The organism is Jannaschia seohaensis (genome assembly GCF_900116765.1).
Taxonomy (GTDB): Bacteria; Pseudomonadota; Alphaproteobacteria; order Rhodobacterales; family Rhodobacteraceae; genus Jannaschia; species Jannaschia seohaensis.
On record NZ_UETC01000002.1, the window covers coordinates 1 to 53,342 of the forward strand.

Below are 53,342 nucleotides of genomic sequence, written 5' to 3' on the forward strand. Positions count from 1 at the left end.
TCGGGCTTCTCCCGCTTCCCAGCCATCTCCTGGTCCTCCAATACACAGGGCAAATCTACCCCAGTTGGTGGACCACTTCAGTGGGGGCACTCCAGCCGTTCCTCAACGACAGTGGAAATCGGATGTGCAGCATCACCGACAGACGCACAATCTCAGGGAACGTCTTGAAGTAACGGAACATTGAACGCTTGGTCATTGGGCATGGGAAGAGCGCGGCCCCGCTTCAAGCCGACTTCCTCGGACACGACCGTCCAGCGGCTTCCAGCACAAGGAATAAGAGCCACGCCCGCGCCACGGATCATCGCCAAGGCGCAGTCGCAGCCCTTGCCTCCAACCACCTGGAGCGGCCGGAGACTTCTTTTCGAGACGTCTCAGGCGACCTTCACCAACTCCACGTCGAAGGTCAGGTCATGGCCCGCCAGCGGGTGGTTGGCATCGAGAACGACATGGTCCTCGGTTACCTCGGCCACTGTCACTGGCATGGTCTGGCCATCTTGGGTCTGCACCTGCAGCTGCGTGCCCAGATCGAGCGGGATGTGATCTGGAACCGCCTCGCGCGGAACCTGTTGCGTCGCGTCATCGCGGCGCGCGCCGTAGGCATCGGCGGCGGGGATCGTCACGGTCTTGCTGTCGCCCTCGGCCATGCCGTCAACGGCTGCCTCGAGGCCGGGAATGATCTGACCCGCGCCCATCTTGAACGTCAGAGGATCACGCCCCTTGGAGGAGTCGAATGTGGTGCCATCGGCCAGGGTGCCTGTGTAATGCAATGATACGGTGGATCCGGCTGTTGCCTGGGTCATGGGATATACCTGATGTCGGGAAGGTGGGTTCTGCGGCAAAGCTGTGTTCGCCGCGGCTCTGCCGCTATCTAGCCCAACCGGCCCGAAAATGAAACCTCTCCAGCGCGAATGGTCGCGGACTGTACGTCGCGCAAGGATCCAGGGGCCGGCTGACAGCTTGGCTTAAGACAAGGAAAACGACTGGGATCACGACCTGCATCACATATTCGCATGGAATTTGATGGTGTGACCCGGCCGCCGACGGCATCTGATGTGCCAAGGTGGGTCAGCTGCGATCCAAGGGGAGGACGGTCAGGTCGGAATGACCACGGTCGGGCTCGATCTGGCGAAGAATGTGTTCCAGCGGCATGGGGCGGAGGCGTCCGGGCGGGCGGTGCGGCGTGGGCGGGTGCTTGAGGTGCTGGCGGGGCTTCCGCGCCGCACGGTGGCGATGGAGGCCTGCGACGGAACGGAGCGGGGAAGGCCAGCACCGAACGTGCTCTCGCACCTAAGCATATGATTTTTTTTATCGATAGTGTTCCAGATGGTAAGACGGCTCTGCGGCGACTGGCAATGAAACGGTCGAAGCGATCCCTTCGGATCTCCGCGGAACTCAGCGACCCCATCGGCGGTGGCGCTGTGCACTTGGCATTCCTTCGTGCGCACCGAGGCGGTGCGCCGAAGCTCTGGTGGAAAAAGACATGGGCGTGCGAACGCGCGCAGGGACGAGCTTCCTTGAAATGTCATTGCTCCTCGTGATCTCCTTCCTTCGCTCGCGCTGCTTCGAATGCGATGAGCAAAGATGAAAGATAGGCGAGGGTATCGCGGGTCGCGCCTTGAAGGTCTTCGGCTGCGCGGCGCGTCACGGCAAGGCGACCGTCGACTTCCTTGGTAACCCACCCTCTGTCTTGCAGAAGATTCACCTTTCTCCGAACGGTCTCTCTCGGAATACCCGAAAAGTCAGCCACCGACTGTAGATTGATCGGAACCTGATTGCCGTTCCTGCGGTCCGCGTCGGTCAACCTTCCAAGCTCGGTGAGCGCAGATGTCCATCGCTCGGGCGGCGTTCTGCTGCCGATAATGGCGAGGACCAGGACGAGGTCGAGGTCGCCGTCGAACCGGGTTCGGAGTTGTACGAGCAGGCGGGTGAAGCCATCCAGGTGAACGGGCCAGACAGTCTGGAAGTTCTGCCTGACAAAAGCTGCCTGCATGTTGTCTCGCGTTGGCATGGCTCTTCCTCTGGTGGCCGCCCATTTTGGGTTAGAAATGGCTTTCCCTGCAAGCGAAAGCCGCTAACACTGCAGATGACATTATTGTTGAAAGAATCTTTTGGAAGGATCCGTGGCGTTCCTTTTTTCATTTCTGGCACCTCTGGTTAGACGGAGTGCGCCGGACGGGAGGCGACGTTCCGTCCCGGCCCGTCTCGTGATGCCTCTCTCAAGACCGATCATTGGGATCGCTCTCGTTGGGGGCCTGTCGACGCTGCCCGCGATAGCGCAGGATCGAGACCCGATGTTGTTCTACGACCAAAGCGGTCTGACCATACGCGGACACCTGCAGTTCGGGCTGAACGCCGTGGCCGAGCGCAATCTGTTCTGGGATCTTGCCGGGACCACTGCGCCGGGCAGCGGCTTCGATCCCGATACGAACTGGCTGGAGGGTTACGTCAAACCCGGCGTCAGCTTCGAGTATCAACTCGACACAGGCGCCATAGTATATGGCAAACTCTCGGCGGTTTCGTCCTACACGTGGGGGACGGACGCTTTCGATACCGGCGACACCGGTGCGACCACGCTTGAGGAAGCCTACCTGGCCCTCCGCGGGGATCTTCCTTCCGGTCTCTCGTATGACCTTTCGTTGGGAGCGCGAGAGTTGACGCTGGGCACCGGCATGCTGATCGCCAACGGCGCGACAAGCGGGTTCGAGCGCGGCGCGCTGAAATTCGGGCCCCGCAAGGCGTGGGAGATGGCCGCGATCGGGCGGCTTTCCTTCGGCAGTGTAACAGGGACCGCGTTCTACCTGGACCCGAACGAGCTGCCGTCCACCAACGGCGACAACGAACTGGCAGGGGTCGATCTGCGCTACGATGACCCGCGGGGCGGGTATCTGGGTGCAACTTACGTGGATGTGCTCAATTCGGAGTCGTCCTACCCGCAGGCGGCGCCGGGCGGCCTGGGAGCCCCGACGGTGACGCCCGGCGCGCGGGAGGGGACGCGAACCCTCGGCCTCTATGGCAAGACCAATCCCTTCGAGGGTGCGCTGGCGAATTGGTCCTTCACGGGTGAGGTCGCGCTCCAGCGGAACGACCGGATCGACCTGGAGGCTTGGGGCGGGCGGGTCACCGCCGGCTACACCTTTGCAGATTTGCCGTGGTCGCCGAACGTGACGTTGGGCTACCAGACCTTTTCTGGCGACGACCCGGACACGGCGACGCTGGAGCGCTTCGACCCGCTCTACTACCAGGGCAGCCCGAGCGCCTGGGCCACCGGGTCGAAATCGGCCTCGACTTTCATCAATTCGAACGTGAACGCGCTGTCGCTGGCGGTGCGGGTCAAGCCCACGCAAAAGGACACCTGGACGTTGCGTTACGCGCATATCCGCGCGAACGAGTTGAACAGCCCCGTGCAGTTCGGCCAGGCGACCCGCGTCGACGTGAACGGCAACGTCGTGTCCGGTGTCGACGATGCGCATTTGGCCGACGACCTGTTCCTCGAATACAGCCGCATCATCAACCGCAATACCTTCCTGACTGCAGGCGTCTCGGTCTCCTTCCCCGGAGCCGCGATCGACAATGTCGTCGGGACAAGTGCAGAGCCGTGGACCGGAGGCTTCGTCAATGTCGTCGTCAATTTCTAAACTGATCACCTTGGCCGCTGGGGTCGCCATGACGCTGGCGTTCTCGTCCGGCGCGGAGGCGCAATCCGCGCCGCTGTCGGCACAGGATTCCGATCCCCGTGTCATGGGCTGGATGCAGGGCTTTCCGCCGCCCGAAGACAAGCTGATTTCCCAACCGGATTCGAACTATTTCAGCTTTCCCAAGCTGCGCTGGTCGGTTTGCCATCTGCGGGAATTCCTGCCGACCGAGGAGATCAGCCGCGGGCTGGGTGCGCCGATGCCCCTGGCCTATCCTTCGCCGTCGGAATTCGCCGAGATGGCCCGCGGGATCGACGCGCTGACCTTCATGCCAATGAACGCCGATACACCGATGACATGGGAGGAGTCGCTCTTCGCCAACTACACCGACGGCATGCTGATCATGCACCGCGGGCAGGTCGTCTATGAACGCTACTTCGGCTGTCTCGAGGAAGACGGCAAGCACGCCATCATGTCGATGACCAAATCGATCACCGGCCTTCTGGGCGAGATCCTCGTGGCCGAGGGCGTGCTGGACGACACGCTGCTCGTCCGCGACGTCATCCCCGAAATAGGCGACAGTGCCTTTGCCACGGCGACGGTGCGTGAGGTCATGGATATGACTACGGGCGTCCAGTATTCCGAAGACTACTCCGATCCGAACGCCGACATCTGGCTTTATTCCCGCGCTGCGAGCCCGCTACCCAAGCCGGCGGATTACGACGGCCCGAACGGGTACTGGGAATACCTCCAGCAGGTGCCGCCCGAGGGCGAGCACGGCGAGGCCTTCCACTACAAGACGATCAATTCGGACATGCTGGGCTGGATCATCAGCCGTGTGACCGGCAAGGCGGTCACGACGCTTGCATCCGAGAGGCTCTGGCGGCCGATGGGCGCCGAGCAGGACGCCTATCAGACCGTGGACGGCAAGGGCGTGCCCTTCGCGGGCGGCGGCGTGACGGCGGGGCTTCGGGATCTCGGACGCCTCGGTCAGTTGATGCTGGACGGCGGCGTGGCCGCGGACGGCGCGCGGCTGTTTCCGGCCGAGGTGGTCGAGACCATTGCCGCGGGCGGCGACCAGTCCAAATTCGCAGGGTTCTCGACGATCCCCGAGGGCAGCTATACCAGTCAGTGGTGGGTGTTCCACAACGATCACGGCGCCTTCGCCGCGCGCGGCGTGCATGGCCAGACAATCTATGTCGACCCGACCGCCGAGATGGTACTCGTGCGCGTTGCGTCCTACCCCCGTGCCCAGAACGGCTTCATCGATCCGACGTCGTTGCCGGCCTATCAGGCCGTTGCAGAGTTCCTGATGTCGCGAGACTGATGGCCACCGGGACGATCCAACGCCGCGCGCGTCGGCGTCCGTCGGCACGGCGCATGGCGGGATTTGTCGCGAGCCTGTGGCTTCTGGTGATCGCCGTTCTGGGCCTAGCCGGCTCGGCCTCTGCGCAAGAGGCCGGGTCGGAACGGGCCGGCGCCATCGAGGCGGACGCACCGGTCGACCCGGCCATCTCTACCGACGAATTGGCCTACAGGCTGATCCCGCTCACGAAGGACGAGCTCGACCCTCTCGCGGATGCATGGCTGGAGATCGTCCGGTCCGCGACGCGGGACATCGCAGAGCAGCAGGTCAGACTGCTCAACGACCCCTCAACCGCCACGGACGAGGCCTACCGAGCCCTCGCTCGGACGGTCGAGGCGCGTGCCGCGCTGTTCGAGCGTTTCTCCATGGTCGTGGAAGCGCTCGAAAGCAAGGGCGGCGATCCAGAGCACGTTGCGGAGCTGCGCGCCTATCGGGACTCCGTCCTGTTCAGTGAAACGATCCTCGCCAGCCCCAAGGCCATCGCGATCGCCTTCATCTCGTGGCTGACGAGACCGGATGGCGGCCTGGCGGTCGCCTTGGATATCGGCATCGTCATTCTGGCCTTTCTCGCGCTGCTCTTCGTGTCCAGCCTCGCGCGCGGCGCAGCCAGACGCTGGATCGGACGCGTGCCCAAGATCTCCAAGTTGCTGGAGGCGTTTTTGGTCGCGACGGTATTCTGGCTTGTCATCGCGTTGGGGCTTCTCTTCGTTCTGGCCGCACTGGGCGTCAACGTCACGCCGCTCTTTGCCATGATTGGCGGCGCGTCTTTCATCCTGGCTTTCGCGCTGCAGGACACATTGGGCAATCTCGCCAGCGGGCTGATGATTATGATCAACCGCCCGTTCGACGAAGGAGACTATGTTCTGGTCGGCGGTGTCGGCGGCACCGTGAAATCGGTCAACATCGTCGCGACAACGATCACGACGCCCGACAACCAGCTGATCGTGATCCCGAACAAGAACGTCTGGGGAAACGTCATCACGAACGTCACCGCTAGCGAGACGCGCCGCGTGGACCTAGTGTTCGGCATTTCCTACGAAGACTCGATCCCCGATGCGCTGCGCGTGATCGAAGAGAGCGTGAAGGCGCATCCGCTCGTCCTGCGCGATCCCGAACCGACCATTCGTGTTCACGAGCTGGCGGCGAGTTCGGTCAACTTTATCTGCCGTCCGTGGACGAAAACCTCGGATTACTGGACCGTCTACTGGGATCTGACGCATCACATGAAAGAGGCGCTGACAGAGGCCGGCCTTTCAATTCCCTACCCTCAGCAGGACGTGCACATCAGGACCGGGGGCACATGAGTGTTTTCACGCGCGGACGTGCCGCGAAGCTCGACTATGCACGGGCCAATCCGTGTCGCACCGGGAACGCGCCATGAGCGGCGGCTCGGCATCCGGCTGGCAGCGCATCGACAAGGCCGCCTTCGGCATCATCTACGGCGCGATTATGGTGCTGAGCATCCTGCTCGCGCAGGGCAGACACCCGGCGCCACCACTCGAGACGGCCGTTGTCTTATTCGGCTCCGTGCTGGCAATCACGCTGGCCAAGGCCTTCGCCGAGTTTCTGTCTCAGGCCCTAGACAAAAGGGTGCGCATGACGCGGGGAAGTTGGCGCGCCGCCTGGCAGCACAGCACGTCGACGCTAGCGGTCGCCAATGTGCCGACCGCGCTTTTTCTGGCCGCATGGCAGGGATGGATCGGGGCCGAGATCGCGTTGGTGTGGTCCCAGCTCCTATGCGTGATCCTGCTGGCGGGGCTTGGTGCGAGAGCGGGCTGGGTGCTGGACAGCCGCGTGATGCCGGCCATCCTTGGAGCCGTGTTCGCGGGCGGGATCGGCGTGCTGCTGGCGATTGTGAAACATGTGATCCACTGAACCGGGGCGCGGCTAGTCGCGCGGCGCAGGCCGCAGGCTCCATAGAATTCCGCCCTGTACAACGAGGCCCAAACGCGCGTCGGCGCGTTCGCTGGAATGCAGCAGCCGGCGCAGATCGTCGCCCACGGCCTCGTTGTAGACATGATTTAGGTGCCCCGCCGGACCCTCGTTGGGCAGATCGCTGAGATCGATGACCTCTACGCCTTCGAGGTCCGATACACCGTTCCCGGCCTCGCCCAAACGCGGGTAGCCATGCAGCTGCGCCGAAAGCGCCAACGGCCTGTCGCCGGACATGGCATCGACCGTGATGTTTTGCGCGACGGGGCGGAATCGCGGCAGAATGCGCTTGAAGATGCCAAGATCAATATCCGGGGTGTGGATCGGCATGCAATTTTGCCCCTGGTAGCGGGGTGATCGGCATCCAGAAGTGCCCCCCTGACAGTTGCAGTCAGACGCTTCCTCAAAGGGATGAGGGAGCAGTCGGGGGATGTTGGTCGTGGAGACGATAGCGAAGATCAGGCGTGCACATTTCGTAGAAGGCAAGTCGATCAAGCAGACCTGCCGCGAACTGCGGGTGTCACGGAACACGGTGCGCAAGATCATCCGCTCGGGCGCGACCTAGTTTAGCTATGATCGGACGACGCAACCTCTGCCCAAGATCTGCCCTTGGCGGTCGGAACTGTACGAGATATTGGCCTGGAATGCCCGACGGCCGAAGCGAGATCGCCTGAGACCCATCCGGATCTACGAGGGACTTCGCAATCGTGGCTGTGGCGGGGGGGTCGATGCCGTGCGGCGCTATGCGTCTAACTGGTCTAAGGCAACGCAGGACGCGTCGGCTAGCGCATATGTTCCGCTCGTTTTAGATTCGGGCGAGGCATACAAGTTCGACTAGAGCCATGAGATCGTGATCTTCGACGGCGTAACAGGGACGGTCAAGGTTGCCCATCTCGTAGCTGGTGTACGCCTTGAACCGCGGCAGCCGGGGCTGGTCCACGATGCCAGTGGCGTTGTCGACGCTCAGCCCGTCGAAGAAGGTGCTGCCGTCGGCCGAGACCGCGAGGCGGAAGCGGTCGGAGCCGAAGAGCCCCACCAGCGCCTTGGTCACGAAGCCGGTCTGCAGCGTGAGGCCGAGATCGTCGCCCGCGGCCCCCTTGTTCATGGTGTAGAACAGATCGCCGGTGCCGCCCTCGGCCACGGTCTTCGCAGTCCAGAGCGCTGCGTTCAGCTTGGCCGAGAACGGGTTCGACGCATCGGCCGTGGTCCCGACCGCGAGGAGCGCCAGGTTTTGCAGCGCCGCGGGTGTGGTCCCGATCCAGCCCGCGCCCTCGTAGACAAGCAGCAGCCCCTCGTCCTCGAGCCATGCCCGCCAACCGGTCTGCGGCGGCAGACGTAGCCAGGCGCCATCTGTCCAGAGCGCGACGTTCAGGTCCCAGCCGGCCCAGTTTCCGGTGGCGCCGACGCGACGATGAAGCAGTCGACGTTGGCGAGGCGGCGGGGCGCGTCGTAAGGTTCCGGTTGAAGACCGACATAGGATCAGGCTCGTTGCCTGGCGTTTGCCAGCGGAACTGAAGGCGTGGCAGAACACGATCTCAAGCGCTGGGGGAACTCGCAGGAAAATGCATGGATTGTTCTTTGAGGTGCGGCCGAAGACCGGGCAAATGAAGCATTATTTCGACCATGTGGCCCAGCTGAAGCCTGTGCTCGCGGGGCACACCGGGCTCATCTACCTGGAGCGGTTCGTGCCCTGCGATGACCCCGAAGCGCTGTTGTCCCACCAACTCTGGCGGGACGAGGCGGCGATCGCGGGCTGGCGGCGCGAGCCAGCCCATCGCAAGAGCCAGACCGCCGGCCGACATGTGCATTTCGAGAGCTACCGCATACGCGTCGGCCCCGAGGTTGGGCGCGATGCGGCTCCCGATGCCGAGACGAGCCGCCTTGTTGTCGCGATCTATGGTCCGAAACTGCCCGGAGTCGGTCGGCTGCACGAAAGTGTAACCGTGCCGGGCCGCTTCCTGACACTCGCCGACGCGGCCAACCATGCGGAGGCTCTGCGCCTCGTGGACCTCCACGCGTCGGAGGGCACGGCCGAGGCACGGCTGTTCTCGGTCTCGCGTGACTACACGTTGACCGACCGGGCGCAAGCGCCCACCTAACCTTCAGCCGGTTCCTTCCCCGGCGGCTGTCCTCACAGGCCCAATGGCGATGTCCAGACAGCCGCTCGGGCGTCAGCTCCAGGGGCCGCGCCGGGGCGCGGCGCCCGTTCCGGCCATCTGGCGCAGGGCGGCAACGCGGTTTTGCTCGGACGGGTGGGTGGCGAAGAGGTTGTCGTAGCCGTGGGCGTGCAGCGGGTTGATGATGAACATGTGCGCCGTGCCGGGGTTGCGCTCGGCGGCATGGTTGTCGATCCGCGCGGCGAGCCCTCCGATGCGCTCCAAGGCGGAGGCAGCCATCGGGGCGGACTGGCGAACCTTCAAGGACCTGATCGACCGCTTCGGTGCCGACAAGGGGCGGCTGTTTTCACGATTCCCGACCAAGTGGAAAAGAAGGTCATCCAAGCCGCGAAAGAAGCGGGCCTGTCAGATATTCGAATGACTGATATCGTTGAACGTCTGCGCAACTCCAAGCACAAGGTCGTCGATTTCAGCCGCGCCTATGACCACGAGGCCAACTGGATCAACAACGCCCTGCTCGAACACGGTACCCGCCCCTTCAAAGCGATCATATGTGACGCCGGAAAGGCTGCTTGCACTGAAGGGATGGAGCTGGACGCTTGCTCTGACGCTCACGCGCTTTTGGGAGCAGCCACCAGTTGTAACATGACCAGGACCGCAGACCAAATTGCGGATGCTTTGCACACTATTACTGCGGTTTCCAAAGAGGTCGACATCGTCGATCCGTATTTCGATCTCCGACCGACGAAGGGCAATTATCTTCCCACGCTAGTCGCGCTGCTCGCTCAGGATCCGGGGCAGCAAAAAGCCATCAGAATTCACTTCCGTGATCACGATACACGCCCATCGGCCGAGGTTCTCGCTCGAGACGGATGCGCCCAGGTGAGAGGCCTGCTGCCGCCCGGATATCACATAGAACTGTACGCGTGGTCGGAGAAACAAGGCGGGGAAGACTTTCACGACCGTTACGTTCTGACCGACCTTGGCGGGGCCATGATCGGGGCGGGCCTGTCTGCGGACGGCCCCGGGGAGTCTGCTGCTTTTACGTTGCTCAACTTCGAGCACGCTCAAGGGACTCGGAGCATATTTGCCTTTGGATCAAGGACTTATTCCCGAATCGGATCGGCTGTCCGTATCGGTGACGATGGCAGAACTGAACTGTTCTGATAGCGAGAGTTCGATTTATGTTCCATCTCACGAATGCCACCGACGTCGAAGTGTTCAGCGGCGATCTTGAAAAAGAAAAGCAATTTCATATGTTTGCAAGTTCTTCACCAAATCGGCGCAGTCATGAGGTCCGGAGGATATCGGCCGTGGGAGACCGCCTCCGGGCCTCCTTGCACCATGGCCAGTGCTCAGCCCCACCCGCATAATCCTCGAAAACAACGGAAAAATCCGGCAGCAGGCGGATCGGGAGAACGCTTTCGCGGGGGCAAGTGGCGGAGCGGACGAGACACATATCGAACGCTCTTTTGTGGATGCCGCTCGGTTTGCAAGGAATTTCTGATCGTCGGGACATGTGATCGAGTGCGTTCTTTTGTCAGGCCTGTTCTTTGCGGCTGACACGGCGCCGCTGGCCGGGATGGTGATGCGCGGACCGGGGCCAAATCTCCAACAGCGAGCTCGAGGCTCGGAGAACGTCTCTGGTTTGCCCGACCCGGATCATGTGGATCATGTGCCCATTCGGATCATGCCTTCCTCACAACTCGGTGGTTGCGTTGTCCGCCTGTCGCCCGATCAGGCGCCGATCAGCACCGGGCCACGATAATCCTCGCCCCGCTTCAGCATCGCCCAGATGCCGCGCGCCATCTTGTTCGCCAGCGCCACTGCGACCACCGACAGAGGCTTGCGCTCCAGCATCCGAGCCAGCCAGGAGCCCTTCGGCGAGCCTCGCCGGGTGGCCCATCGGATCACGGCCATGGCGCCGGTGATCAGCAATCGTCGGATGTCGCGCTGGCCCATCTTCGAGGTCTTCCCAAGCCGTTGCTTTTCGCCGGTTGAATGCTGACGCGGCACGAGACCAAGCCAGGCGGCAAAGTCGCGCCCGCGGCGGAACTGGTCCATCGGCGGCGCGAAGGTCTCGACGGCGAGCGCGGTGATCGGGCCGACGCCGGGCATCGTTCGCAGCCGCCGGGGCATTTCGGCCTCTTCTGACATGGCCTCGATCCTGGCCTTCAGGTCCTTGAGCCTTTCCGTGAGGTGCGCGATCTGCTCGAGGAGCATCCGGCAGGTGTCGCGGGCCAGCTCGGGCATGTCCGTGTCGGGATCTTCGACGATCCTGGCCAGGCGCGGCACGAACCCGATGCCCGTGGGCGCGACATGGCCGAACTCGTAGAGATGCGAGCGAAGCGCGTTGATCGTCTCGGTGCGCTGCTTCACGAGTTGCTCGCGCGCGCGGAACGCGATTGCGCGTGCCTGCTGGTCGACGGTCTTCGGCTCCACGAACCGCATGGTCGGTCGCAATGCCGCCTCGACGATGGCCTCCGCGTCGGCCGCGTCGTTCTTCTGCCGCTTGATGAACGGCTTGACGTAGTGCGGTGCGATCAGCCGGGCCTCATGACCCTGCCGCATCATCTGTCGCGCCCAGTGATGCGCGCTGGCGCAGGCTTCCATCGCCACGCAGCTCGGCGGCTGTTCCGCCATGAAACGGATGAACTGCGGCCGTGACAGCCTTTTTCCGGAACAGCACCGATCCGTCCGCCGCCGCACCGTGCACCAGGAACGCGTTCTTTGCGAGATCGACGCCGATGATGGTAACCTCTCCCATGGATGCCCTCTCCTTCAGCTTGTGCGTTGACACCGCAAGCTTGGCACATCGCGATGCCGTCAGGGGAGAGCGGCATCCACCCCATCTCCGACGCCTAGATCATTGATATTAATATGTTTCTGATCTCCGGGAGCACAGAAACGAGAAACAATGGTCAGGTGCTACCAGCCTTCCTGACGCTCCATGCTCGCTTTAATGCGTCCGCGTAATATCGATGTCCTCGGCTCCTGCTTCGTCGAGGCATCTGTCTTCAACCTGAAGCGTGACCAGGAAGAAGCCGAATTTTTCCTTCAGCAATGCATGCGCGGCTGGCAAGACCGCGGCGGCATCGGCACCGGATGACATCAGCACGTGCCCGGAAAAGACGTCCTTGCCACTTGTCAACGTCCATGCGTGGACATGATGTACGTCGGCGACGCCCTCCAGACCGCCAATTGCCGCGATGACATCATTCAAGTCCACGTCTTCCGGCGTTCCCTCCATCAACATGTGGATCGACTCCTTCAGGATACCCCAGCTCGCCCAAACAAGGACAAAGCCGAAGGCCATGCCGAGGAGCGGGTCGATCAGCAGGAAGCCGGTGAACTGGATCACGAGTGCGGTGACGATGATGAGCAGACTGCCAACGAATGTCTGCACGATGTGCCAGACGGCCCCACGCGTGTTCAGATCTCTGCGACCTTCTTTCCAAAGCAGTCCGAGCGATATCACCTCGGTCACCAGGCCTCCGGCGGCAGCCCATAGCATCGGGCCGGTCGGCAGATCGATCGGCGAAGAAAGCCGCATAGCCGCCATTCCGATGACAATCAGCGCCATGGCCAGAAGAAAGGCCCCGTTGATCGCCGCCCCGACGATTTCGGCCCTGTGCCAGCCAAAGCTCCGGTCGCTGTCGGCGGGACGTCGAGCGATCCGCGCTGCGACGATGGCGACAAGAACACCACCAACGGCCGAAAAGGTATGGAACGCATCGGAAATCACGGCGATCGAACCCGTCCATATGCCGATCCCGAGTTCGACGACGAAGTAAAGGCCAGTCAACCAGGCCGAGATCGTCAAAGCCCGACCTCCGCTGGGCAGATGCCCTGAGTGTCCATGATCCATGCCTTCCCCTCCTAAAGCCGCCAGCGGCGACGCACGCGTGGCCGACCACACGGAAATGTAATCAGAGCTTTACGGCATGAACTGCCGCCCCGACCGCACCGGCCCGGGGCTTGGGCTTGCCTCGGCCGCTTCCTGGGTCGGACTTCGCGAGATCGGCGATGATTGGGCAGTCCGGGCGATGATCGCCGTGGCAGGACTCGATCAGCGTCTCCAGCGTCTCCGACATGGCCTCGAGTTCGTCGATCTTCCGGCGAAGATTGCTCAGATGGCCCTCTGCCAGCTGCCGGACATCCGCGCTCCTGCGCGATTGATCCGTCCAGAGCCCCAGCAGTTCACCGATCACCTCAACCGAAAACCCGAGGTCCCGGGCGCGGCGCACGAAGCTGAGCATGTGGACGTCTCGGTCGCTGTAATCCCGGTAGCCGGAGTCCGTACGCTGTGCGGGCGGGATCAGGCCGGTCTGCTCATAGTAGCGGATCATTTTTGCCGAAATGCCGGATTTCTTGGCAGCTTCTCCGATGTTCATGTGCGTTCCTCCTCGAACAGGTTCAGCGCTGCTTCGATCTTGGGTCTCTGTTCGGAGTAGGTTCCGTAGGTAAACCATTCCCCCATCACCGTAATCGGCGCGACGCGCACCCCGTAACGCGCCTTGGCTTCCTGCATTACCTCCGGGTCGGCCAGATCGCGCTCCTCGTAGACGATGCCGGTCCGCTCCATCCATGCCTTGATCTGGCGACAATCGGGACAGGTGGGCGTGGTGTAGAGGACGACATGGGCCGTGTTCTTCGTTCGCTTTTGCACTGGTCCGCTCCTTCAATCTGCTTCGGTGAATGCCCCGGGCATGGACTGCCCGGAGCGATCGTGGTCATTCCGCCGGAACGACCGTGGGCGCAGCGGCCCATCTGCGGGCAGGCGCATCGGCTGGCGACGGAACAGCAAACCGCTTGAGCCGCAGTGCGTTGCCGAGGACGAACACGCTGGACAATGCCATGGCGCCCGCCGCGAAGACGGGTGACAGCAAGATACCGAAGGCCGGATAGAGAACGCCGGCAGCGACCGGGATCAGCGCCGTGTTGTAGGCGAAGGCCCAGAACAGGTTTTGCCGGATGTTGCCGATCGTAGCCTGGCTGAGTGCGATGGCATTGGGGATGCCTCTCAGGCTGCCCGACATCAAGACCACATCGGCCGCCTCGATGGCCACATCCGTGCCGGTTCCTATGGCGAGGCCCACGTCCGCTTCGGCCAGCGCCGGGGCGTCGTTGATGCCGTCCCCGACATAGGCCAGCCGGCCCAGGGCCTTCAGTCGCTTCACGGCTTCGACCTTGCCGTCGGGCAGCACCTCGGACACGACCTCGTCGATCCCGAGCCGACGGGCGATGGCATCGGCCGTGCGCGCGTTGTCGCCGGTGATCATCGCGACCTTGAGGCCCAGAGCGTGGAGCGCCGAGATTGCCTCGGGGGTTGTCTCCTTGATCGGATCGGCCACGGCGATGATCGCGGCAAGCTTACCGTCGATGGCAGTATAGAGCGGCGTCTTGCCTTCGTCGCCAAGGCGCTCGGCCGTCTGGTCGAACACGTCGATAACGAGGCCGAGCTTGCGCATGTAGCGGTCGGCACCAATCTGAACGCGCGTGCCCGCAACCGTGGCCTCGACGCCGTAGCCAGTCACGGAGTTGAACCCCTCGACAGGAAGCGACCCTGCCCCTTCTGCTTGCGCCGCCTCGACGATGGCCCGCGCGATGGGATGCTCGGACCGTTCCTCGACCGCAGCGACCAGCGACAGGACTTGCGCCCGGTCGAACCCATCTACGAGTTCGAGATCGGTGAGCGCGGGCTTGCCCTCGGTCAGCGTGCCGGTCTTGTCGAGCGCGACGACACGGGCTTCCTTTAGAAGCTGCAGGGCTTCCCCCTTGCGGAAGAGCACGCCCATTTCGGCGCCGCGCCCCGTCCCGACCATGATCGAGGTCGGCGTTGCGAGCCCCATGGCGCAGGGGCACGCGATGATCAGCACGGCCACAGCATTCACGAGGCCGAAGGTCAGCGCGGGATCGGGCCCCCAGATCAACCAGACACCGAAGGTCAGGGCGGCCAGCGTCATCACCGCCGGGACGAACCACATGGTCACACGGTCGACGAGCGCCTGGATCGGCAGTTTCGAGCCTTGTGCCGCCTCGACCATCCGGATGATCTGCGACAGCATCGTGTCCCCGTCTACCGCGGTCGCGCGGAAGGCCAAGGCCCCGTTCTGGTTCACCGTGCCACCGACAACCTGCGCGCCGGCGCTCTTGGCAACGGGGACCGGCTCTCCCGTGATCATCGACTCGTCGACGTAGCTTTCACCCTCGACAACCTCGCCGTCGACAGGCAGCCGGTCGCCCGGTCGGACTTCGACAATATCGCCCGGGGCGACATCGGCCACCGGAATCTCCATGACCGTGCCCTTGCGGCGCACGCGGGCCGTTTTGGCCTGGAGGCCGACCAGCCGCTTGATCGCCTCGGAGGTTCGACCCTTGGCGCGCGCCTCCAGGTAGCGACCCAGCAGGATGAGCGTGACGATCACCGCCGCGGCCTCGTAGTAGACGTTCACCGTGCCCGCCGGGAGGACACCCGACGCAAAGGTCGCCACGACCGAGTAGAAATAGGCGGCAAGCGTACCGACCGCGACCAAGCTGTTCATGTCGGGTGCGCCACGGAGGAGCGCCGGGATGCCCTTGGTGTAGAAACGCAGTCCCGGCACCGCGAGAACGAAACTCGTGAGCGCAAATTGAAGGAGCCAGCTCGCCTGATGCCCGATTGTGGACCCGATCAGTGCGTGCATGCCGGGAATGAGGTGGCTGCCCATCTCAAGCAAGAAGACCGGCAAGGTTAGCACCGCGGCAAGGCCGAGGTCACGCCTCAGGGCCGCCTGTTCGGCATCTTTGCGCGCTGTTTTTCCTTCGTCCTCACCGGCCTGTTGGGAGACCTCCCGGGCTATGTATCCGGTTTCCGCGACGGCGGCGATCAGCGTCGATACGTCCGCTGTGCCCTCGACAGTCGCCTGCTCGGTCGCGAGATTCACGGTTGCTTCGGTGACGCCGGGGATGGCCTGAAGCGCCCGCTCGACCCGGCCGACGCAAGACGCGCAGGTCATGCCGTCAACGGCGAGCACGATGGTCTGTCGAGGCACAGCATAGCCTGTCGCCTCGATCGCTCGGATCAGTTCAGGTCGAACAGACGGCTCGGCGATACTCACCTCGGCAGACTCGGTCGCAAGGTTGACGTTGGCCGACAGCACGCCGGGCACTGCCGACAGCGCTCGTTCGACCCGGCCAACACAGGAGGCGCAGGTCATGCCTTCTATCGGGATCCGCACCGTCCCGCCCGTCTGCGGCGGCGTATCCGTGTGAGCTTTCATGGCTTGTCCTTTCGTGTTCGAATCATTGCTCACATGTCGAGATAAGGGCTCCAACGATTGGAAGGTCAAGCGCCGTGCGAGTACGCGAAAGTCGAGGGATCAATCGGCAAGCTCGCAGAAATGGCCAGGTCGGAGCATCCAGCTCGTCAGACAGCTGCGAACGGCGATGTCCCTATTTCCAGCCAAGAGTATTCGGCGTGGGCAAAGCACCCTATTCAAGGCTGAAGAGGCCCAAACCTGGAGCCAGGCCGACAAGGTTACAGTACATTCTGCGGCGATGGGCCTGATCAGCGTTTCCGTAGTAGGCTACAGAAGCAAGGATGCAACGCTTCTTCTCACTCGAAATGCCGTTCTCGCGATTTGCATGGAACACCATGCTTGTCAGCCTCGCAGGGCTGCTGCCGCTCCTTGCGATCTTCGTCGCGCTGACGCCAGGCTTCGCGACCGCATTGTTCGAGAACGAACAGGCGCTCGAGCGGTTCCTGCGCCAGGTTGTCACCAACGGGCTACCCGTCGTCTTCGTTGTGAATTATCTCACCCTCTTCCTCTACGCCTCGACAAACGCGCGCGGAGACCTTGAGCGACGACCAGGCTTGGTCCTGTTCCTTGACGTAGCCGCAAGGCTCGTTGCCTTCATTGTACTGCACATCTTGATCTACGTGCTTTCCGCTGACTGGTTCGGGTCTTTCGGAGGCAGTCGCGCAACGGCGGTTCGCGTTGTGGCGCCAACCCTCGCGCGTTCGGCTTTCTTCGAGAATATCTCGGGGGTCTATCTCTACGCGACGCTGGTCAGCGCAATTCCCCTCTATGTCTCCGTGATCGAGGGTTGGCTCGCGAAGGGCCGATCATTTGCGCATAGACGTTCTCGGGGAATCGCTGTGTTCTTGTCGCTCGTGCTCTTCGGTGCAGTCGTCGTGCTTTTGACCGGCATCGGCTATCTTGTGTCAGCGCTCCAATCATCCAGCTGATGCAACGACGCACCCTGGTAGAGGATCGGGCCACGCATAACGCGAAATTCATATGACCATCGTTGCTACCCGTGGCCAGATTGTTCACTCAGGGAACAAAAAACCTACTGGCAGAGGGCGGTTCGCGTGAAGTCGAGACATCTGGCGCAAGGAAGTCTGGTATTGGTCCTTGGCGGATGTTCGCCATCTTTCGATCAGGGAGGCCGCGAAACTGAACGTGCCGCAGCGCCTGTGCCCGAAGCCGTCATCCAGCTCGCAGCGCCTTACCAGGATCTCACGACGGCCCGCCTTCGCGCGGAGGACGGATGTTACTGGTATCTCCACTCGGGGCCCGTTGAAACGACCCTTCTGCCACTTCGAACGGTGGAGGGTCGCCCGATCTGCACAGCATCCAGCCCGGCAGTTTCCGGCTGATGCACATTGGCGCTGGCACGGCCCGGCGGGTTCAAATCCGTTAAGGGCCTTCGACTTTGATGCTCAACTCCGTGCGCTGACGTAGTCTTCGGGAGGATGCAGGTACGCCGTCACGCCGTTATCGACCTTTGGATAGAGCGAGATCATATGGGCATTGACCAGCCGCACGCAGCCTGAACTCGCGCGGCCCCCGATGGAGCGCGGCTCCGGCGAGCCATGGATGCGCAGGTAGGTGTCGCGATCACCGACGAAGAGATACAAAGCCCGAGACCCAAGCGGATTATCGGGCCCAGGTTCCATTCCGTCTTCCACGTCTGCGTATAGGTCCGGATCGCGCTCGATCATGGAGCGCGTCGGTGTCCAGTGCGGCCACCGAACTTTGCGCCGGATCGTGTAAGTGCCCGGCTCGTACAGCCTGCCTCGTGCGATGGCCACGCCAAAGCGCATAGCCGTTCCGCCTTCCTCGATGTGGTAAAGGTACCGCGCGACCGCGTCGACATGGATGTCGCCCGGTCTCAAACCATCGTTTGCGATCACCTGGGTTGGCAGGAAGCGCGGATGAAGGCCCCAGGGGTTCGACGTGGCCGGATCGTAGTTCGCAGGCGTGACCTGCGCATCCCAGTCCGCTTTCTGTGCCTCGCTCGGCCAGGTGCTGGCAACCAGCGGACCGGTGATGGGCGGCGAGAACAAAGCGGCCGTCGAAACGATGAAATGGCGGCGGGTCAGCATCGCGCGTAACTCCGGTCAGTCGATCGCAGGCGCGCGGTCATTCGGACCCATCACGCACCTGCGCGACCAAGGCCTGCAACTGCTCCTGTTCGACGAGACCCGGAACGAGCGCCTCGCCGATCACGAAGGACGGAGTGCCGTTGAACCCCAGAGCCTGGCTAAGGCGCATGGAGGTTGCGATATGCTCTTCGATCTCGGGCGCCGCCATGTCCCGACGGAGCTGCACGAGATCGAGCCCGACTTCTTCGGCCACCCGCATGACGGCTGCTTCTTCCGCCCGGCCGTTCATCCCCATCAGAGCCCAGTGGAATTCCTCGTAAAGGTCCTGTTCGCGTGCGGCGAGTGCCGCCCGCGCGGCAAAAACAGATCCCTCGCCCAAAATGGGCCACTCACGATAGACAAGTCGAACGTTTGGATCGGAGGCCAACAAGGCCTCGATCTCTGGTTTTACGCGCCTGCAGTAGGGGCAGTTGTAGTCGAAGAACTCGACGATGGTGACGTCGCCATCCGGATTTCCGAGTACGGGCGCGTTCGGATCGCGCTCGAGAAGATCGCGCTCGTCCTCCAGAACCTGCGATTGTGCCTGGGCCTGTGCGTCGGCCTCCTGACGTTGCAGGATGGCGACGGCTTCCATCACAATTTGCGGGTTCTCGCGTATGGTCTCAAGGACCAGCTCGCGTACCCTATCCTCCGACAGGTCGTCCGCGATCGCGGCGATTGGCAGAAAAACAGCCAATGCCGTGGCGGAGAGAATGGATTTCTTCATTGGGTCAACTCCCTTCGTTGGCGAGGCTCGCCTCTGTACGGGCGGCCTGCGCGGCACGCGCGCGCTCCGGCCAAGTCGATCGGATGTAGGCGAGAATGGTCCAGATTTCCTGATCGCTTAGCTGCCCGGTGAAGCCGGGCATGCCACTGTCGAACTCGATGCCCTGCAAGGCCAGCGTCTCACGGCCGCCAAGCTTCGTGTATTGAAACAGGACGCTGTCGGGGTGGTGCCATGTATGCCCGGTCTCGTCATGAGGGGGCGCCGGCAACCGGCCGTCAGACCCCGGGCTTTGCCAGTCAGGCTGCCCTTCCAGGTTTACGCCATGACAGGACGCGCAGTACTCGCCGTAGAGCACCTCACCTTGTGCCAGGTCGAGACCTTCTGGAATGACCATTGCAGCTTTCGACTCCGAGCCTCCGCCCGTCCACCAGAAAGCAACCAGCGCAACGGAGACGATGGCGCCAGAAGCTACCGCGACCACACTCCTCCGCATCAAGTCACCCTGACCCAAGTCATCATCCCTGAGGCGGCATGGGAAAGCATGTGGCAGTGAAACAGCCAGTCGCCGGGGTTGTGCGCCGAGAACGCGATCTCGCGCGTCTCGCCCCCGAATGTCAGAATGGTATCCCGGAGCGGTCCCAGGGTGCCGTCTGCCGCGATCTCGCGGAAGTGCATACCGTGGAGGTGCATGGCATGCGGGAAGGAGGTGTCATTGACAATTTCAAGACGGACCGGCTCATCACGTGCTAGATTGGCCAGTGGGTCATCTGTCATGCCGATGACGTCATTGAAGGCCCAGAACTGGTTGGCATCGACCAGTTGGCGAAAGGTTCTCCGCTCTCCGTTGAATTGGGCCGACTGCAAGCGGCCCATCGCGCCTCCACCCATGTTAAGGCGCACACGCCGGGCTTGTGAGAGATCCGGAAGAGCCATGTTGGCGTTTGGCGGCAAGGCCTGCGGAGCATCCCTGCGCGCGCCGGACGATGCCCCGATCACCGGGAAGGCCGACTGAACGAACCCCTCGCCATTGTCGACACGAACCAGATAGACCGTCTCACCTTGCTCCGCCACGACGTCCACAAGGAGGTCGGCCCGCTGCCCCGGCCCGAGCAAAACCGTCTCGAACACGGGCTGCGGCGCTTCCAGCGGCATGCCGTCGAGCGCCATCACCCAGCCCTCGAGGCCGGCCAGTGCCAGTTCGAAGATCCGGGCATTTGCCGCGTTCACGAGGCGAAGCCGCAGCCGCTCATGTCGGCGCACATCAAGGCTGTGCCCGTACTGCCCGTTCGTCGCGATGAAGTTCCCGACCCGGCCCGCGTGGCTGCGATCGTGGCGCGAGGTGAAGTCGGGATCGATCTGCGCAGTGTCAGGGTTCAGGAGCCAGTCATCGAGGATCAGGACCTCGTCGCGATCCACGTCGCGCCCCTCCGGTTCTTCGACCACGAGAGCGCCGTAGAGACCACGCGCGACCTGTTCCATGGAGCGGTTGTGGGCGTGGTACCAGTAGGTGCCGGCATCGGGCGCGACGAAATCGATGTCGAAGGACGCGCCGGGGGCGACGGCCTCCTGCGTCAGGCCCGCGACACCGTCCATCGCGTTGTCGATCCGGACGCCGTGCCAGTGGATCGACGTGGCCTGAGGCAGTTCATTGACCAGCCGGCGCGTGACGCGACCGCCCTGCCGAACCCGGATCACCGGTCCCGGCATGGAGCCGTCAAAGCCCCAGATGGCGGTCTGGGGATAGTCCGGCGGCGCCAGTTGCAGGCTGGCTTCGCGGGTCGTCAGCGGCACGGCCGAGTTGCTCTGCGCGAACAGATTGGACGGTGCGGTCGAGGCGAGCCCCGCGGCCGCCCCGATCTTCAGGATATCGCGTCTTGAGTAGATCATGTCATCTTCCTCGGGGGCGCACGCCAGGATCGGATCGCGCCTTCTCAGTCGGCCTCGCCTTCCGTCGCATGCACACCTGCCATCTCGATCCCTGCGACATCGCTGTCGAGCAGGTATGTCGCCATTGCCTCGAGGTCCGCGGGTGTCAGAAAGCTCGTCCCGTACATGACGACCTCTCCCATCGAGCCTCCGAAAGCGTCGCCGGAGGGCGTGATGCCCGTTCTGAGAGCGTAGGCGAGGTTGGAGACGGTCCAGCCGCCCGCAATCAGGTCGGGGGGCCTGATCGACGGAGCATCGTTGCCGCCGGGAAGCGCATCGTTGCCGGCGAACGCGGCGTCGACCACGCGCGCACCCGCAAGGTTCCGCTCCGTATGGCAGGCACCGCAATGTGTCGCGCCCCGAACCAGTTCCCGCCCGCGGTTCCACATCTCACTCTGCCCATCGACCGGCTCCGTCGCCGGATCATCGAGATAGGTCGCCCGCCAGAGCTTCAGACCCCAGCGCTGATCGAAAGGGAACACCACGTCATGCGAGGGCGCATTTTCGGCCACCGGAGGAACCGTCTGGAATGCGGCCCACAGGTCGGCAATGTCCTGGTCGGAAAAGTCGGCGTAAAACGGATAGGTGAATGTCGGATAGTAGGGCGCGCCATCCGGCCCGATGCCTTGCCGCACCGCGCGGGCGAAGTCCTCGACAGTCCACGCTCCGATGCCAAAGTCGGGGTCAGTGGTGATGTTCGGCGGATAGAACGTGCCGAAGTCGGTGGGAAGAGGCGCGCCGCCGGCAAGCGGCGCGCCTCCGTCCTCGAAGTTGGTGTGACAGGCAATACAGCCGCTTGCGCGGGCCAGATAGGCCCCACGCTCGACATCTCCGACCAGCTCGATCGGTTCCGGCTCCACCCCAACCGGCCATGCGGCCAGCGCAGCGACGGAGGCCACACCAAGCACCGCGGTCGCTGTGCCGAATTTCAGGACCGGTCGCATCGTCACTCGTCCTCGGCGCGAAACCGGGTGTGGCAGGCCGAACAGACCTGGCTCGCCATCGCGAAGGCCGCATCGGCGGGCATGGCGCCGATATCAGCGGCCGTCATGCCACTCATCATGCCGCCGCCCATCATGCCGCTGCCACTGCCCATCATGGCGCTGCCGTTTCCACCCATCATGCTGCCGCCGCCCATCATGGTGCCGGTAGACATCCCACCTTGCTCATGAGCGAGGCCGTTGTCTGCGGCCATGGCGAGACCGCGTGCGGCCACCTGCATCTGCTCAGCGAGGGCGGCGAACCTGTCCCACTCCTCCCAGATCAGATCGCGGGCCTCGGAGGGATCGCCGTTGCTGCCTTCGGGGAACAGGTCCGTCATTGCGCTGCCGGAATGCGCCTCGATGGTTTCCGCCGCACGCCTCAAGGCGTCTGCATCGTATTCGCGTTCGCCGCGCATCATGGGGGCGACGGCCTGCACCGCATCGCCCATAGCCTTCATGCCTTCCATGCGCTCCAGGACAACGCCGGTGGCGCCCGTGTGCGCCAGCGCCGCCGCACCGGCGATGACACTGGCAAGAGCAATGCTCGTCAGTCTGATTTTCATGGGGTTTCTCCTCGTCTTGGGGGTCGAAATTCTTGAAGAGCTCACGACCCATTTCGGGGAGGCGGTAGATCAAAAGGTATCGTCACGCTTTGGCCATCGCTTCTAGTCAAAGCAAAGCGATGGTCGAATTCCGCAAGTTGGATTTCGAGCCAGGGATCATTCAGAAACACGGATACGGTCTGGCAATCGAGCCCCGGATGACAGTGCCGGTCCACCGCTGCATTTTCATCCTCGGCATAGGCCGGATGAGCGTCCGCATGGTCGTGCAAGTGTACTTGCTTGGACACTCCGCCCATAGCCTCAGCGGTATCGGGCAAAGACGAGAGGGCCATCGACAGCATGATGCAGATGACGAGCGCAGCTTTGGCAAAGGTGCGATGCCCGGTTCGCATCAATTGATTCCGTTTGCACGCTGCAGTTCACGGACATACGCCGTGATGGCCATGACATCAGCGCGCGTAACGCCTTCGACCGGCGGCATGTTCCCGAAGTTCCAGTGATGCGCCCTCACGCCGTTCTGGGCGGCCAGAAGAAACGCGGCATCTGCGTGGTGGCTAGGTTCATAGATGCGGTGCACGAGCGGCGGCCCGATCCCCTGGCGTCCGGACGCGTTCTCGCCATGACACTGGACGCACAGACCCTCGAACCCGCGTCGCCCGATCTGCGCCTGTCCCGAGAGTGTGTCCGGCACCTGCACCTCGACCATGGGTGAGCCTTGTGCGACCGCCACTGCGTCCGAGGCGGCCGCTGGACTCTGGTCGTTGCCGCCCGGCGCGAACAGCCACCAGCCAGCTCCTACGATGACCGCGATGAATGCGATCGCGACCGTGACAGCCTTTGAATTCATTCCACTCTCACATCTTGTCGTGTGCTCGGTGTAACGCCCACGAATTTCTTACCCGCTTCGCACAATGCATCAACCTGACAAGGCAGTGATTTTTGTATCGGTATGTATCCTTGACCTACCGATGGTGATGGACTGCAAATGGCTTTAAAGGGTCGGGAACCGATTGATGGCCGACAGGCGCACACTTCTCTTGATGCTTGTTGCAGGCGGAACCGTGGTCGGCGGATTTCGCGTGCTGCCTGTCCTGTTCGAAGGTTTGCCCGAGTTTGAACCCCTCGATGACCCGCCGGGATTTCGACGGGTCGCTGGCGGATCCGTCTCTTCGAGCTTCAATCCGTTTGCGGGTCTGAGCGTCGGAGGATCAGAGGAGACACCGGCGCGCGTGCCCCCTGACAGCCTCCGCGCAGATCTGTGTTCGCATCTCTTCGGAACTGCGGCGAGATCCGAAGGCGTGGTCCCGATTGCGTCTTTCGCCGACTACTACTGCCCATATTGCAGGGTTCAGACCAAGCGGCTGTCAGAACTGGGATCCGAACTTGGCTCAGAGGTCGCCATCGAGTGGCATGAGCTGCCGCTTCTTGGCGAAACCTCGATCCTTGCAGCGCGCGCTGCGCTCGCCGCAAAGCGCCAAGACGCCTACGTAGTGTTCCACGAGAACCTTCTGACAAGCCCGTTCCGCGCGAACGCGGAATATCTATCCCTGCTGTCCGAGCGGATTGGCGTGGACCATGCTCAATTGATCGCAGACATGGAGAGCGAAAGCGTCTCCCGCGAACTTGAAATCAGTGCCGCGCTCTCGCGGCTGTTCGCTTTCGTGGGGACGCCCGCAATGGTGGTCGGTCGGACCGTGATCCAGGGAGAGGTGTCGGATCGAACCTTGCGCCGGATCATCAGCCTGGAGCGAGAGGAAGGCTGGTCCTCCGTATGCTGACTTGCTTCAGGGCAGATTGTCTCCGCATTTTGGCGGGCGCCATGCTCGCAGCTACCGTCCTTTCCGCTACCCCTTTCCAAGTCAGCGCCGCCAGTTCGGATCCCGTCACGACACCGGCAGTGTCCGCGCGGCTGCTGACCGTCGAGAACGGGATAGCGCCCGGGGCCGGCACGCTTTCGGCCGGACTGGCGCTGGATCTCGCCGAGGGCTGGAAGACCTACTGGCGCACGCCCGAAGAGGTTGGCTTTCCACCGGAGATCGACTGGTCGGGATCGCAGAACGTTGCGTCGATTGATTTTCAGTGGCCGGCGACGGAGCGCTTCACCGCATTTGGCATCGAGAACTTCGGCTATCACGACGAAGTTGTCTTTCCGATCCGCATAACGCTGGAGGAACCGGGCGCGCCGGTGCGGCTTTCTGCGGACGTGACACTGCTCACATGCTCGGACATCCGCGTACCACAGTAGTTCTCCTTGCCCCTCGATGTGCCGACCGGCATCGGCATCGACGAGGCGAGCGCCGCACGCATCATGGCGTTTGCCGATCGGGTTCCTGTCGATGCATCGGCGGCGGGTATCACCGACATTTCCGCTTATGTCGATCCGGCTATGAGCGCGGTGGTGGTCTCGCTGCGGGGCGAAGCGCCCTTCACCGTTCCGGACATCTTTGCCGAACTTGGGCCGTCTACCTCCCTGGGCCGTCCGGACATCCGGCTGGGCGACGATGGGTATCTCCTTTGGGCCCGCGTTCCGATCCTCTCTGCGCTGGACAGCCCTTTGCAGGACCTCTCGGTGACGGTAACTGACGCGGGCGGGTTCGCTGTGACCGCAGCCCCCAAATCGCTTTCGGACCCGCCTGAACCGCCCTTCGCTGTCGCGACCTCAGGCGTCGATTTTGCGGCGCTGGTCTGGATCGCTGCCACCGCGTTCCTTGGAGGACTCGTTCTCAACGCGATGCCTTGTGTCCTTCCAGTTCTGTCGATCAAGCTCGCTTCCGCCATGCGGCTGGGTGGCGACGACAGGATCGAGGTCCGACGGGGGTTCCTGGCTTCGGCTGCGGGCGTGATGGCATTAATGTGGGGCCTTGCCGCCATTCTTTTTATGCTGCGGGAGATCGCCGTCACGGTGGGATGGGGCCTTCAATTCCAGAACCCGGTCTTCCTGTCCCTGATGGTGCTGGTCCTTGGGATCTTTGCGGCCAACCTCGTGGGCGCGTTCGAGATCGCGCTGCCGTCTCGCCTGCCGACGCGGCTGGCGAATGCCGGCTCCACGCCAGGTCTGTTCGGGGACTTCGCCGCGGGAGCGTTCGCGGCCGTCCTCGCGACCCCGTGTTCGGCCCCCTTCCTCCGAACGGCCGTCGCCTTCGCGCTGGCCGGTCGCGGCATCGACATCGCGGTCGTCTTCACGCTCCTCGGTCTCGGACTGGCGGCCCCGTAGCTGGCCATCGCCGCGCGGCCCGGATTGATCCGGCGCCTCCCGAGACACGGGAGGTGGATGGGCGTGTTACGCGCGGTTCTCGGTCTCTTGCTCGGCGGAACCGCTTTGGCTGGTTTGGGTCATGATTGGCGTTTCAGGACCGATCGCGACCCTCGCGTCCGTTGCAGTGACCGCAGTCATTGTCGGGGTTCTCAGTATGCGCGGTGTGAGCGGTACGGCGCGCGGTGCAACCGCAGCCGCTCTCGCCGTCGTGATGCTGATCGTCTCCGGAACCCTGCCGGATCGCCTGTCGTCGCGAGGAACGATTGCATCCGAGACGGGCGGAATTGCCTGGCTCCCTTTTGAACGGGCCGAAATCGCCCGACGCATCTCCACAGGGGAAGTTGTCTTCGTCGACGTGACCGCGGACTGGTGCCTGACCTGCAAGGCGAACAAGGCGCTTGTGCTGGACCGAGACCCGGTCGTGACTGCGTTAGGCCGTCCTGGGGTCGCAGCGATGCAGGCCGACTGGACCCGCCCGGACGAGGCGATTTCCCGCTATCTCGAGGGCTTCGACCGCTTCGGTATCCCGTTCAACGTCGTCTATGGGCCGGGTGCGACGGAGGGTATCGTTCTGCCGGAACTGCTGACAGCCGACGCAGTCATGGACGCCCTCCATCGGGCCAGAACCCGCGAGTTCAGCCGGACCGAGTGACCGGCCCGACGAGGTGACGCTTCAGCGCTCCAGCGCCTTCTTCCGGCGTTCAAATTCCTCTTCGTCGATTTCACCGGCGGCAAATCGTTCGCGCAGGATGTCGATCGCGTCGCGCCTTCCACGATTGCCGCCGGCCTGGTTGTCGGTGAACCATTTCACGGCCAAAACGATCAAGACGATGACGACGCCCCAGAAGAGCAGCATCATCAGGCCACCCACCATGCCGTAGCCGCTGCCCCACATCATGTGATCATACCTCCCCTGCCAATCCGCCTGAGGATCGGCGGCCACTGCCGTCGGAAGCATGGCGAACGTCGCCACTATCGCTATCGATCTCAGCATTCTCCCACTCCTCTCTCTTCGTTGACGTCTTGTGAGACCGCCTGCCCGCGAGCGGGACGGCCATGGTCGCCACGAGTCCGCCATCCCTCCGGTTCGCGAGATGGATCTCGCCGCCATGCGCACGGACGATGGATCGGGCGATGGAAAGCCCCAGACCATGCCCGCCGGTCTCGAGGGAGCGCGAGCCTTCGAGCCGATAAAACGGGTCGAAGACCTGCTCGAGCTTGTCGGACGGGATGCCCGGGCCCCTGTCGCGTATCTCGATGACGAGAGTATCGTCCTCGGACCGCCAGGCGATCTCGGCGCTCCCCCCGTAGCGGAGCGCGTTCTCCGCGACGTTTCGCACTGCGCGGCGAAACGAGACCGGGCGCAGGCGCGCATGAACGCCGGGGCCACCAAGGATCTCCGGCGGGTCCGGCATGTCGGATGTCAGGTCCCGAAGAAACCTACCGACATCGACCTCTCGCGGCTCTTCGGTGCCGGTTAGGTCCTCGGCGAAGCTCAACGTCGCCTCCGCCATGGTCTGCATTTCCTCGATCGACTCGATCAGGCTTTCACGGGTTTCGTCATCGTCCACCATCTCGGCGCGCACCCTGAGCGCTGTGAGCGGCGAGCGCAGATCATGGCCCACGGCGGCAAGAACTCGCGTCCTGTCGGCGACGTATCTGGTCAGGCGTTCCTGCATCAGATTGAACGCCAGCGTCAGGTCCTCGACCTCCGCAGGGCCGACCAGCGGTTGCGGAACCGCGTCTTCGCCACGACCAAACCGCTCGGCCGCGCCTGCCAGTTCGCGCAATGGCCCGGTCAGGCGCGTGACCAGAAACCAGCACACCGTGATGAGTATGAGCGCCGCCGTCAGCGCGAAAGTGAAGGTGGAGAACAGGGGCCACTGCAGCGGCGGCCGCTCGAACCGGGTCCCGACGTTCAGCCATTGCCCTCCGGCTAGCGCAATGGACAGCGTCATCTCCAGCGCCGCCATCTCGCCCCGCATCATCGAGCGGTGCATTTCCGCCATCTCCGGCGAGAGGTTCGGCAACGGCAGGACCGGCGTGTCGATATCGTCGATTTGGACACGAATATCGCGGCTGTAGCTGTCGCCAAGAAGCGCCCGCACGCGGGCTTCCACGGGCGCCGCATGGTGGTGGTCCGGCTCCGTTACGTTCGGTGCGTCGGACAATTCGAAACGCACGAGCGGCGAGTTTGCAGAACGGAGGATCGACGCGTGAAGGTCGGGCGGCGCTTCTTCCAGAAGCCGGGCGACGTTGGCGGCCCGGCCGGCGGCCTCGAAGCCAAGCGCCGCGCGGATGGCCAGGCTGCGCTCGTCCACGAAGAGCCACAGGCTGATGGCCTGCGCGACGACGAGTGCGGCGACGATCAGAATGACGAGTTGCGCGCGCAGGCTTCGGAACGGCCGTCTCATTCGACGACCTCGACATCCGTTGCGAGGCAGTAGCCCCCGTTTCGGACCGTCGTGATGATCCTCGGCCGCAGGGGATCCGGCTCGATCTTGCGCCTGAGCCTGCTGATCTGGTTGTCGATGGTCCGGTCCATGGGGCCCGCAGCCCGGCCCGAGGTCAGGTCGAGCAGCTGATCCCGGCTCAGGACCTTCCGGGGGCGCTCAAGGAGGACCGTCAGCAGGCGAAAGTCCGCGGTCGTCAGCGGCAGACGTTCCCCGCCTGGCGTCTCGATCGCCTGTCCATCCGTGTCGAGCGTCATGCCGGCGAAGCGAACGCGTTTTCCTGCGAGTTCCCCGGCGTGGTTCTCGGCGGATGAACTCCTGCGCAACACGGCCTTGATGCGCGCCAGCAGCTCACGGGGGTTGAAGGGCTTCGGCAGGTAGTCGTCCGCACCGAGTTCCAGGCCCACAATCCGGTCCGTCTCCTTGCCTAGCGCAGTCAACATTATGATTGGGAGGCTTGATTGCCCCGCAAGCCTTCGGCAGACGGAAAGACCGTCCTCGCCCGGCATCATCACATCCAGCACCAGCAGATCGTAATGGCCAGAGGCCAACCGGGCGTCCATTTCGACCGCGTCCTTGGCCGCGGTTGCACGCATGCCGTTCTTTTCAAGGAACCGGGTGACCGACTCCCGGATCTGCCTGTGGTCATCCACTACCAGGATATGAGGGCTGCTGGACATCATCTCCTTGTTTACCGAACCGGCTTTCCACGGTCAGAGGCTGCTTTGTCTCCATTTGTATCAGATCGGCTGCCTGCGACACGCGGATACAAATCCCTGAATGACGCCCGTTCCGATTTGCGCTGTGACTACCGAAATGAGGCGTGCAAGGCAAAACGGAGGATAATCGAATGACATTGCGTGGAAAGATGGCAGCTTCCGCGGTGGCAGTCCTGTTGGCGGCAGGAGCGGCAATGGCGGACAGCGGGTCGCATCATGGGGATGCGCGCGGAGCCGGCACGGGCGGCGGGCATGACATGATGGAGATGATGATGCGCATGCACGGCATGATGGGCGCCGATGGCGCAATGCCCGGTATGGGGACGATGGGCGGTCAGTTGGGAATGGGGATGATGGGCATGCCTGTCGGCATGGGCATGATGGGCCCCGGCGGACCCATGATGGGCGGCATGACAGCTTTACCCGGCATGGGAATGATGGCGGATCTCGATGCGGATGGCGACGGTGTGGTGACGCCCGAAGAGGCGCAGTCCGGGCTCGGCAGTCTCCTGTCGGACTACGATGCGGACGGCGATGGCACACTCTCCATCGCAGAGTTCGAGACGCTGCACAGCGCGCTCATCCGCGAGACGATGGTCGACCGGTTCCAGCATCTCGATGCGGACGGCGACGGCCGGATCACCGCAGAAGAGATGCAGGCACCTGCCGCGCAGATGCAACGTATGCAAGGCCTGCGAGAGCGGATGATGAACGAAGGTGGATATGCTCCGGGCCAGATGATGCCCGGTCAGGGACGCATGATGGATGAAGGCGGCCCGCGCATGCAGGGTAACTGACGGCCTCTGCAAGCGTTATCGAGAATGAGGGCCGGAGCGAAACTCCGGCCCATACCCATTGAAGAAGAAGGAGGTAACCCGAGTTGGCATACACCCATGATCGCCTGCTCGCCGACACTAGCATCGAGGAAGCGGACCGGCGCGTGCGCGAGGCGCTGACGGCCGAAGGCTTTGGCGTCCTGACCGAGATCGACGTGAAGGCCACGATGAAGAAGAAGATCGATGCCGATATGGACGGCTATCTGATCCTTGGCGCCTGCAACCCGAAAATGGCGTGGGAGGCCATCGGTCTCGAGCCGCGGATTGGCGCGATGTTGCCCTGCAACGTGATCCTGCGCAGCGTCGAGGGCGGCACCGAGGTGAGCGCTATCGACCCCGTCGCCTCGATGGCGGCCGTGGAAAACCCCGACCTGCACGCGGTCGCCGGTCAGGTCGGCGACATGCTCGTGCGCGCTGTGGATGCGGCCTGAAGGAGACAACCGATGACACTGGCTCACGGTCGGCGCGTCTTCGTTCTTGGGCTGGCGGCAGCACCTGTCGCCCTCGTCACGTCTCCCCTCAACGCGCAGGCGCGGACTGTCTGGTCGGCGGACGAAGCATACGACGCGCTTCTGGCAGACAGCGCGCGCGTGATCGATGTGAGGTCGCGCGAGGAATGGCTGGAAACCGGCGTCGGCGCCGGGGTTTGGCCGATCAGCATGCACGAGGACCGTTTTCCGGATCGCCTCTTCGCGGCGAAGGCGCTGGCCGGATCCCGAAACGTCGGCCTGATCTGCGCCACCGGGGGGCGTTCGGCGTCCCTGCTCCGCGCGCTCCGGCAGGCGCGCTACGATGGCTATGTGGACATCTCCGAGGGAATGCTGGGATCTCGCAGGGGCCCCGGCTGGCTAGCTGCCAGGCTGCCTGTCGTTCCGCTGGACGCGGCGCTTGCCTCGATGCCGAAGGAACTTGCCTGACGTGCCCCAGGAGAGCGACCCGAAGAAGACGCACGCACTGCCCGCCGGCAAGGGCGCCGTCCTTGCGGTCGGCGCCGTCCTCGGGCTGGGTCTTTTGGGCTGGGCCGCAGGATGGTGGTCCTTCGACCTGGACCGGGCGACAGTCGAGGCGTGGGTCGCAAGCGCCGGGCCTTTGGGACCGCTCGCGGTCGTCTGCCTCATGACGATCGCGGTCGTTGCCAGCCCCATTCCCAGCGCACCGATCGCGCTGGCCTCGGGGGCCGCCTACGGCCACTATGCCGGCACTCGCTCTGTGGCCCTCGGGTCGGAGATCGGCGCAATTGCGGCCTTCCTCATCGCCCGCGGTTTGGGGCGTGGACCGGTCGAGCGCCTTCTCGGCGAAAAGGCCGACTATGGTCTGCTGGGGTCGCAAAACGCTTTGACGCTTATGGTTTTCGCAAGCCGTCTCCTGCCCTTCGTCTCATTCGATGCGATGAGCTATGCCGCCGGGCTCAGCCGGCTGCATTTCTGGCGGTTTGCTCTGGCGACGATGACCGGGATCCTGCCCGCGAGTTTCGTGCTCGCGCATTTCGGCAGCGCCGCGATGGAGGGCGCCTTCGACAGCGCGGAATGGATCGCGCTTGGACTGGGGCTGATGACGGGACTCCCGCTCCTGCTGGTTGCGCTTCGGCGTGGTGCAGCTTCGAGAAACTCCAGACCAAAGAAGGACGCTACGGAGGCCAGTCGATCATGAGTTCCGACTACAAGAAGAACAGCCTCAGCCTTCCCGACGCCGTGGCGATGGGAACGGGCGTGATGATCGGCGCCGGTATCCTTGCCCTGACCGGGCAGATTGCCGAACTGGCGGGACCGTTGTTCCCATTGGCGTTCGTCGCTGGCGCCGTCGTGACCGCGTTCAGCGCCTACACCTACATCAAGATGTCGAATGCCTGGCCGTCCGCTGGCGGCATCGGCATGATCCTGAAGAAGGCCTACGGGCCGACGACGATTGCTGCAGGCGCGGCACTTCTGATGGCCCTGTCGATGGTCATCAACGAAAGCCTCGTCGCGCGGACTTTCGCCACCTACCTGATGCGCGGGCTGGGGATGGAGCCGGGCGGCTGGCTGGTTCCGACTATTGGCGTCGGCCTCATCATCTTCGCCTACCTCGTGAATGCCTCCGGCAACAGGTCCGTGGGACTCCTGTCGCAGATCATGGCCGTTCTCAAGGTCGGCGGTATCGCGCTCTTCGGGATCGCAGCGCTTTGGGCGGGCGGTCTCTCCTTCGAGGCGACAGGCGAGACGGAAACGGGTGCTGCCGGCTTCGTCGCATCGCTGGCGCTCGCGATCCTCGCGTTCAAGGGCTTCACGACGATCACGAATTCCGGCGCCGAGATCACGGACCCGCACCGCAACGTCGGCCGCGCCATCGTCATCTCCATCGCGATTTGCGTGGTGGTCTACCTGCTGGTGGCCATTGCCGTGGGCTCGAGCCTGCCGCTCGATCGGATCATCGCCGCAAAAGACTACGCGCTCGCCGAAGCGGCGGAGCCCGCGCTCGGCCGGACCGGATTCTACCTGACGGTGGCGCTGGCGCTCGTCGCGACGGCCTCGGGCGTGATCGCAAGCATTTTCGCGGTGTCGCGCATGCTCGCCATGCTGACTGACATGAAGATGATCCCGCACAGTCATTTCGGGATGCCGGGCACGATCCGGGATCACACTCTTGTCTACACGGTCGTGATCGCCGGCGCGCTCACCGTCTTCTTCGACCTCAGTCGCATCGCGTCCCTCGGAGCTTTCTTCTACCTCGTGATGGACATGCTGATCCATTGGGGCGTCTGGCGACATCTGAGGGAAGACATCGGCGCGCGCGGGTGGATCCTCCTTACGGCCATCGGGCTCGACGCCGTCGTGCTCGGAGCTTTCGCGGTGATGAAATGGCAGAGCGATCCGACAATCGTCCTGATCGCCATCGCCGCCATGGCCGCCGTCTTTGCGTTCGAGCATGTCTTCCTGAAGCTCAACCCGCCCATGGACGGTGATCATGACCACGGGCCAGCAGACACCGGTGAAACAGAGAAAGCATCCCCTTGACCTTCCAACCGTTGGAAGCCCCACATTAGGTCCCGAAAGGGGAATACCGATGTCTGACCACGCCCATCATCACCATGACACTCCAGCCTCTGGCGCGAAGACCGCAACGGATCCCGTCTGCGGCATGCAGGTCGAAATGCGCGAGGACGCGCGATCGCGCGAGTATGGCGGCGAGACCTTCTGGTTCTGCTCGGAAGGCTGCCAGACGAAATTCGACGCTGATCCCCATTTCTACGCGTCGGGGAATGCGCGGAAGACCGAGCAGAAAGCCCAGCCCGGCACCCAGTGGACCTGCCCAATGCATCCCGAGATCGTCCGCGACGAACCGGGAAGCTGCCCGATCTGCGGCATGGCGCTCGAGCCCATGGTGCCATCGGACGAGCCCAGCGAGGAACTGACCGACTTCACCCGCCGGATGTGGATCAGCGTAGCCGCGGCAGTACCGCTGGTGATCCTGACCATGGGCGAGCTTGTCGGGTTGCCGGTTCGCGACTGGCTCGGCCACCAGCTGGCGGTCTATGTCGAATTCGTCCTCGCCACGCCCATCGTCCTCTGGGCATCGCTTCCGTTCTTCAAACGCGGCGTCGACTCCTTCCGGAACCTGTCCCCGAACATGTGGACGCTGATCTCGCTCGGGGTCGGCGCGGCGTATGTGTATTCGCTGTTCGCCACCTTCGCGCCGGGGGTGTTCCCCGAGCAGTACCGGATGGGCGAAGGCGTCGGCACCTACTACGAGGCGGCGGTCGTCATCATCGCGCTGGTCTTCGTGGGCCAGGTGCTCGAATTGCGGGCGCGCGAGCGAACCGGCGACGCGATCCGTGCGCTTCTCGATCTCGCACCCAAGACCGCGCGGCGTATCCTGGAGGACGGGACGGAGTACGACGCGCCGCTCGAGAACATCGTCGAGGGCGACCTCCTGCGTGTGCGGCCGGGCGACAGCGTCCCGGTGGACGGCGAAGTGGTCGAGGGCCGATCCTCCATCGACGAAAGCATGATCACGGGCGAGCCGGTTCCCGTCGAGAAGACCGAAGGCAACAGGGTGACCGGCGGCACGATCAACAAGAACGGAACGCTGGCGATCCGGGCGATGCAGGTCGGTGCCGACACCGTGCTTGCCCAGATCGTCGAGATGGTGGCGGGCGCCCGACGCTCCCGCGCGCCCATTCAGGGGCTGGCGGACCGGGTCTCGTCGATCTTCGTGCCAACGGTCGTGGCGATAGCGATCGCGGCGTTCTTCGCCTGGCTCTCGTTTGGCCCGGAGCCGGCCCTGGCCTTCGCCATTGCCTCCGCTGTCTCCGTGCTGATCATTGCTTGCCCTTGCGCGCTCGGCCTCGCAACACCGATCTCGATCACGACGGCTGCGGGGCGCGGCGCACAGGCGGGCGTGCTGATCAAGGACGCCGAGGCGCTGGAACGGATGGCGCGTGTGGACACGGTGATCGTGGACAAGACCGGCACGCTGACCGAAGGCAAGCCGAAGCTCACGGATGTCGTGGCGCTCGACGGGCACGACGAGACCGAGGTGCTGTCGCTCGCCGCGGCGCTCGAGCGTGGGTCCGAGCATCCGCTCGCCGAAGCCATCGTCGAGGGCGCTCGGGATCGTGGTGCGGAGATCGGTCGTTCGGACGACTTCGACGCCGTGACCGGCAAGGGTGTGAGCGGCACCGTCGGGGGACGGACGGTGGCCCTCGGCAACCGTGCCATGATGGCCGGGTTGGAAATCGCGACGGACGCGGCAGAGGACGCCGCCGACGAACTGCGCGCCGAGGGCAAGACGGCGATGTTCGTCGCCGTCGGTGGCGAACTGGCGGGGATCGTCGCCGTGGCCGACCCGATCAAGGAGACCACGGAACGCGCGATCCGCGACCTGCATGCCCTGGGGCTTACCGTGATCATGGCCACCGGGGACAACCGGCGCACGGCCGAAGCCGTCGCGCGCAAGCTCGGGATCGACGAGGTGCGCGCCGGCGTGCTTCCGGAAGACAAGAAGACGCTCGTGGAGGAGCTTCGCGCCAAGGGCGCCCGGATCGCCATGGCGGGCGACGGGGTGAACGACGCGCCGGCGCTGGCAGCGGCCGATGTCGGCATCGCGATGAGCACGGGCGCGGATGTCGCCGTCGAAAGTGCCGGGATAACCCTGATGCGCGGCGATCTCGTCGGGCTCGTGCGCGCGCGGAAACTGGCAACCGGGACCCTGCGCAACATCAAGCAGAACCTGTTCTTCGCCTTCGCCTACAACGCGGCCGGCGTGCCGATTGCGGCCGGTGTCCTCTATCCGTTCGTCGGCCTGTTGCTTTCGCCGATGATTGCGGCAGCGGCGATGAGCCTGTCCTCGGTCTCGGTCATCTCGAACGCGCTGCGGCTGCGGCGCCTTGATCTCTGAGAGGTGCGACTTGCCAGTCCTGCTTTTCCCGCAAATGCAGAGAACCGAAAATCGGGAACAAGGCCCGGTTCGTCCAAGGGGGCAATACAGCCTTCGGCTTGCCGCCAGAAGGCAGTCCCCTAAGACTCAAAATGAAAAGGAGAGACTAAAATGAAGTTTCACGTCCCGGACATGAGCTGCGGTCATTGCACGGCCGCCATCGACAAGGCGCTCAAGGCGATCGATCCGGATGCCAAGGTCGATACCGACCTGCCATCGAAGACCGTGACGATCGGCTCGGCCAAGGATCCCGCTTCCGTACAGGCCGCCCTGAAGGGGGCCGGGTATCCCGCCACACCGGCCTGACGCACTTGATGTGAAGTCTTGGGCCAACGGAACCTGAAAAACTTACAGGATTAAAACTGGAACCACGCATGAACAGACGATCATTTCTTTTGACGGTCGCCGCCGCCGGGCTGGCAGGCAGGACTTCTGCTCAGTCGCTGCCGCCGCGCATCAACGTCTACAAATCGCCAACCTGCGGATGTTGCTCGGCCTGGGTCGACCACATGGCGCGCGCGGGCTTCGCCGTGGACGCCCAAGACATTGATCAGGAATCGCTTTATGCGCTCAAGGCTCAGTCCGGAATTACGCCCGACCTGGCCTCTTGCCATACGGCGCTCGTAGACGGGTATGTCGTTGAGGGTCACGTGCCGGTCGCAGATGTCGAACGTCTGCTCGCCGAACGTCCCGAGGCCATCGGCCTGTCGGTTCCCGGTATGCCGATCGGATCTCCGGGCATGGAGATGGGCAATCAGCACGACGCCTTCGATACCCTGTTGGTGATGCGTGACGGATCTACGGAAGTCTTCCAACGACACGCCTAGCGCATCGCTCAACAGGCTCTCGCCTGTTCCCGCCTCACGGCGTAGTCGGTCATCATCTCCGCGATCGCCCAGCGCTCCGCCAGCAGGGTCAGTCCCTCTGCCGCCCGCGCCTGGAACTCCGGGCTGTACTCGACGACGGGTGGGCATTGCCCGAGGTGGCCGACGTCAGAAGCGCCCGTTGCGCAGCCGCTCAGCCAGATCGTCGCGAGAGCGAGGCCGACGCGCCGCAGCCTCCAGCATCCGCCTATGTAGGTCATGGCTTCTCTCCGTGGTCTTGAGCTGCTCGGCCAGCCGGCCGGCGCGCGCGCCGGAGCGACGCAGGGCCAGCAGGAACAGAAGGATCGCGAGGGCGGTGACGCCGTAGCGGAGCGCCGTGCGCGCCCATGCCGATCCAGCGAGCACGGCGATAAGCCCGCCGATCACCGCCGCCCCCGCTTCCAGTCATCAAGGCGGGCGTAGATCGTGACGGCGATCCCGCCGAGGGCGACCGCGATGAACACCCAGCGCAGCGTGTCGAGATACGGGACGAGCGGCAGGATCGCGGTCTGCGTCTCGGTCAGAACCTGCTGCGCCACCTCGACGCCGGCCGCTCCGAGCGTCGCGACGCCCGCCGCGCCGCCGCCTTTCATGGTGCGGCTCTGCGCCAGGATCTCGCGCACCGGCGGGGTCTCGGGCGCAAACGGCACCGGGCGCGCGGGGAAGCGCTCGCCCCATTGGCGCGCCTGGCCGAGGTCGACGTGCATGAAGCCCGAACGTGGGTAGAAGCCGAACCCAAGGAACCCGACCTCGCGCGCAGCCGCCTCGAACGCCACAGAATCGTGGTTCGCCATGGCGATGTCGAAGGCCGCGCCTTCGAGGTGCTTGGAGCGGGTCGCGCCGCCGACAGCAAGGTTGTGCTCGGGGCTGCGATAAGCGCAGCGGACGATCAGCGGCTTGCCCAGCCGGTCGCGCAGCGCCTGCGGCTTGTCGAGGGCCGGTTCGTTGATGAGTAGCTTGCCGGTGCCGCGGCAGGCAATTTCGGCCGGGCTGAAATTCGGCCAGCGCCAGGTGCCCTCCGGCACGTCGCGCCAGTTGCGGTGGAACGTTGTGGTCATGGAGGTCCTCCAAAACAGAAAACCCGCCTCGAGGGCGGGTGCGGTTTGACTGATGGATGGGATGCTGACGGGCTACGGGCTGCCGCCGAAAATCTTGAGCTTGATGCGCGAGCAACGCAAGCATGACGCCGGTGGTGATCATGCGGACGGCGGTCTGCATCGCGGTCCGCCGCACCAGCCGGATGCAATCCACCAGGGAGCGCAGGTCGCGTATGTCGAGTGCGGCCTCGTCGCCCTCGAGCCCTACATCGGCAACAGCACGCTTCGCGCCTTCCTCGGCCACGCGTGCAATGATCGGGGACGGAACTGGCGCGGGAGGTCACAAAGCGCGGTATCCGCACGCCACGGGGCAACCGGATCGACAAGAAGTACCTCTACCGGATGTTGAACAACCGCGCCTATGTCGGCGAAGCGGTCCACAAGGGCGACAGCTACCCCGGCGAGCATGACGCGATTATCCACCGCGAGACTTGGGACCGCGTTCACGCGATCCTCCATGAGAGCCCGCGCAAGCGGGCGATGCGAACACGCGCCGAGACGCCGGCACTGCTGAAGGGGCTGCTGTTCGGGCTGGATGGCGCAACGTTTTCGCCGACCCACACCCGCAAGGGCGATAGGCTCTACCGCTACTATGTCAGCCAGACGGTGCTAAAGCACGGCGCCGGATCCTGCCCCATCGGCCGCGTGCCCGCAGGCGAGATCAAGGCCGTGGTCATCGACCAGGTTCGCGCCGTGTTCCGCCAGCCCGAGATCGTGGCGGGGACATGGAAGGCCGCGCGCGCCAACGCCGACGGCATTACCGAAGCCGACGCCCATGCGGCCCTGCAGCAACTCGACCCGCTGTGGGACGAACTCTTCCCCGCCGAGCAGGCGCGCATCGTGGCACTGCTGGTGAAGCGCGTGGACATCAGCACGGATGGTCTCAACGTCCGGCTCCGCGTCGACGGACTAAGCGGCCTCGCGCGAGAGATGCTAGCCGGTGGCATCGAGGCAGCCGCATGACCCGCACCGCTCCCATCGCCGACACGGTGACGCTCCACGTCCCGTTCCGCGTCGTAAAGCGCGGCGGGCGAAAGGAAATGCAGAGGCCGGACGGTGCCCCCCAGCTGCGCCGGATGGATAGCGCGCTGGTCAGGGCGCTGGCGCGCGCGTTCCACTGGAAACGGATGCTGGAGGCGGGTGAGTTCGCGACGATCGCCGAACTGGCCGAGCGCGAAGGCATCGCGTCCTCCTACATGACCCGGGTCCCGCGTCTGGCCCTGCTCTCCCCGGAGATCGTTGAGGCGATCCTGGACGGCAAGCAGGGGCCGGAGGTGACACTGGCGCAGGTGTTGCAGCCTTTGCCAGTGACGTGGGGCGAGCAGCCACAGCACTTCCGCTGACGGCCCATACCGGACTCTTAGCGAGGCTTCAGATGCCGCGCTGCGGCTTCGCAAAACCGGCCATTCGCCGCACTCGCATGATCTTTGGCCATGCCTACTAAAACTCAGCACAGCAAGTCTTCAACTCGACCAAACAGTTACAATAGACGTGTTGTCTCGCTTCCAGATCCGTCCATGCAGGATTAGGGCGCCTTGCCCGGACCGAAAATTACGCCAAGCAGGTTCTCCTTGAGTCCCTCAATCATCGGCTCCTTCATCACCAACGTGCGCTGGAAAACGGTGCCGACGATCACATCGAGCAGGAAATGCAGGTCTTCGGCGGACACGTCGCCCCTCGCCTGTGCGCGCTCCAGCGCCTCGAAGGCCGAGACGCGCCATGGATAGACGTATCGGTCACGGAAGATCTGCGCCATCTTCGGATCGCTGCCACCGGTCGTTATCGCCGCAAAGATGACAATCGATGCTAGGGGGCGCGTGAACGTGTCGAGCAGCTGACCTATGGCGGTTTCCATGTCGTCTCTGGAGTCGCCCGTATCGGGCACGGTCCCAATGGCGATCTCCTGATCGGCCGCTTCGAGGACAAGCTCTCCCTTGGTCTTCCACCAGCGGTAGATCGTCGCCTTGCTGACGCCGGCCCGTCGCGCAACAGCCTCGATTGTCAGATTTGCATAGCCATCCTTGAGCAGCAGCCCTCTGACTGCCACGAGGATTGCAGCCTTCGATCGTTCGCTTCGAGGGCGGCCACTGCTGCGGCCTTCGACATCCTTGTTCTTGTCGGGCATTCACTCGCCTAATCCGAAACTGCCTGATCCGTAGAGCCGAATTCGAGAAACTTGACAAGTTAAGAAACGAAACGCATCGTTTAGTAATTGCGAATCCTCATTGGGGAGGGGGGCCGATGGATACAATTCGCGGTTTTGCCGATCGACATCCGTTCTGGTTTGTCGTCGCACTCGCCATTCTTCAGCCGATAATCGCGGTGCCCTTCGTGGCCGCCTCGAAGATGCTGGGGACCGAGATCACGCCTCTGAGGTTGATCATTCCGACGGTTCAATCGGTATTCCTCCTTTGGCTGATCTGGGCGCTGGGGTGGTGGCGGCTCAGCGGTCTGGTTGGCCCCGTTCGCAACACGCATCTGCTGGTCTACCCGTCGCTGATCCTTTTCGTGCCCGTCCTGCTTTACGGAACCGTCGAAATCTCTGCGGGATGGGTCCTGTTCTATTTCCTGGCCGTGCTGGCGACCGGTGTCAGCGAGGAAGGCTTCGCGCGCGGCATCGCGCTGCCTGTACTGCTCAAGTTCGGCAAATGGAGCGCCGTCCTGAGTGCGGCGGCGATCTTCAGTGCCGGGCATCTGACGAACGCGGCGTTCGAAGAGTTCACGTTGCTGCAATGGGTCGACAAGTTCGGCAACACCTTCGGTTTCGCGGTGCTCTATGGTGCGCTGTTCCTGCGGACCGGCAGTCTCTTGCCTCTGATCCTCCTCCACACCCTTCTGGACTACATCTACGTGACCTCGGGCACCGCAGGTCCCTTCGTTGTCGAGCCGCTGGACATCCGAATTCACCTCGGCATCGCGGTGCTCAACACCGCTGTCGGGCTCTACTTGATGACGGGCGTGACCGAGGAGGACATGCCGCGGGTCGGCCGCGGCGGTGCCGTGCCCGCATGAGGCTCAACAGCCTGCGCGTACTGCTGTGCCTCGCGACGGCGATTGGCCTGACCCAGGCTGCGTGGGCTCAGGACGCCCCGCGGGCGGCGATCACGGCGGTCGAGCAGGCCGCTCCCGCTGCCCTGTCCCGGCAAGGCACGCCGGGGGTCGGGGTTGCCATCGTATTCGACGGCGAGCCGGTCTGGTCCGGCGGTTTCGGAGTGACCCATGTCGAGACCGGGGCGCCGGTGACAGCGGACACGGTCTTCGAAATCGCATCCGTCACCAAGCCGGTGACCGCCTGGGCAATTCTGAAGCTCGCCGAAGACGGCAGGATCGACCTCGACGCGCCGATCGAGACCTACCTCGGCGGCTGGACCCTTCCGCCTTCGGACTTCGACCACGCATTGGTGACCGCTCGGGCGATCCTGGCCCATGGTGCGGGCCTGTCTGAAGGTGGCGATTCCGGTGTCGAGCCAGGCGAAGTCCCCCCGTCGCTTCTGGAAGCCGCGAACGGCGCGACCATGGAATACGGCCCTGTCCGGGTCGCCCATCCGCCCGGGGAAGGCTACCACTATTCTTCGAAGGGATTCATCCTGCTCGAGATGGCCGTGGAGGCCGTCACGGGGGAGAGGTTCGGCGATTATGTGACCCGGGAAATCCTCCACCCCCTCGGGATGAACGACACTGCCTTCGGTTGGACACCAGAGTTGGAGGCGCGGGCTGCCTGGGGGCACGACTGGTACGGGAACCCCCTGCCGCATTACGAACATGCGACCAAAGCGCAGGGAGGACTGGTCGCCACCGCTGCCGACGTGGCGCGATTTCTGGCGGCGTCGATGGCGGACGCGTCGGGTACCGAACCGGGCCGCGGAGTGATCACGCCCGCTTCCGTCAGGGAGACCTTCGAGCCTTTTCCCTTTGCCGAAGACACCGTCGACATCGGCCTCGGCTACAACCTGCACCTTGACGGCGACACGCTTGTCGCCCGCAAAAGCGGCGATCATCGCGGCTACAAGGCTGTCGTCTTCCTGATGCCCGACAGCAAGGACGGGCTCGTGATCCTCGCCAACAGCGATCGTGCGGCCCCTGGCATCTTCGCCGACATCGCCTGTCCGTGGAGCCGTACCCTTCAGGACGACCCGCTGGGGCGGGTGTGCGTGCAGCTGGCGCGACTGCATAAGGCGCACCTGGGGGCAGCGCTCGTGCTGGCGACTGCGGGCGCATCGATATTTGGGGCCGTTCTGGCGGGGTGGAGACGCGACCGCCGCTCCGTGCCTTCAAGATATTCGGTTTGGCGCAGAACGGCAGCAATCCTGCCGATCCTCGTCGTCGCCGTTTGGTGGGCCTACTGGTATTCGGACATCCCGCTTCGCCTGCAGGGCTTTCCGCCGACGTTCTACACCGTCAGGGCCACGCTCTGGCCGACAGCCTTTGTGTGGATCAGTATCGGGGTAAGCACCTTGGGCCTTGCGCTGGCGTGTCTCATCCTCCTGCCGAGGACAAACGCACTGGAAACGAAACGCCCGAGCCGGCCGGCCCGCTCGTCCTGATCGGTCCATATCGACCGTGTTACGCGCAGCGCGACATGCGGTGATGTTGTTGAAGATCCGGCGCTTGCGATGACCTCTCCGTCGGTGGCGGCCCCATGCGGACGTTGGTGCCCTGTGCGTCGAACAACCGCTTGGAGCCCAAATTGAATTGTTCTACTGATTAGTCCACGGGCATCTGTGCAAATTATTTTTTACGCTAACGAAGATTCTTCGCGGCCTCTTTGGACTCTTTCGGGGTAACCTTTTGAGTGGCATGGTTACTGTTGGCGGATTTGAAAGCGCCTGCCTTATCGGGCCCAGCATAGGCATCTATGGTTATGCCTGCGTGCTGTCGGTCCGTTTTTGCCGCAGTGCGAGCACAACAGTCACAACGGAACCTGCCAGAAAAAAGATCGAGATCCAGCTGGAAAACAGGAAATAAGGATCTCCGCCCGTGGCCGAGAATGCCTGTCGTGCGCTGTTCTCAAGACTCCCCCCCAAAACGAAAGCAATCACAAAAGGCAGAGGGGACATGTCGACCTTACGCATCAAATACCCCAAAATGCCAAAACCCAAGGTGAACCAAAGCGACTCCATGCTTGGTTCCTGAGCATAGACAGCAGTAAAGGTTAGAAGCAACACGACAGGCAGCAAGGTTCGTTTTGGCGCCCTTACCATGACCGTCGCGGCCCGCATGAACGCCCCACCAAAGGTCCAGTTAACGAGGTTGGCAAACAGCATCGCAGTGAACAATCCGAATACCAAGACGAGCTCTGTGTTCACAACGCTTTCGCTGAAGCGAAACACCGAAGGTCCTGGAGTGAACCCTCCAATGGAATCGGTTGCGAGGATAATAAAGACTGCCGCGGCGTTTCCAGGAATGCCCAGACCGAGGACTGGGATCAGATTTGATCCGGAAACCGAACTGTTGGCGGCCTCAGTCGCCGCCACGCCCTCGATGGCCCCTTCGCCAAAGGCTGGCGCTCCTTCTGGGCGGCGGCGTTCATGTCGTGCGCGCCCCAGTTGGTAACCGAGCGCCGCTGCCAGCGTCGTTCCAATGCCGGGAAGTGCACCGATAATCGTGCCTACGATTGACGACTGGCCAATGTAGGGAGCAATGCGCAGGATTTCCGCGCGGGTTAAGCGCTGGTCCCCGTTATCGACAATCCGTTCACACGTTCCAGACAGGTTGCTTCTGTGCCAAAGGTCTTCGTATTCTTTCAGGACCGCGCCGACGATCAATACCCCCAGAATTGCCGTCATAATTGAAAACCCACCCGCCAAAGCGTCAGTGCCCAAAGACAGGCGTGGGTAGAAGTCTTCGCCACCGCCGATGAAGACAGCAATCAATCCCAATGCGACCGAAATCAGCCCCTTTCCAGGAGAGCCGCCGATAACTGCCGCAATGAAACTGAGCGACAGGATCAGAAGCGCGGTCTTCTCAGGAAAATCCAGATGCCGCTCAACCATCAAGGCAACGAATGGCGCGCACACGAAAAGCGCAATGTCGGAAAACGTGTCACCAGAAACAGAGGACAGATGTGCGACCTTCAATGCCTTGCGAGACTGGCCCTTCTTCGTCAGAGGATAGCCATCCAATGTGGTCATATAGGCATCCGGTGTCCCGGGGGTGTTGAACAGAATGGCTGGGACCGCCCCTCCGAGCGTCGCACCTTTCATGATGCCGATCAGAAACCCCAAAACTGGCAGCAAGGCTTCGACATTATATCCAAAGAACGAAATCAGGATCGGCAGGGAAATCGCCATTGCCATCGGCCCGGCCAGACCAGGCGTTGCGCCAACCAAGATGCCTGTGACCACGCCAGCAAAGACCATCACCAGCGTCAGTGGGACTGGAACACCGAGCAGTTCGAAAGCGGCTGGGCCAAAAATGACAGCCTGTATCCCGGCTGCGATGTAGTCCAGTGGCTGCATCAATAATCACCGTTGGGCGGCAGCAAAAGATCATCAAATGGCACATCGACGAGCGCAACCAAGCCTATTGTCACTACGCCGGCAATCAGGACCGTCCGGGCCTGCAAGCGTCCAGCGGACAAAGAAGCCATTCCACCAATAATTGCGACACCTCCAAGGAAATAACCGATGTATTTCCACGGGAAGGTTTCTCGCAACAGGCGGTACTCTGTGTCTGTGGCGCCGAACCATTCGGCAACGAGCAGAAAGCCCGGACCTGCATGCCGCATCAACAAAAGACCCAGGATGATGACAGCGACAAGTGCGCCCGTATGCAAGAACGGCGCCAACATCACGTCGGTGGAACTGTGCTTGCGCCGCTCGATCAGTAGAAGCGCGCCGCCAATCGCCAGCAGGGTGAAGGCGATAGTCGGCGCAAGTGCGTCCCCGATGCTGACTTGCCGACGGACGCGAACGATCAGGCCGGTTCCTGTGTCCTGAGGAATCCAGAGGAACAAACCGACAAGCGCCAAAAGCACCGCGCCAGTCCCGATATAGATGTTCAATCGGTACATCTGGCCTTCCTCACAAGTCTGTTGGTCGCGCCAACGCGAGCTGGCACGACCCAGAGGCCAAAACTACTCGGAAGCCGCCTGCATCAGGTCCTTGGCGGATACAAAGCTCGCGTCGATAAAGGCTTGGAGCGCCTCACCCGAAATGGCCTCCGCACCTCCGAAATTCGCTTCTAGCAGCGCGCCCGCCTTCGTGGTATCGTCCAACACGATCTCCGAAATCGATTGAGCTAATTTGGCCTGAGCTGCGCCGTCCATGTCCTTTGGCCCGAAGTACATGAAATAGATATCAAGGTTGAACGGCACGCCGAGATCGGCCAACAACGGCGCATCCGGCGTCAGGCTCAGTGGGCGTGACATGCCCGAAACAAGCTCTACCAGTTCACCGGCTTCGACACCCCTTGAATGAGCGCCAGCGACAAATCCAGCGTCAAGATCCCCAGCATAAAGCGCGTTCAGCATCCCGCGCCCGCCCTGGACCATAGTGATGTTCATCTCAATACCGGCCTCTTTGCCCATCAGATAAGTCACATCAGCGATCTTTGGCGTAATGGCGCCAACTCTCATAGGTTCGCCGGCCATGGCAGCAGCGACAAAATCGTCGAAGGTTTTCCAACCTTTCGAGGCGGGTACGACGAACGCAACTTCCGCCAGCGTCGTGGTGACGATCGGCGTCACATCATCTGGTGTCATGCCGGCGGTTCCGTCTGCCATGCCGTAGTCAAGTGCTTCTGAAATACCCAAGCCAAAGACGGTGCCATCTGTCGGTGCACCCTGCATTTCCTTTGCCATGATAAGCCCCGCTTTCCCGGGCGTGTTCTGCGGCGTGATCGTCCACCCGTAACGGGTTTCCAGCTCTTCCGCGATCAATCGTCCCTGGCTGTCTGAGCCTCCTCCGGGAGGGAACGCGATGTGCATCGTGATTGGCCCCGGTGGAGTCCAGTCTTCAGCGAGGCTCGCCGTCGCCGCTATGGAATACCCAAGCGCGAGTGCCCCAAGAGCGAGAAATTTTTTCATGGTAGTTCCTCCCAAAATCTCCATGTTGGAGCGGTAGCAGCACTAACCCGGACATATCAACCTTTTACTGGACATGTCCGGCAAAAGGTCGTATTGAGCCCTTAAGCGAAGGATCACCTATGGAGCAAAAAAGCCCAAAACCGTTCGACACGAATGAGCCCCTTCAGGAGTCTGTGACGTTCAAAATATCCCGGCTCAGTCAGAGACATGCATCTCAGGCTTCGAGGGTTCTGCGGGAATTGTCGGGTCCACCGCTGTCAGAGTGGAGGGTCTTGATGCTGCTGGCGACCTATGGACCCGGCACGGCCGCCGAAATCGCAAGATATCTGCAAGCTGACGACTCCTTGATCAGCCGAACGGTAAAGACGATGCTGAGCAAGGGCCTTTTGCAAAGCACTCCTGACCCTAAGGATCGCAGGGCCAGCAGGCTATCCCTTAGCCAGGAGGGAAGCGCTCTCTATGAGCGGATGCGACCAAGCATGCATCGCCGCCGCGTCGCTGTTCATGACGCTCTCAGCAAAGAGGAGCGGGACACGCTAGGCGCGCTGCTGGCCAAACTGGACAGGCGCATGGATGAAATCGACGAGGACTTGCAGAGGTTCATTGAATGACGAGCACCACCCCCCCCGTTTCGCACTTGCCACTTGAAGGCGTTAGAGTGCTTGATCTGACCCACGTCATCGCGGGTCCGTTGGCGACTCATCAATTGTGCATGATGGGGGCCGAGGTAATCAAAGTCGAACGTCCGGGTGATGGTGACGGCATGCGTGCGAGCCGCACACAACCAGACCAAAACGGAGTACCACCAGCGTTCCGTGCCCTGAACGCTGGAAAGAAGTCCGTCGTGTTGGACCTGAAAGTCGCAAAAGATCGAGATCATTTGCTCACGTTGGCCAAGTCGTGCCCAGTGTTCGTCGAGAACTTCCGACCCGGTGTCGCAGAGCGTCTCGGCTTATCTGCAGCTGACATCCGGCGCGTTCGCCCCGACGTGATATACTGCTCCATTTCGGGCTGGGGGCAAACCGGAGAGCTGTCTAAGCTACCCGCCTACGATCACGTGATACAAGCCGCCACAGGAATGATGGCGATGCAAGGCTCAGAGGGACCACCGGTCAAAGTCGGTTTCCCGGTCGTCGATACGGCAACTGGCATGTCGGCAGCCACTGCGATTCTCGCGGCTTTGTTGCGCCGCGCAAAAGGCGACACATCGAACATCGAAATAGATGTATCCATGGTCGACAGCGCGATGCTCCTGATGGCAACCGTCTATGCTCAAACAATTGCCACAAACGCCGCGCCTCCCCGCGTGGGCAATCGAGGATTTGTTGGCAGTCCAGGCGCGAGCACCTTCGAAACCGCTGATGGTCATGTGTCGATTGCCGCTAATACAATGGGTCAGTTTCGAATATTGTGCAGCATAGTGGGCCGACCGGACTTGGCACTGCCACCATACCTGCCAGACGGTTTGTCCAACAACGATTTTTTGTTCAACCTTGCCAGCCCCGAACTTGGCTCCGAATTGTCAGCAAGAATTCGAAAACTTGAAGCAGCCGAGTTCGAAAGAGCTCTAATCGCAGGGGGCGTTCCAGCCGCGCGTGTTCGCGATCTTCACGAGTTTTTGACAGAGTTGTACGACAAGACCCCGGGCTTGAATGTTCCGGAAGAACCAACGGCTCTCATGCCTGGTTTTCGCAGCGAAGGCGCTCTCAAAATGGAAAATTTTCAAGCGCCGCTGCTTGGTGAACATTCGAAAGAGGTGCCTGAAACTGCATGAAGTCTGCTAGAGGCGAAAGAAAATCACGCGCAATGCCGACGAGCCGAAAATCTAAATCTCCTGCCGCGCATACTGAGTTTCGAGTACGCAGTTTCATGGCGGAAAAAGAAACGTTTCCGGAAACTCCAGTTTTGGTCGCGTAACCGTTATTCATACCGTTCTTGCCCTCCGCGATGCAGCGTAAGGCCGCTTCGTCCGCACATCCGACCTTCGCGCTCTGTGCCGCGAAGGTCGGCCCCCCGCCGTTCCTGCAGTGCCTGGCAAGATGCTGCGCTGCGGAAATCTCAGTGCTTCGATACATTACGGACGATCAGCGAATGTTTGATTTCCGTTCCATATCAGCGAACGCGACTCCGGTCGAAGTGTTCAGGCTACCCTTCCGGAAAGTTATTTGGTTACAGTGCCTTGCAAGCAATTCATCAAATCAGCGCAGTCATCAGGTCCGGAGAATAACCGGCTGAGAGAACGGATTTCGGGTTAACAGACGGCGCGGTGGTGTTCAGCCCGGTCCGCAAACCCCTTTTGAAAACACGGAAAAATCCGGCTGTAGCCGGATCGGGAGAACGCCTTCGCGAAGGCAAGTGGCGGAGACGAAGGGATTCGAACCCTCGAGACGGTTTCCCGCCTACTCCCTTAGCAGGGGAGCGCCTTCGACCACTCGGCCACGTCTCCGCCCTGGGCCCTATCAGTCTGCGGCCCTCGTCCGCAAGGCCGAAGAGATGACGACCAGCGGTTGCCCGCGCGAACCGTCGAAAGCACCACACGTCCAGCCTTTCGACCGACGGCCAATTTCGCCTGACGGCCCGTGTGACGGCGCCTCCTTGGCGCCGCCGTTGCCTCATCCCCCTCGCCCGCCGCGCCGGGGGCGGCTTCGTCGGGGAGCGGGTGGAGCATGGGACCGGCTGCGGCGCGAGGTGGGCGCGGTCCGGCTCCGCGGGGCGCGCGCGCTCCCGATGCGCGAGGCGTCGCGGCACCCGCGCGTCGTCCGGCGCCAAATCGTTGACGCGGCCCCGACCGCTGCCCTTTTCGCGCGTGCCCGGGCCGGTCGCGCAGGCATCCTCGATTCCAAGGACGGCTCCCTGGGTCGGTGCATGATGTGGCTTTCGGCTCCACAGGTCGCAGAGCTTGGTTGTCCGGCACCAGGACTGCTCCCAAGGGGGTCGTTTTGGCCGCGCCGCGCGTCCTTTGGGCCTGGGCCGACCGGATGCCCCGTCTGAGCCCCCTCCGGCCGCCGCAGGCCTTTCCTTTGTTGCGACCGTCCTTCGGCGATTGGACAGCGCCCGTCCACGGGGCCTCTAGATTTCCGTCTCGGGACACACCCCGCGCTCCCGAACGCTTCCGATCAGCCTGACCGAGCGGAACCCATCGAGCGTACGGCCAGACCCGCCGAGACGTCTCGAGCGGTGAGACGGGATCTCCAATCGCGAACCACCTCGCAACAGGCCCCCGGACGTCAGCGCCTCGCATGCGCACGGCGCCCCTGCTCACCCTGACACGGGCGGCTTGGCAGGCCGCGCCTCCACCAACCGACCGCCCCCCGGTGGACCCGGTCCCGATTGCAATCGAGACAAACCGGCTCGAACCGGCCAGCACGCCGAGGCCAGGGCGCGTCCAGCAGGACGGGCCGACCCGCGCGATGGAGCGCGTGGCGCGATTCGCCTGCACCGGCGCGTCGGCACGCTTCGGGGGCACGGACATGCCGTTCCGCCAAGCAGAAGAGTAAGCATGGGGCTGGTTCCGCGCTCTTGCGCGGGGGAACGATGAGAAATGAGGCTCATTTCTTTGCCTATTCCTCGACTTCCGATATGTAACTATGTGGCGGTGCGGGAGGAAATGCGATGTTGATGGGTCAAAACCAGTGCCGCGGACAACCGTCTCTCGACGAGAAGGCGACGCTGCGCACACTGAATGCTTTTGCCGTTGACCTGATATCGATCCGCTCGGCGGAGGACCTCTTTTGGCATATCGCCCGCGAAGTCGTGGGACGGCTCAACTTCGTCGATTGCGTCGTCTATCGCCTGGACGAGGCCCGGGGCGAGTTGGTGCAAGCGGCCGCGCTCGGCGACAAGAACCCCCATGACCGGACGATCATCAACCCACTGCGGATCCAGATCGGCCACGGCATCACCGGGCGCTGCGCACAGGCCGGACAGCCGGTCATCGTGGACGATCTCATCGCGGATCAGGACTACATCCTGGACACCGCCCCTGCCCGCTCGGAGATCAGCGTGCCGATCCTGTCAGACGGTCGGGTCGTCGGCGTGCTCGACAGCGAACATCCCGAGCCGTACGCCTTCGGCGTGGCCGAGCTTGAAATCCTGACCACGGTCGCGGCGATGACGGGCGCCAAGCTGGAATTGCTGCGCGAGGCCGAGGTCTCGGCGGAGCGCTACCGCGCGCTGGTCCGCTCCCATTCGCAACTGGCCGACGAGACGGAGCGTCGCCGCAAGCTCGAGGCGGAGCTCTTCGAGGCGCGGCGGCTCGAAGCGATCGGACGGCTGACGGGCGGCTTCGCCCATGCGTTCAACAATACGCTCACCGCCGTGGGCGGGCATCTCGAACTGGCCGAGGCCGAGGGCCTGTCCGAGAATGCCGCCGAAGCAGTGGCGCAAGCGCGCGCGGCCACCCAGGCTGGCGCCCAGTTGATCCGCGACATGCTGGCCTTCTCCCGCCGCAGCGCGCTGTCGCCGCAGACCCTCGACATCACTCAGCTGATCGAGGGAGCGCGCAACGCCATGTCGGATGGCGACCGCTTCGAGGCGGAGATCGCTACGGGGGTGTGGCCCGTACGCGCCGATCGCGCGGCCGCCGAGGTCGCCCTGGTCAACGTGCTGATGAACGCGGTGCAGGCGACCAAGGCGGCCCGGAGCGCGGCCCCCGTCCGAATCGAAGCCATTCCGATCTTCGTTCCCGTTGGCGGCGTGGTCGCGCCGACGGAACTGCTCCCCGGGCGCTACGTCCGCATCGACGTGATCGACACGGGCAACGGCATCGCGGACGAGCTGCTCGACCGGGTCTTCGACCCGTTCTTCACCACGAAATCGGTCGCCGAGAATTCGGGCCTCGGTCTCTCGATGGTGAAGGGGTTCATGCGACAAAGCGGCGGCGACGTGGCGGTGCGGACCAACGAGGCGGGCGGGGCCACGGTCAGCCTTTGGTTTCCCGCGGTCACCGCCGATCCCGGAGGCTGAAACATGCACCCGAGCCCCCGGCTCCCTGCATCGAAGGGCCAGGCAGTTGAGTGCACCGAGCCCGCCGGCGTGCCCCCGCTCATCGATGTAAGCGCGCGCCGCTTGCAGGATCCGGTGGCCAGGCGAGAGTTGGGCGACCGCTTGGGCAACGCGGCGCGCACGTCGGGATTCTTCCGGATCAAGGGGCATGGCATCGCGCTTCAGACCATCGAGGCGGCCTATGGCGCGGCGCGCCGCTTTTTCGCGCGGCCGGACGCGGAAAAGCGGCGCTGGTATATCGGCCATTCCCCCAATCATCGCGGCTATGTGCCGTTCACGGAAAAAGGCGACTACCCGGACGAGGTGCACCGCTCCTATGAGGCGTTCGATCTGGGCCATGACGGGTCCAGGAACGACCCCGGCTATGTACCGGGCCGGCTTCTCTGCGGCCCCAATGTCTGGCCCGACGACGCGGAGTTCCGCAAGGCCGTCTCGGCCTACCACGATCAGGTCGCCGCGCTAGGGCAGGATCTCTGTCAACTGCTGGAGCTGCACCTCCGGGTGCCGGCGGGCGCCATCACCTCGCGGATGCGCAATCCGATGTCGCAGCTGCGCCTGCTTCACTATGTGCGCGCCGCCGGCACCCGCGACGCCAAAAGCGTCAACATGGGCGCCCATACCGATTACGAATGCCTGACGCTGCTGCACACGCGCAACGAGGGGTTGCAGGTTCTTACCGAATCCGGCGCATGGATCGACGTGCCCGTCGATCCGCGCGTCCTGGTGGTGAATATCGGGGACATGCTGGAGGCCTGGACGAACGGCCTGTTCCGCTCGACACCGCATCGCGTGCTCAACCTGCGGCCCGAGCGGTTTTCGATGCCCTATTTCGTTTCCGCCGATTACGACACCGAGATCGCCCCCCTGCCCGGCCTCGTCGATGCGGGATGTGCCAGCCGCTATCCGCCCTTCCGGGCGGGCGACCATCTGGAACGAATGTTGCGCCGCGACTTCCCCTATCTGCGCGCGCAGGCTAGGTCTGGGGTAAATGAAGGCCCCGTGACCAACCCATTCGAAGATCGCATCCGCGCCGCCGCGGCGGCCGAAGCTAGGCCCGACTGATTTTTTTATGCCCTCACTCGACACGATTTTTGCTGTCATGCTGGCGGGGTTGGCCCTGTCATCGACCCCCGGCCCCTCCATGCTCTACGTTCTGTCGCGCAGCGTCGGACAAAGCCGCGTCGCCGGGCTGGCCTCGGCGGTGGGGCTCGCGCTCGGCGGCGTGGCGCTGGCCATCGCCACGGCGCTCGGCCTCGCCGCGCTCTTTGCGGCGGTGGACTGGATCGTCCCCACGCTCCGGGTGGCCGGGACGGTCTATCTCGTATGGCTGGGCGTCGGCCTGATCCGGGAGGCCCACGCGACCGCCGATTCGGACCTGGTGGCGCAGCCCATGTCGGCGGCGTCTCCGGGTCGCATTCTCTGGCAAGGGATCTGGGTGGAGGTGCTGAACCCGAAGACGGTCCTGTTCTTCGCGCTGTTCCTGCCCCCTTTCGTCCAGCCGGAGGCCGGACCGGCCTGGCTGCAACTCCTGGTTCTGGGCGCGCTCGTGCCGCTCACGGCCGTCCCGTCGGATCTGGTGGTGGCCTGGATGGGCGGGAGCACGGCCGCTTGGCTGCGGCGGAGCCACAGGGCCCGTCTCGCCCTCGGCTGGATGGGGGGGCTGGCGCTCCTCGCCATCGCCGCGAACCTCCATTTCGGCCTGATCTAGTCGATGGGAGGCGCTCCCGCCCTGTCCGGGCGGGCACGCGATATGGGGTAAAATAAAACCCCACATTCAAGGCACTGTTTTACCAGCGCTTTGCCAAGCCGATGCCCGTTGACACTGCGCAAACCCTGCTTATAAGCGCGCCATCTCCGGGGCCCGAGCCTCGCCGTCACGTTCACCGATCAGATCAAGGGCAAGGCATGAAGACCTTCACCATGACCCCCGACCAGATCGAGAAGAAGTGGATCCTGATCGACGCCGAAGGCGTCGTTCTGGGCCGCCTCGCCTCGATCGTCGCGACCCGCCTCCGCGGCAAGCACAAGCCGACCTTCACGCCGTCCATGGACATGGGCGACAACGTCATCGTCATCAACGCCGACAAGGTGCAGCTGACGGGCAAGAAGCGCGACAAGCCAAACTACTGGCACACCGGCTATCCGGGCGGCATCAAGTCCCGCACGACCGGCCAGATCCTGGACGGCAAGTATCCCGAGCGCGTCGTCATGCAGGCCGTGAAGCGCATGCTGCCCGGCAACAAGCTGAGCCGCCAACAGATGACCAACCTGCGCGTCTACGCCTCCGCCGAGCACCCGCACGAGGCGCAGTCCCCCGAAGTGCTGGACGTCAAGTCCATGAACTCCAAGAATACCCGGAGCTGACAGCGATGGCCGAACAACTCAACTCCCTCGAAGAGCTCAAGGGCGCCGTCGACACCTCCGCCGCCACGGGCGAAGATGTGCTCCTCGACACCTCCGCCCCGCGTGAGCCCGTCCGCGACGAGCTGGGCCGCTCCTACGCGACCGGCAAGCGCAAGGACGCGGTCGCCCGCGTCTGGATCAAGCCGGGCTCCGGCAAGGTCACGGTGAACGGCAAGGACATCAACAAGTACTTCGCCCGCCCCGTGCTGCAAATGATCCTCAAGCAGCCCTTCGAGATCACCGACCGCGAAGGCCAGTTCGACGTGACCGCCACCGTCAAGGGCGGCGGCCTCTCGGGCCAGGCCGGCGCGGTGAAGCACGGTGTCTCCAAGGCGCTGCAACTCTACGAACCCGGCCTGCGCGCGCCGCTCAAGGCCGCGGGCTTCCTGACCCGCGACAGCCGCGTCGTCGAGCGCAAGAAGTACGGCAAGGCCAAGGCCCGCAAGAGCTTCCAGTTCTCCAAGCGCTGAGCCGAGACCGATCGAGACAAGGGCCGCCCATCCGGGCGGCCCTTTTGCGTTGCCGGGGCGGTTGTGGCGCCCCCCGCTTTCCGGTCAAATCCTGCGGACAGGAACTCGGAGGCCCGCGATGTATCTGACCATGAACCGTTTC

General features: G+C 63.4%; 57 protein-coding genes, 1 tRNA gene and 7 pseudogenes (1 of these 65 running past the window's edge). 35 read left to right on the top strand and 30 right to left on the bottom strand.

The annotated features are described in order from the left end of the window. Positions 1-97: 97 nt before the first annotated feature. Both DTQ71_RS24020 and DTQ71_RS04675 read right to left on the bottom strand, forming a co-directional pair. Positions 98-196: pseudogene (locus DTQ71_RS24020) on the bottom strand (IS6 family transposase); the annotation flags it as partial. A 175-nt stretch (positions 197-371) separates the two neighbouring features. Further along, on the bottom strand, positions 372-800 hold the full coding sequence (locus DTQ71_RS04675; protein ID WP_109563151.1) for an FKBP-type peptidyl-prolyl cis-trans isomerase: 429 nt from the start codon (positions 798-800) through the stop codon (positions 372-374). Positions 801-1,101: 301 nt separating this feature from the next. Between DTQ71_RS04675 and DTQ71_RS04680 the strand changes: the two are divergent. Further along, positions 1,102-1,248, top strand: a pseudogene (locus tag DTQ71_RS04680) (IS110 family transposase); the annotation flags it as partial. Between the two features lie 274 nt (positions 1,249-1,522). Here the strand turns inward: DTQ71_RS04680 and DTQ71_RS04685 are convergent. Next, positions 1,523-2,008: a helix-turn-helix domain-containing protein gene (locus DTQ71_RS04685; RefSeq protein ID WP_170125295.1), complete on the bottom strand. Its 486-nt coding sequence runs from the start codon at positions 2,006-2,008 to the stop codon at positions 1,523-1,525. Positions 2,009-2,291: 283 nt separating this feature from the next. On the opposite strand from DTQ71_RS04685, the gene DTQ71_RS04690 reads away from it, so the two are divergent. The 4 genes from DTQ71_RS04690 (at position 2,292) to DTQ71_RS04705 (ending at position 6,873) form a co-directional block, all read left to right on the top strand. Beyond that, a complete protein-coding gene (locus DTQ71_RS04690) occupies positions 2,292-3,635 on the top strand; it encodes an alginate export family protein (RefSeq protein ID WP_109563154.1) in 1,344 nt (447 codons plus the stop codon). Beyond that, positions 3,616-4,959, top strand: coding sequence for a serine hydrolase domain-containing protein (locus DTQ71_RS04695; protein ID WP_109563155.1), 1,344 nt, complete (start codon positions 3,616-3,618; stop codon positions 4,957-4,959). The genes DTQ71_RS04690 and DTQ71_RS04695 overlap by 20 nt, the downstream gene beginning before the upstream one ends. A gap of 53 nt (positions 4,960-5,012) precedes the next feature. Further along, complete coding sequence (locus tag DTQ71_RS04700; protein WP_109563737.1) at positions 5,013-6,302, top strand: mechanosensitive ion channel family protein; 1,290 nt, start codon at positions 5,013-5,015, stop codon at positions 6,300-6,302. Between the two features lie 73 nt (positions 6,303-6,375). Then, entirely contained in the window at positions 6,376-6,873 is a 498-nt protein-coding gene (locus DTQ71_RS04705) for a hypothetical protein (protein ID WP_109563156.1), read from the top strand. Between the two features lie 12 nt (positions 6,874-6,885). Here DTQ71_RS04705 and DTQ71_RS24025 read toward each other — a convergent pair whose 3' ends face one another. Then, a complete protein-coding gene (locus tag DTQ71_RS24025; protein WP_109563157.1) occupies positions 6,886-7,260 on the bottom strand; it encodes an alpha/beta hydrolase in 375 nt (124 codons plus the stop codon). Positions 7,261-7,360: 100 nt separating this feature from the next. On the opposite strand from DTQ71_RS24025, the pseudogene DTQ71_RS04715 reads away from it, so the two are divergent. Continuing rightward, a pseudogene (locus DTQ71_RS04715) lies at positions 7,361-7,765 on the top strand (IS21 family transposase); the annotation flags it as partial. Here DTQ71_RS04715 and DTQ71_RS04720 read toward each other — a convergent pair. Then, the gene (locus DTQ71_RS04720; RefSeq protein WP_245947236.1) at positions 7,736-8,461 is read right to left on the bottom strand and encodes a DUF2793 domain-containing protein; all 726 of its coding nucleotides are present in this window, start codon (positions 8,459-8,461) and stop codon (positions 7,736-7,738) included. The pseudogene DTQ71_RS04715 and the gene DTQ71_RS04720 sit on opposite strands and share 30 nt — an antisense overlap. Positions 8,462-8,492: 31 nt before the next feature. Between DTQ71_RS04720 and DTQ71_RS04725 the strand changes: the two genes are divergently transcribed. Beyond that, on the top strand, positions 8,493-9,029 hold the full coding sequence (locus DTQ71_RS04725; RefSeq protein WP_109563158.1) for an antibiotic biosynthesis monooxygenase family protein: 537 nt from the start codon (positions 8,493-8,495) through the stop codon (positions 9,027-9,029). Between the two features lie 72 nt (positions 9,030-9,101). Here DTQ71_RS04725 and DTQ71_RS04730 read toward each other — a convergent pair. Continuing rightward, a pseudogene (locus DTQ71_RS04730) lies at positions 9,102-9,320 on the bottom strand (protease HtpX); the annotation flags it as partial. Between the two features lie 90 nt (positions 9,321-9,410). Here DTQ71_RS04730 and DTQ71_RS04735 point away from each other — a divergent pair. Then, a complete protein-coding gene (locus DTQ71_RS04735; RefSeq protein ID WP_146204798.1) occupies positions 9,411-10,214 on the top strand; it encodes a hypothetical protein in 804 nt (267 codons plus the stop codon). Positions 10,215-10,784: 570 nt separating this feature from the next. On the opposite strand, the pseudogene DTQ71_RS04740 reads toward DTQ71_RS04735, so the two are convergent. The 5 genes and pseudogenes from DTQ71_RS04740 to DTQ71_RS04760 form a co-directional block, all read right to left on the bottom strand. Then, a pseudogene (locus DTQ71_RS04740) lies at positions 10,785-11,814 on the bottom strand (IS110 family RNA-guided transposase). Positions 11,815-12,006: 192 nt separating this feature from the next. Next, positions 12,007-12,915, bottom strand: a complete 909-nt coding sequence (locus tag DTQ71_RS04745) for a cation diffusion facilitator family transporter (protein ID WP_109563160.1) — start codon at positions 12,913-12,915, stop codon at positions 12,007-12,009. Between the two features lie 61 nt (positions 12,916-12,976). Beyond that, complete coding sequence (cueR, locus tag DTQ71_RS04750) at positions 12,977-13,441, bottom strand: Cu(I)-responsive transcriptional regulator (protein WP_109563161.1); 465 nt, start codon at positions 13,439-13,441, stop codon at positions 12,977-12,979. Further along, on the bottom strand, positions 13,438-13,716 hold the full coding sequence (locus DTQ71_RS04755) for a glutaredoxin family protein (RefSeq protein WP_109563162.1): 279 nt from the start codon (positions 13,714-13,716) through the stop codon (positions 13,438-13,440). The genes cueR and DTQ71_RS04755 overlap by 4 nt, the downstream gene beginning before the upstream one ends. Before the next feature lie 64 nt (positions 13,717-13,780). Continuing rightward, positions 13,781-16,309: a heavy metal translocating P-type ATPase gene (locus DTQ71_RS04760; RefSeq protein ID WP_109563163.1), complete on the bottom strand. Its 2,529-nt coding sequence runs from the start codon at positions 16,307-16,309 to the stop codon at positions 13,781-13,783. Positions 16,310-16,629: 320 nt separating this feature from the next. Here DTQ71_RS04760 and DTQ71_RS04765 point away from each other — a divergent pair, with 320 nt between their 5' ends. Both DTQ71_RS04765 and DTQ71_RS24030 read left to right on the top strand, forming a co-directional pair. Continuing rightward, on the top strand, positions 16,630-17,277 hold the full coding sequence (locus tag DTQ71_RS04765) for a hypothetical protein (RefSeq protein ID WP_109563164.1): 648 nt from the start codon (positions 16,630-16,632) through the stop codon (positions 17,275-17,277). 126 nt (positions 17,278-17,403) lie between these two features. Further along, positions 17,404-17,691, top strand: a complete 288-nt coding sequence (locus tag DTQ71_RS24030; RefSeq protein ID WP_109563165.1) for a hypothetical protein — start codon at positions 17,404-17,406, stop codon at positions 17,689-17,691. A gap of 63 nt (positions 17,692-17,754) precedes the next feature. Here DTQ71_RS24030 and DTQ71_RS04775 read toward each other — a convergent pair whose 3' ends face one another. The 8 genes from DTQ71_RS04775 to DTQ71_RS04805 form a co-directional block, all read right to left on the bottom strand. Next, on the bottom strand, positions 17,755-18,420 hold the full coding sequence (locus DTQ71_RS04775; RefSeq protein ID WP_109563166.1) for a L,D-transpeptidase: 666 nt from the start codon (positions 18,418-18,420) through the stop codon (positions 17,755-17,757). 37 nt (positions 18,421-18,457) lie between these two features. Further along, on the bottom strand, positions 18,458-19,186 hold the full coding sequence (locus DTQ71_RS04780) for a DsbA family protein (RefSeq protein ID WP_109563167.1): 729 nt from the start codon (positions 19,184-19,186) through the stop codon (positions 18,458-18,460). Between the two features lie 4 nt (positions 19,187-19,190). Next, entirely contained in the window at positions 19,191-19,580 is a 390-nt protein-coding gene (locus DTQ71_RS04785) for a c-type cytochrome (RefSeq protein ID WP_245947318.1), read from the bottom strand. Between the two features lie 98 nt (positions 19,581-19,678). Next, positions 19,679-21,073, bottom strand: coding sequence for a multicopper oxidase family protein (locus tag DTQ71_RS04790; protein WP_109563169.1), 1,395 nt, complete (start codon positions 21,071-21,073; stop codon positions 19,679-19,681). A 44-nt stretch (positions 21,074-21,117) separates the two neighbouring features. Then, on the bottom strand, positions 21,118-22,056 hold the full coding sequence (locus DTQ71_RS04795; RefSeq protein ID WP_109563170.1) for a c-type cytochrome: 939 nt from the start codon (positions 22,054-22,056) through the stop codon (positions 21,118-21,120). 2 nt (positions 22,057-22,058) lie between these two features. Further along, complete coding sequence (locus DTQ71_RS04800; RefSeq protein ID WP_245947237.1) at positions 22,059-22,658, bottom strand: c-type cytochrome; 600 nt, start codon at positions 22,656-22,658, stop codon at positions 22,059-22,061. A 41-nt stretch (positions 22,659-22,699) separates the two neighbouring features. Beyond that, the gene (locus tag DTQ71_RS23095; RefSeq protein WP_146204799.1) at positions 22,700-23,050 is read right to left on the bottom strand and encodes a hypothetical protein; all 351 of its coding nucleotides are present in this window, start codon (positions 23,048-23,050) and stop codon (positions 22,700-22,702) included. After that, a complete protein-coding gene (locus tag DTQ71_RS04805; RefSeq protein ID WP_109563171.1) occupies positions 23,050-23,505 on the bottom strand; it encodes a c-type cytochrome in 456 nt (151 codons plus the stop codon). The genes DTQ71_RS23095 and DTQ71_RS04805 overlap by 1 nt, the downstream gene beginning before the upstream one ends. A 166-nt stretch (positions 23,506-23,671) precedes the next feature. Between DTQ71_RS04805 and DTQ71_RS04810 the strand changes: the two genes are divergently transcribed. From DTQ71_RS04810 to DTQ71_RS24045, 4 genes are all read left to right on the top strand, one after another. Next, on the top strand, positions 23,672-24,436 hold the full coding sequence (locus DTQ71_RS04810; protein WP_109563172.1) for a DsbA family protein: 765 nt from the start codon (positions 23,672-23,674) through the stop codon (positions 24,434-24,436). Between the two features lie 41 nt (positions 24,437-24,477). After that, complete coding sequence (locus DTQ71_RS24035) at positions 24,478-24,903, top strand: protein-disulfide reductase DsbD domain-containing protein (RefSeq protein ID WP_245947239.1); 426 nt, start codon at positions 24,478-24,480, stop codon at positions 24,901-24,903. A 6-nt stretch (positions 24,904-24,909) separates the two neighbouring features. After that, complete coding sequence (locus DTQ71_RS24040; RefSeq protein ID WP_245947241.1) at positions 24,910-25,872, top strand: cytochrome c biogenesis protein CcdA; 963 nt, start codon at positions 24,910-24,912, stop codon at positions 25,870-25,872. Between the two features lie 253 nt (positions 25,873-26,125). Next, complete coding sequence (locus tag DTQ71_RS24045; protein ID WP_245947242.1) at positions 26,126-26,566, top strand: thioredoxin family protein; 441 nt, start codon at positions 26,126-26,128, stop codon at positions 26,564-26,566. Positions 26,567-26,587: 21 nt separating this feature from the next. On the opposite strand, the gene DTQ71_RS04820 is transcribed toward DTQ71_RS24045, so the two are convergent. The 3 genes from DTQ71_RS04820 to DTQ71_RS04830 are packed head-to-tail and all read right to left on the bottom strand — an operon-like array spanning position 26,588 to position 29,050. Next, positions 26,588-26,812 carry an SHOCT domain-containing protein gene (locus tag DTQ71_RS04820; protein WP_245947243.1) on the bottom strand — a complete coding sequence of 75 codons (225 nt, stop codon included), beginning with the start codon at positions 26,810-26,812 and terminating at the stop codon, positions 26,588-26,590. 4 nt (positions 26,813-26,816) lie between these two features. Next, a complete protein-coding gene (locus tag DTQ71_RS04825) occupies positions 26,817-28,328 on the bottom strand; it encodes an ATP-binding protein (protein ID WP_109563173.1) in 1,512 nt (503 codons plus the stop codon). Beyond that, the gene (locus DTQ71_RS04830) at positions 28,325-29,050 is read right to left on the bottom strand and encodes a response regulator (protein WP_425452082.1); all 726 of its coding nucleotides are present in this window, start codon (positions 29,048-29,050) and stop codon (positions 28,325-28,327) included. The genes DTQ71_RS04825 and DTQ71_RS04830 overlap by 4 nt, the downstream gene beginning before the upstream one ends. A 167-nt stretch (positions 29,051-29,217) precedes the next feature. Between DTQ71_RS04830 and DTQ71_RS04835 the strand changes: the two genes are divergently transcribed. The 8 genes from DTQ71_RS04835 to DTQ71_RS04870 all read left to right on the top strand — a co-directional run bounded on the left by DTQ71_RS04835 (position 29,218) and on the right by DTQ71_RS04870 (position 36,164). After that, the gene (locus DTQ71_RS04835) at positions 29,218-29,883 is read left to right on the top strand and encodes an EF-hand domain-containing protein (protein WP_245947244.1); all 666 of its coding nucleotides are present in this window, start codon (positions 29,218-29,220) and stop codon (positions 29,881-29,883) included. Between the two features lie 83 nt (positions 29,884-29,966). Next, on the top strand, positions 29,967-30,353 hold the full coding sequence (locus tag DTQ71_RS04840) for a DUF302 domain-containing protein (protein WP_109563174.1): 387 nt from the start codon (positions 29,967-29,969) through the stop codon (positions 30,351-30,353). A gap of 12 nt (positions 30,354-30,365) precedes the next feature. Continuing rightward, the gene (locus DTQ71_RS04845) at positions 30,366-30,839 is read left to right on the top strand and encodes a rhodanese-like domain-containing protein (protein WP_109563175.1); all 474 of its coding nucleotides are present in this window, start codon (positions 30,366-30,368) and stop codon (positions 30,837-30,839) included. A gap of 85 nt (positions 30,840-30,924) precedes the next feature. Beyond that, positions 30,925-31,572, top strand: coding sequence for a TVP38/TMEM64 family protein (locus DTQ71_RS04850; protein WP_245947320.1), 648 nt, complete (start codon positions 30,925-30,927; stop codon positions 31,570-31,572). Beyond that, the gene (locus DTQ71_RS04855; RefSeq protein ID WP_109563176.1) at positions 31,569-32,915 is read left to right on the top strand and encodes an APC family permease; all 1,347 of its coding nucleotides are present in this window, start codon (positions 31,569-31,571) and stop codon (positions 32,913-32,915) included. Before DTQ71_RS04850 ends, DTQ71_RS04855 begins: the two co-directional genes overlap by 4 nt. A 49-nt stretch (positions 32,916-32,964) precedes the next feature. After that, on the top strand, positions 32,965-35,298 hold the full coding sequence (locus DTQ71_RS04860) for a heavy metal translocating P-type ATPase (RefSeq protein WP_109563177.1): 2,334 nt from the start codon (positions 32,965-32,967) through the stop codon (positions 35,296-35,298). Positions 35,299-35,448: 150 nt separating this feature from the next. Then, a complete protein-coding gene (locus tag DTQ71_RS04865; RefSeq protein WP_109563178.1) occupies positions 35,449-35,643 on the top strand; it encodes a heavy-metal-associated domain-containing protein in 195 nt (64 codons plus the stop codon). 68 nt (positions 35,644-35,711) lie between these two features. After that, positions 35,712-36,164, top strand: a complete 453-nt coding sequence (locus tag DTQ71_RS04870; RefSeq protein WP_109563179.1) for a DUF411 domain-containing protein — start codon at positions 35,712-35,714, stop codon at positions 36,162-36,164. 165 nt (positions 36,165-36,329) lie between these two features. Here DTQ71_RS04870 and DTQ71_RS04880 read toward each other — a convergent pair whose 3' ends face one another. The 3 genes and pseudogenes from DTQ71_RS04880 to DTQ71_RS24055 all read right to left on the bottom strand — a co-directional run. After that, entirely contained in the window at positions 36,330-36,587 is a 258-nt protein-coding gene (locus tag DTQ71_RS04880) for a hypothetical protein (protein WP_109563181.1), read from the bottom strand. Further along, positions 36,584-37,258, bottom strand: coding sequence for a YcbK family protein (locus DTQ71_RS04885; RefSeq protein ID WP_109563182.1), 675 nt, complete (start codon positions 37,256-37,258; stop codon positions 36,584-36,586). The genes DTQ71_RS04880 and DTQ71_RS04885 overlap by 4 nt, the downstream gene beginning before the upstream one ends. A 181-nt stretch (positions 37,259-37,439) precedes the next feature. After that, positions 37,440-37,541: pseudogene (locus DTQ71_RS24055) on the bottom strand (DUF6127 family protein); the annotation flags it as partial. 11 nt (positions 37,542-37,552) lie between these two features. Here DTQ71_RS24055 and DTQ71_RS04895 point away from each other — a divergent pair. Further along, a pseudogene (locus DTQ71_RS04895) lies at positions 37,553-38,260 on the top strand (recombinase family protein); the annotation flags it as partial. Further along, entirely contained in the window at positions 38,257-38,640 is a 384-nt protein-coding gene (locus DTQ71_RS04900; protein WP_109563183.1) for a hypothetical protein, read from the top strand. The pseudogene DTQ71_RS04895 and the gene DTQ71_RS04900, both read left to right, overlap by 4 nt. A gap of 182 nt (positions 38,641-38,822) precedes the next feature. On the opposite strand, the gene DTQ71_RS04905 is transcribed toward DTQ71_RS04900, so the two are convergent. Further along, complete coding sequence (locus DTQ71_RS04905; protein WP_109563184.1) at positions 38,823-39,422, bottom strand: TetR/AcrR family transcriptional regulator; 600 nt, start codon at positions 39,420-39,422, stop codon at positions 38,823-38,825. Positions 39,423-39,538: 116 nt separating this feature from the next. Here DTQ71_RS04905 and DTQ71_RS04910 point away from each other — a divergent pair, with 116 nt between their 5' ends. After that, positions 39,539-40,309: a CPBP family intramembrane glutamic endopeptidase gene (locus DTQ71_RS04910; protein ID WP_109563185.1), complete on the top strand. Its 771-nt coding sequence runs from the start codon at positions 39,539-39,541 to the stop codon at positions 40,307-40,309. Beyond that, complete coding sequence (locus tag DTQ71_RS04915) at positions 40,306-41,841, top strand: serine hydrolase domain-containing protein (RefSeq protein WP_170125297.1); 1,536 nt, start codon at positions 40,306-40,308, stop codon at positions 41,839-41,841. Before DTQ71_RS04910 ends, DTQ71_RS04915 begins: the two co-directional genes overlap by 4 nt. 315 nt (positions 41,842-42,156) lie before the next feature. Here DTQ71_RS04915 and DTQ71_RS04920 read toward each other — a convergent pair whose 3' ends face one another. The 3 genes from DTQ71_RS04920 to DTQ71_RS04930 form a co-directional block, all read right to left on the bottom strand. Beyond that, positions 42,157-43,755, bottom strand: a complete 1,599-nt coding sequence (locus tag DTQ71_RS04920; protein WP_109563187.1) for a tripartite tricarboxylate transporter permease — start codon at positions 43,753-43,755, stop codon at positions 42,157-42,159. Then, entirely contained in the window at positions 43,755-44,309 is a 555-nt protein-coding gene (locus tag DTQ71_RS04925; RefSeq protein WP_109563188.1) for a hypothetical protein, read from the bottom strand. Before DTQ71_RS04925 ends, DTQ71_RS04920 begins: the two co-directional genes overlap by 1 nt. 63 nt (positions 44,310-44,372) lie before the next feature. Further along, entirely contained in the window at positions 44,373-45,323 is a 951-nt protein-coding gene (locus DTQ71_RS04930; protein ID WP_170125298.1) for a Bug family tripartite tricarboxylate transporter substrate binding protein, read from the bottom strand. 119 nt (positions 45,324-45,442) lie between these two features. On the opposite strand from DTQ71_RS04930, the gene DTQ71_RS04935 reads away from it, so the two are divergent. Both DTQ71_RS04935 and DTQ71_RS04940 read left to right on the top strand, forming a co-directional pair. Then, entirely contained in the window at positions 45,443-45,934 is a 492-nt protein-coding gene (locus DTQ71_RS04935; protein WP_109563190.1) for a MarR family winged helix-turn-helix transcriptional regulator, read from the top strand. After that, the gene (locus DTQ71_RS04940) at positions 45,931-47,097 is read left to right on the top strand and encodes a CaiB/BaiF CoA transferase family protein (RefSeq protein WP_109563191.1); all 1,167 of its coding nucleotides are present in this window, start codon (positions 45,931-45,933) and stop codon (positions 47,095-47,097) included. The genes DTQ71_RS04935 and DTQ71_RS04940 overlap by 4 nt, the downstream gene beginning before the upstream one ends. A gap of 582 nt (positions 47,098-47,679) precedes the next feature. Here the strand turns inward: DTQ71_RS04940 and DTQ71_RS04945 are convergent. Continuing rightward, positions 47,680-47,769, bottom strand: a tRNA-Ser gene (locus DTQ71_RS04945). 793 nt (positions 47,770-48,562) lie between these two features. Here DTQ71_RS04945 and DTQ71_RS04950 point away from each other — a divergent pair. From DTQ71_RS04950 to hmuQ, 7 genes are all read left to right on the top strand, one after another. Continuing rightward, the gene (locus DTQ71_RS04950; RefSeq protein ID WP_109563192.1) at positions 48,563-48,820 is read left to right on the top strand and encodes a hypothetical protein; all 258 of its coding nucleotides are present in this window, start codon (positions 48,563-48,565) and stop codon (positions 48,818-48,820) included. Between the two features lie 115 nt (positions 48,821-48,935). Continuing rightward, the gene (locus DTQ71_RS04955; RefSeq protein WP_109563193.1) at positions 48,936-50,288 is read left to right on the top strand and encodes an ATP-binding protein; all 1,353 of its coding nucleotides are present in this window, start codon (positions 48,936-48,938) and stop codon (positions 50,286-50,288) included. Between the two features lie 69 nt (positions 50,289-50,357). Beyond that, positions 50,358-51,389, top strand: coding sequence for an isopenicillin N synthase family dioxygenase (locus DTQ71_RS04960; protein WP_245947246.1), 1,032 nt, complete (start codon positions 50,358-50,360; stop codon positions 51,387-51,389). Between the two features lie 7 nt (positions 51,390-51,396). Then, complete coding sequence (locus DTQ71_RS04965; RefSeq protein ID WP_109563195.1) at positions 51,397-52,035, top strand: LysE family translocator; 639 nt, start codon at positions 51,397-51,399, stop codon at positions 52,033-52,035. Positions 52,036-52,232: 197 nt separating this feature from the next. Next, positions 52,233-52,691, top strand: a complete 459-nt coding sequence (gene rplM, locus DTQ71_RS04970) for a 50S ribosomal protein L13 (RefSeq protein ID WP_109563196.1) — start codon at positions 52,233-52,235, stop codon at positions 52,689-52,691. 5 nt (positions 52,692-52,696) lie between these two features. Beyond that, entirely contained in the window at positions 52,697-53,200 is a 504-nt protein-coding gene (gene rpsI, locus DTQ71_RS04975; protein ID WP_109563197.1) for a 30S ribosomal protein S9, read from the top strand. 118 nt (positions 53,201-53,318) lie between these two features. Continuing rightward, on the top strand, positions 53,319-53,342 hold the 5' portion of the coding sequence (gene hmuQ / locus DTQ71_RS04980) for a heme-degrading protein HmuQ (protein ID WP_109563198.1). The gene runs 288 nt beyond the window's last position; only the first 24 of its 312 coding nucleotides appear in the window; the start codon lies at positions 53,319-53,321; its stop codon lies off the right edge, out of view.

Bases quoted from the DNA above. Each gene is read 5' to 3' on its own strand.
- DTQ71_RS04705 (WP_109563156.1), top strand. From the start codon at position 6,376: ATGAGCGGCGGCTCGGCATCCGGCTGGCAGCGCATCGACAAGGCCGCC.
- DTQ71_RS04845 (WP_109563175.1), top strand. From the start codon at position 30,366: ATGACACTGGCTCACGGTCGGCGCGTCTTCGTTCTTGGGCTGGCGGCA.
- DTQ71_RS04830 (WP_425452082.1), bottom strand. From the start codon at position 29,050: ATGATGTCCAGCAGCCCTCATATCCTGGTAGTGGATGACCACAGGCAG.
- DTQ71_RS23095 (WP_146204799.1), bottom strand. From the start codon at position 23,050: ATGCGAACCGGGCATCGCACCTTTGCCAAAGCTGCGCTCGTCATCTGC.
- rpsI (WP_109563197.1), top strand. From the start codon at position 52,697: ATGGCCGAACAACTCAACTCCCTCGAAGAGCTCAAGGGCGCCGTCGAC.
- DTQ71_RS04790 (WP_109563169.1), bottom strand. From the start codon at position 21,073: ATGATCTACTCAAGACGCGATATCCTGAAGATCGGGGCGGCCGCGGGG.
- DTQ71_RS04800 (WP_245947237.1), bottom strand. From the start codon at position 22,658: ATGAAAATCAGACTGACGAGCATTGCTCTTGCCAGTGTCATCGCCGGT.
- DTQ71_RS04835 (WP_245947244.1), top strand. From the start codon at position 29,218: ATGACATTGCGTGGAAAGATGGCAGCTTCCGCGGTGGCAGTCCTGTTG.
- DTQ71_RS24035 (WP_245947239.1), top strand. From the start codon at position 24,478: ATGCTCGCAGCTACCGTCCTTTCCGCTACCCCTTTCCAAGTCAGCGCC.
- DTQ71_RS04820 (WP_245947243.1), bottom strand. From the start codon at position 26,812: ATGATGTGGGGCAGCGGCTACGGCATGGTGGGTGGCCTGATGATGCTG.
- DTQ71_RS04700 (WP_109563737.1), top strand. From the start codon at position 5,013: ATGGCGGGATTTGTCGCGAGCCTGTGGCTTCTGGTGATCGCCGTTCTG.
- DTQ71_RS04885 (WP_109563182.1), bottom strand. From the start codon at position 37,258: ATGACCACAACGTTCCACCGCAACTGGCGCGACGTGCCGGAGGGCACC.
- DTQ71_RS04865 (WP_109563178.1), top strand. From the start codon at position 35,449: ATGAAGTTTCACGTCCCGGACATGAGCTGCGGTCATTGCACGGCCGCC.
- DTQ71_RS04825 (WP_109563173.1), bottom strand. From the start codon at position 28,328: ATGAGACGGCCGTTCCGAAGCCTGCGCGCGCAACTCGTCATTCTGATC.
- DTQ71_RS04855 (WP_109563176.1), top strand. From the start codon at position 31,569: ATGAGTTCCGACTACAAGAAGAACAGCCTCAGCCTTCCCGACGCCGTG.
- DTQ71_RS04965 (WP_109563195.1), top strand. From the start codon at position 51,397: ATGCCCTCACTCGACACGATTTTTGCTGTCATGCTGGCGGGGTTGGCC.
- DTQ71_RS04795 (WP_109563170.1), bottom strand. From the start codon at position 22,056: ATGCGACCGGTCCTGAAATTCGGCACAGCGACCGCGGTGCTTGGTGTG.
- DTQ71_RS24045 (WP_245947242.1), top strand. From the start codon at position 26,126: ATGCTGATCGTCTCCGGAACCCTGCCGGATCGCCTGTCGTCGCGAGGA.
- DTQ71_RS04695 (WP_109563155.1), top strand. From the start codon at position 3,616: ATGTCGTCGTCAATTTCTAAACTGATCACCTTGGCCGCTGGGGTCGCC.
- DTQ71_RS04685 (WP_170125295.1), bottom strand. From the start codon at position 2,008: ATGCCAACGCGAGACAACATGCAGGCAGCTTTTGTCAGGCAGAACTTC.
- DTQ71_RS04760 (WP_109563163.1), bottom strand. From the start codon at position 16,309: ATGAAAGCTCACACGGATACGCCGCCGCAGACGGGCGGGACGGTGCGG.
- DTQ71_RS04940 (WP_109563191.1), top strand. From the start codon at position 45,931: ATGACGAGCACCACCCCCCCCGTTTCGCACTTGCCACTTGAAGGCGTT.
- DTQ71_RS04785 (WP_245947318.1), bottom strand. From the start codon at position 19,580: ATGGTCATTCCAGAAGGTCTCGACCTGGCACAAGGTGAGGTGCTCTAC.
- DTQ71_RS04915 (WP_170125297.1), top strand. From the start codon at position 40,306: ATGAGGCTCAACAGCCTGCGCGTACTGCTGTGCCTCGCGACGGCGATT.
- DTQ71_RS04780 (WP_109563167.1), bottom strand. From the start codon at position 19,186: ATGAAGAAATCCATTCTCTCCGCCACGGCATTGGCTGTTTTTCTGCCA.
- DTQ71_RS04775 (WP_109563166.1), bottom strand. From the start codon at position 18,420: ATGCTGACCCGCCGCCATTTCATCGTTTCGACGGCCGCTTTGTTCTCG.
- DTQ71_RS04725 (WP_109563158.1), top strand. From the start codon at position 8,493: ATGCATGGATTGTTCTTTGAGGTGCGGCCGAAGACCGGGCAAATGAAG.
- DTQ71_RS04860 (WP_109563177.1), top strand. From the start codon at position 32,965: ATGTCTGACCACGCCCATCATCACCATGACACTCCAGCCTCTGGCGCG.
- DTQ71_RS04810 (WP_109563172.1), top strand. From the start codon at position 23,672: ATGGCCGACAGGCGCACACTTCTCTTGATGCTTGTTGCAGGCGGAACC.
- DTQ71_RS04955 (WP_109563193.1), top strand. From the start codon at position 48,936: ATGTTGATGGGTCAAAACCAGTGCCGCGGACAACCGTCTCTCGACGAG.
- rplM (WP_109563196.1), top strand. From the start codon at position 52,233: ATGAAGACCTTCACCATGACCCCCGACCAGATCGAGAAGAAGTGGATC.
- DTQ71_RS04870 (WP_109563179.1), top strand. From the start codon at position 35,712: ATGAACAGACGATCATTTCTTTTGACGGTCGCCGCCGCCGGGCTGGCA.
- DTQ71_RS24025 (WP_109563157.1), bottom strand. From the start codon at position 7,260: ATGCCGATCCACACCCCGGATATTGATCTTGGCATCTTCAAGCGCATT.
- DTQ71_RS04950 (WP_109563192.1), top strand. From the start codon at position 48,563: ATGCGCACGGCGCCCCTGCTCACCCTGACACGGGCGGCTTGGCAGGCC.
- DTQ71_RS04930 (WP_170125298.1), bottom strand. From the start codon at position 45,323: ATGAAAAAATTTCTCGCTCTTGGGGCACTCGCGCTTGGGTATTCCATA.
- cueR (WP_109563161.1), bottom strand. From the start codon at position 13,441: ATGAACATCGGAGAAGCTGCCAAGAAATCCGGCATTTCGGCAAAAATG.
- DTQ71_RS04935 (WP_109563190.1), top strand. From the start codon at position 45,443: ATGGAGCAAAAAAGCCCAAAACCGTTCGACACGAATGAGCCCCTTCAG.
- DTQ71_RS04920 (WP_109563187.1), bottom strand. From the start codon at position 43,755: ATGCAGCCACTGGACTACATCGCAGCCGGGATACAGGCTGTCATTTTT.
- DTQ71_RS04805 (WP_109563171.1), bottom strand. From the start codon at position 23,505: ATGAATTCAAAGGCTGTCACGGTCGCGATCGCATTCATCGCGGTCATC.
- DTQ71_RS04900 (WP_109563183.1), top strand. From the start codon at position 38,257: ATGACCCGCACCGCTCCCATCGCCGACACGGTGACGCTCCACGTCCCG.
- DTQ71_RS04765 (WP_109563164.1), top strand. From the start codon at position 16,630: ATGCAACGCTTCTTCTCACTCGAAATGCCGTTCTCGCGATTTGCATGG.
- DTQ71_RS04925 (WP_109563188.1), bottom strand. From the start codon at position 44,309: ATGTACCGATTGAACATCTATATCGGGACTGGCGCGGTGCTTTTGGCG.
- DTQ71_RS04675 (WP_109563151.1), bottom strand. From the start codon at position 800: ATGACCCAGGCAACAGCCGGATCCACCGTATCATTGCATTACACAGGC.
- DTQ71_RS04745 (WP_109563160.1), bottom strand. From the start codon at position 12,915: ATGGATCATGGACACTCAGGGCATCTGCCCAGCGGAGGTCGGGCTTTG.
- DTQ71_RS04905 (WP_109563184.1), bottom strand. From the start codon at position 39,422: ATGCCCGACAAGAACAAGGATGTCGAAGGCCGCAGCAGTGGCCGCCCT.
- DTQ71_RS04910 (WP_109563185.1), top strand. From the start codon at position 39,539: ATGGATACAATTCGCGGTTTTGCCGATCGACATCCGTTCTGGTTTGTC.
- DTQ71_RS04690 (WP_109563154.1), top strand. From the start codon at position 2,292: ATGTTGTTCTACGACCAAAGCGGTCTGACCATACGCGGACACCTGCAG.